This window comes from Streptomyces sp. 5K101 (genome assembly GCF_046506645.1).
GTDB lineage: Bacteria > Actinomycetota > Actinomycetes > Streptomycetales > Streptomycetaceae > Streptomyces.
In genome coordinates, this window is record NZ_JBKFFO010000009.1 from 1 (window position 1) to 57,671 (window position 57,671).

Annotated in this window: 45 protein-coding genes and 2 tRNA genes (1 of these 47 running past the window's edge); 26 read left to right on the forward strand and 21 right to left on the reverse strand. The window is 70.8% G+C overall.

From position 1 onward, the window contains the following. Positions 1-75: 75 nt before the first annotated feature. From pepN (ACLB9X_RS18450) to ACLB9X_RS18460, 3 genes are all read right to left on the reverse strand, one after another. Positions 76-2,655, reverse strand: coding sequence for an aminopeptidase N (pepN, locus tag ACLB9X_RS18450; RefSeq protein ID WP_410361475.1), 2,580 nt, complete (start codon positions 2,653-2,655; stop codon positions 76-78). Positions 2,656-2,826: 171 nt separating this feature from the next. Next, a complete protein-coding gene (locus ACLB9X_RS18455; protein WP_410361476.1) occupies positions 2,827-3,855 on the reverse strand; it encodes an aspartate-semialdehyde dehydrogenase in 1,029 nt (342 codons plus the stop codon). Positions 3,856-4,024: 169 nt separating this feature from the next. Then, a complete protein-coding gene (locus tag ACLB9X_RS18460) occupies positions 4,025-7,345 on the reverse strand; it encodes a S8 family serine peptidase (protein WP_410361477.1) in 3,321 nt (1,106 codons plus the stop codon). A 257-nt stretch (positions 7,346-7,602) separates the two neighbouring features. Between ACLB9X_RS18460 and ACLB9X_RS18465 the strand changes: the two genes are divergently transcribed. Then, positions 7,603-8,070, forward strand: coding sequence for an NUDIX hydrolase (locus ACLB9X_RS18465; protein ID WP_410361478.1), 468 nt, complete (start codon positions 7,603-7,605; stop codon positions 8,068-8,070). Here ACLB9X_RS18465 and ACLB9X_RS18470 read toward each other — a convergent pair. Further along, complete coding sequence (locus tag ACLB9X_RS18470; protein ID WP_410361479.1) at positions 8,046-9,059, reverse strand: hypothetical protein; 1,014 nt, start codon at positions 9,057-9,059, stop codon at positions 8,046-8,048. The genes ACLB9X_RS18465 and ACLB9X_RS18470 overlap by 25 nt on opposite strands. 283 nt (positions 9,060-9,342) lie before the next feature. Then, a complete protein-coding gene (pepN, locus tag ACLB9X_RS18475) occupies positions 9,343-11,907 on the reverse strand; it encodes an aminopeptidase N (RefSeq protein WP_410361480.1) in 2,565 nt (854 codons plus the stop codon). Between the two features lie 137 nt (positions 11,908-12,044). On the opposite strand from pepN (ACLB9X_RS18475), the gene ACLB9X_RS18480 reads away from it, so the two are divergent. Then, entirely contained in the window at positions 12,045-12,683 is a 639-nt protein-coding gene (locus tag ACLB9X_RS18480) for a DsbA family protein (RefSeq protein ID WP_410361481.1), read from the forward strand. A 115-nt stretch (positions 12,684-12,798) separates the two neighbouring features. Here ACLB9X_RS18480 and ACLB9X_RS18485 read toward each other — a convergent pair whose 3' ends face one another. The 9 genes from ACLB9X_RS18485 to ACLB9X_RS18525 all read right to left on the reverse strand — a co-directional run bounded on the left by ACLB9X_RS18485 (position 12,799) and on the right by ACLB9X_RS18525 (position 22,283). Next, positions 12,799-13,434 carry a superoxide dismutase gene (locus ACLB9X_RS18485; protein WP_410361482.1) on the reverse strand — a complete coding sequence of 212 codons (636 nt, stop codon included), beginning with the start codon at positions 13,432-13,434 and terminating at the stop codon, positions 12,799-12,801. A gap of 198 nt (positions 13,435-13,632) precedes the next feature. Next, positions 13,633-15,039, reverse strand: a complete 1,407-nt coding sequence (locus ACLB9X_RS18490; protein WP_410361719.1) for an FGGY family carbohydrate kinase — start codon at positions 15,037-15,039, stop codon at positions 13,633-13,635. A 31-nt stretch (positions 15,040-15,070) separates the two neighbouring features. Beyond that, positions 15,071-16,084, reverse strand: coding sequence for a 2-hydroxyacid dehydrogenase (locus tag ACLB9X_RS18495; RefSeq protein WP_410361483.1), 1,014 nt, complete (start codon positions 16,082-16,084; stop codon positions 15,071-15,073). Continuing rightward, positions 16,081-17,157, reverse strand: a complete 1,077-nt coding sequence (locus tag ACLB9X_RS18500; RefSeq protein ID WP_410361484.1) for an ABC transporter ATP-binding protein — start codon at positions 17,155-17,157, stop codon at positions 16,081-16,083. Before ACLB9X_RS18500 ends, ACLB9X_RS18495 begins: the two co-directional genes overlap by 4 nt. A gap of 15 nt (positions 17,158-17,172) precedes the next feature. Next, entirely contained in the window at positions 17,173-17,964 is a 792-nt protein-coding gene (locus ACLB9X_RS18505) for a DeoR/GlpR family DNA-binding transcription regulator (protein WP_410361485.1), read from the reverse strand. Continuing rightward, entirely contained in the window at positions 17,961-19,064 is a 1,104-nt protein-coding gene (locus ACLB9X_RS18510) for an ABC transporter ATP-binding protein (protein WP_410361486.1), read from the reverse strand. The genes ACLB9X_RS18505 and ACLB9X_RS18510 overlap by 4 nt, the downstream gene beginning before the upstream one ends. Next, positions 19,061-19,912, reverse strand: a complete 852-nt coding sequence (locus ACLB9X_RS18515) for a carbohydrate ABC transporter permease (protein ID WP_410361487.1) — start codon at positions 19,910-19,912, stop codon at positions 19,061-19,063. The genes ACLB9X_RS18510 and ACLB9X_RS18515 overlap by 4 nt, the downstream gene beginning before the upstream one ends. After that, positions 19,909-20,865: a carbohydrate ABC transporter permease gene (locus ACLB9X_RS18520; protein ID WP_410361488.1), complete on the reverse strand. Its 957-nt coding sequence runs from the start codon at positions 20,863-20,865 to the stop codon at positions 19,909-19,911. The genes ACLB9X_RS18515 and ACLB9X_RS18520 overlap by 4 nt, the downstream gene beginning before the upstream one ends. A 2-nt stretch (positions 20,866-20,867) precedes the next feature. Beyond that, positions 20,868-22,283 carry an ABC transporter substrate-binding protein gene (locus tag ACLB9X_RS18525; RefSeq protein ID WP_410361489.1) on the reverse strand — a complete coding sequence of 472 codons (1,416 nt, stop codon included), beginning with the start codon at positions 22,281-22,283 and terminating at the stop codon, positions 20,868-20,870. Positions 22,284-22,457: 174 nt separating this feature from the next. On the opposite strand from ACLB9X_RS18525, the gene ACLB9X_RS18530 reads away from it, so the two are divergent. Then, on the forward strand, positions 22,458-23,831 hold the full coding sequence (locus tag ACLB9X_RS18530; RefSeq protein ID WP_410361490.1) for an FGGY-family carbohydrate kinase: 1,374 nt from the start codon (positions 22,458-22,460) through the stop codon (positions 23,829-23,831). Then, positions 23,828-24,439 (forward strand): histidine phosphatase family protein, encoded by a 612-nt coding sequence (locus ACLB9X_RS18535; RefSeq protein ID WP_410361491.1) that lies wholly within the window; start codon positions 23,828-23,830, stop codon positions 24,437-24,439. The genes ACLB9X_RS18530 and ACLB9X_RS18535 overlap by 4 nt, the downstream gene beginning before the upstream one ends. Here ACLB9X_RS18535 and ACLB9X_RS18540 read toward each other — a convergent pair. Both ACLB9X_RS18540 and ACLB9X_RS18545 read right to left on the reverse strand, forming a co-directional pair. After that, positions 24,423-25,985: an amino acid permease gene (locus ACLB9X_RS18540; RefSeq protein WP_410361492.1), complete on the reverse strand. Its 1,563-nt coding sequence runs from the start codon at positions 25,983-25,985 to the stop codon at positions 24,423-24,425. The two genes, ACLB9X_RS18535 and ACLB9X_RS18540, sit on opposite strands and share 17 nt — an antisense overlap. A 136-nt stretch (positions 25,986-26,121) precedes the next feature. After that, on the reverse strand, positions 26,122-27,507 hold the full coding sequence (locus ACLB9X_RS18545) for an amino acid permease (protein WP_410361493.1): 1,386 nt from the start codon (positions 27,505-27,507) through the stop codon (positions 26,122-26,124). 263 nt (positions 27,508-27,770) lie between these two features. Between ACLB9X_RS18545 and ACLB9X_RS18550 the strand changes: the two genes are divergently transcribed. After that, positions 27,771-28,355: a biotin transporter BioY gene (locus ACLB9X_RS18550; RefSeq protein WP_410361494.1), complete on the forward strand. Its 585-nt coding sequence runs from the start codon at positions 27,771-27,773 to the stop codon at positions 28,353-28,355. 68 nt (positions 28,356-28,423) lie between these two features. Here the strand turns inward: ACLB9X_RS18550 and ACLB9X_RS18555 are convergent, their stop codons facing one another. Continuing rightward, a complete protein-coding gene (locus tag ACLB9X_RS18555; RefSeq protein WP_410361495.1) occupies positions 28,424-29,869 on the reverse strand; it encodes an amino acid permease in 1,446 nt (481 codons plus the stop codon). A 196-nt stretch (positions 29,870-30,065) separates the two neighbouring features. Here ACLB9X_RS18555 and ACLB9X_RS18560 point away from each other — a divergent pair, with 196 nt between their 5' ends. Together ACLB9X_RS18560 and ACLB9X_RS18565 are read left to right on the forward strand one after the other, a co-directional pair. Beyond that, on the forward strand, positions 30,066-30,560 hold the full coding sequence (locus ACLB9X_RS18560) for a ribose-5-phosphate isomerase (protein ID WP_410361496.1): 495 nt from the start codon (positions 30,066-30,068) through the stop codon (positions 30,558-30,560). After that, the gene (locus ACLB9X_RS18565; RefSeq protein WP_410361497.1) at positions 30,560-31,387 is read left to right on the forward strand and encodes an Fpg/Nei family DNA glycosylase; all 828 of its coding nucleotides are present in this window, start codon (positions 30,560-30,562) and stop codon (positions 31,385-31,387) included. The genes ACLB9X_RS18560 and ACLB9X_RS18565 overlap by 1 nt, the downstream gene beginning before the upstream one ends. Positions 31,388-31,473: 86 nt before the next feature. On the opposite strand, the gene ACLB9X_RS18570 is transcribed toward ACLB9X_RS18565, so the two are convergent. After that, positions 31,474-32,703: a GNAT family N-acetyltransferase gene (locus ACLB9X_RS18570; protein ID WP_410361498.1), complete on the reverse strand. Its 1,230-nt coding sequence runs from the start codon at positions 32,701-32,703 to the stop codon at positions 31,474-31,476. Positions 32,704-32,811: 108 nt separating this feature from the next. Between ACLB9X_RS18570 and ACLB9X_RS18575 the strand changes: the two genes are divergently transcribed. After that, positions 32,812-33,957, forward strand: coding sequence for a PP2C family protein-serine/threonine phosphatase (locus tag ACLB9X_RS18575; protein WP_410361499.1), 1,146 nt, complete (start codon positions 32,812-32,814; stop codon positions 33,955-33,957). Positions 33,958-34,106: 149 nt separating this feature from the next. Further along, the gene (locus ACLB9X_RS18580) at positions 34,107-34,568 is read left to right on the forward strand and encodes an HD domain-containing protein (protein WP_410361500.1); all 462 of its coding nucleotides are present in this window, start codon (positions 34,107-34,109) and stop codon (positions 34,566-34,568) included. Between the two features lie 17 nt (positions 34,569-34,585). On the opposite strand, the gene ACLB9X_RS18585 is transcribed toward ACLB9X_RS18580, so the two are convergent. Next, a complete protein-coding gene (locus ACLB9X_RS18585; RefSeq protein WP_410361501.1) occupies positions 34,586-35,761 on the reverse strand; it encodes an acyltransferase family protein in 1,176 nt (391 codons plus the stop codon). A gap of 433 nt (positions 35,762-36,194) precedes the next feature. On the opposite strand from ACLB9X_RS18585, the gene ACLB9X_RS18590 reads away from it, so the two are divergent. Continuing rightward, positions 36,195-36,389: a hypothetical protein gene (locus tag ACLB9X_RS18590; protein ID WP_177150833.1), complete on the forward strand. Its 195-nt coding sequence runs from the start codon at positions 36,195-36,197 to the stop codon at positions 36,387-36,389. 89 nt (positions 36,390-36,478) lie between these two features. On the opposite strand, the gene ACLB9X_RS18595 is transcribed toward ACLB9X_RS18590, so the two are convergent. Continuing rightward, positions 36,479-36,549: transfer RNA gene (locus ACLB9X_RS18595), tRNA-Gly, on the reverse strand. Positions 36,550-36,704: 155 nt separating this feature from the next. On the opposite strand from ACLB9X_RS18595, the gene ACLB9X_RS18600 reads away from it, so the two are divergent. From ACLB9X_RS18600 to clpX, 5 genes are all read left to right on the forward strand, one after another. After that, positions 36,705-36,781, forward strand: a tRNA-Pro gene (locus ACLB9X_RS18600). 147 nt (positions 36,782-36,928) lie between these two features. Further along, positions 36,929-38,320 carry a trigger factor gene (tig, locus tag ACLB9X_RS18605; RefSeq protein ID WP_410361502.1) on the forward strand — a complete coding sequence of 464 codons (1,392 nt, stop codon included), beginning with the start codon at positions 36,929-36,931 and terminating at the stop codon, positions 38,318-38,320. A gap of 262 nt (positions 38,321-38,582) precedes the next feature. After that, complete coding sequence (locus ACLB9X_RS18610; protein ID WP_410361720.1) at positions 38,583-39,188, forward strand: ATP-dependent Clp protease proteolytic subunit; 606 nt, start codon at positions 38,583-38,585, stop codon at positions 39,186-39,188. Between the two features lie 39 nt (positions 39,189-39,227). Further along, complete coding sequence (locus tag ACLB9X_RS18615) at positions 39,228-39,902, forward strand: ATP-dependent Clp protease proteolytic subunit (protein ID WP_410361503.1); 675 nt, start codon at positions 39,228-39,230, stop codon at positions 39,900-39,902. 148 nt (positions 39,903-40,050) lie between these two features. Beyond that, entirely contained in the window at positions 40,051-41,340 is a 1,290-nt protein-coding gene (gene clpX, locus ACLB9X_RS18620) for an ATP-dependent Clp protease ATP-binding subunit ClpX (protein WP_410361504.1), read from the forward strand. A 148-nt stretch (positions 41,341-41,488) separates the two neighbouring features. Here the strand turns inward: clpX and ACLB9X_RS18625 are convergent, their stop codons facing one another. Continuing rightward, on the reverse strand, positions 41,489-42,436 hold the full coding sequence (locus tag ACLB9X_RS18625) for a hypothetical protein (RefSeq protein ID WP_410361505.1): 948 nt from the start codon (positions 42,434-42,436) through the stop codon (positions 41,489-41,491). Positions 42,437-42,573: 137 nt separating this feature from the next. Between ACLB9X_RS18625 and ACLB9X_RS18630 the strand changes: the two genes are divergently transcribed. From ACLB9X_RS18630 to ACLB9X_RS18680, 11 genes are all read left to right on the forward strand, one after another. After that, positions 42,574-45,195 carry a valine--tRNA ligase gene (locus tag ACLB9X_RS18630; protein ID WP_410361506.1) on the forward strand — a complete coding sequence of 874 codons (2,622 nt, stop codon included), beginning with the start codon at positions 42,574-42,576 and terminating at the stop codon, positions 45,193-45,195. Between the two features lie 86 nt (positions 45,196-45,281). Continuing rightward, positions 45,282-46,772, forward strand: coding sequence for a bifunctional tetrahydrofolate synthase/dihydrofolate synthase (gene folC / locus ACLB9X_RS18635; RefSeq protein WP_410361507.1), 1,491 nt, complete (start codon positions 45,282-45,284; stop codon positions 46,770-46,772). Between the two features lie 6 nt (positions 46,773-46,778). Then, the gene (locus ACLB9X_RS18640) at positions 46,779-47,132 is read left to right on the forward strand and encodes a DUF4233 domain-containing protein (RefSeq protein ID WP_410361508.1); all 354 of its coding nucleotides are present in this window, start codon (positions 46,779-46,781) and stop codon (positions 47,130-47,132) included. 94 nt (positions 47,133-47,226) lie between these two features. Beyond that, entirely contained in the window at positions 47,227-47,640 is a 414-nt protein-coding gene (ndk, locus tag ACLB9X_RS18645) for a nucleoside-diphosphate kinase (RefSeq protein ID WP_410361509.1), read from the forward strand. Positions 47,641-47,895: 255 nt separating this feature from the next. Then, on the forward strand, positions 47,896-48,915 hold the full coding sequence (locus tag ACLB9X_RS18650) for a rod shape-determining protein (protein ID WP_189883677.1): 1,020 nt from the start codon (positions 47,896-47,898) through the stop codon (positions 48,913-48,915). A gap of 152 nt (positions 48,916-49,067) precedes the next feature. Beyond that, on the forward strand, positions 49,068-50,123 hold the full coding sequence (gene mreC / locus ACLB9X_RS18655; protein WP_410361510.1) for a rod shape-determining protein MreC: 1,056 nt from the start codon (positions 49,068-49,070) through the stop codon (positions 50,121-50,123). A 17-nt stretch (positions 50,124-50,140) separates the two neighbouring features. Continuing rightward, positions 50,141-50,812 (forward strand): rod shape-determining protein MreD, encoded by a 672-nt coding sequence (mreD, locus tag ACLB9X_RS18660; protein ID WP_410361511.1) that lies wholly within the window; start codon positions 50,141-50,143, stop codon positions 50,810-50,812. Positions 50,813-50,828: 16 nt separating this feature from the next. Further along, positions 50,829-52,994, forward strand: coding sequence for a penicillin-binding protein 2 (mrdA, locus tag ACLB9X_RS18665; RefSeq protein WP_410361512.1), 2,166 nt, complete (start codon positions 50,829-50,831; stop codon positions 52,992-52,994). Between the two features lie 3 nt (positions 52,995-52,997). Beyond that, positions 52,998-54,191: a rod shape-determining protein RodA gene (gene rodA, locus ACLB9X_RS18670; protein WP_410361513.1), complete on the forward strand. Its 1,194-nt coding sequence runs from the start codon at positions 52,998-53,000 to the stop codon at positions 54,189-54,191. Between the two features lie 447 nt (positions 54,192-54,638). Further along, on the forward strand, positions 54,639-56,156 hold the full coding sequence (locus tag ACLB9X_RS18675) for a CHAD domain-containing protein (protein ID WP_410361514.1): 1,518 nt from the start codon (positions 54,639-54,641) through the stop codon (positions 56,154-56,156). Positions 56,157-56,327: 171 nt separating this feature from the next. Further along, a protein-coding gene (locus ACLB9X_RS18680; RefSeq protein WP_410361515.1) for a TIGR03960 family B12-binding radical SAM protein crosses the window boundary here: on the forward strand, positions 56,328-57,671 show its 5' portion. Its footprint extends 582 nt past the window's final position; the window shows 1,344 of its 1,926 coding nt (coding positions 1-1,344); the start codon lies at positions 56,328-56,330; the stop codon falls past the right edge of the window.

Consider the following 57,671-nt stretch of genomic DNA (forward strand, 5'->3'; position numbering starts at 1 on the left):
CTCGCGAAGCCGCGGTGAACGCGGACGCGGCCCCCCCCCCCGCCCCCACGTGCGGAGGTTTCTATTCCGCCACGGTCACTCGGCCGCCGCGTCCGCCGCCTGCGCCTTCAGCGCACGCTCGACGCCCGCACGCGACTCCAGGACCAGCCTGCGCAGCGCCGCGTTGGGCTCGGCCGACTTCAGCCAGGAGTCGGTGGTCTCCAGCGTGTCCTGCGAGACCTGGAGCGAGGGGTAGAGACCGACGGCGACCTGCTGCGCCATCTCGTGGCTGCGGGACTCCCACACGCCCTTGACCGCCTCGAAGTACTTCGCCGTGTAGGGGGCGAGCAGATCACGCTGGTCGGTCTGGACGAAGCCGGCGATCACGGCCTCCTGCACGGCGTTCGGCAGTTTGTCGGACTCGACGACCGACGCCCACGCCTCCGCCTTGGCCTCCGGCGTCGGACGCGCGGCGCGCGCGGTGGCCGCGTGCCGCTCACCGGCCGCGGTCCTGTCCCGCGCGTACTCGCCGGCGATCTCGTCCTCGTCGAAGACGCCCGTCGCCGCGAGGCGCTCCACGAACGCCCAGCGCAGCTCCGTGTCGACGGCCAGGCCGTCGATCGTCTCGGTGCCGTCGAGCAGTGCCTGGAGCAGGTCCAGCTGCTGCGGCGTGCGCGCGGTCGCGGCGAACGCCCGCGCCCAGGCCAGCTGGTGGTCGCTGCCCGGCGCCGCCGACCGCAGGTGCGCCAGCGTCGCGTCCGTCCACCGGGCCAGGCCGGCCTCCCGCCACTGCGGCGCCGCGTACAGGTCGATGGCCAGCTTGACCTGGCGGTGCAGCGACTGGACCACACCGATGTCGGACTCCTTGCCGATCCCGGACAGGACCAGCGCCAGGTAGTCGCGGGCGGCGAGCTCGCCGTCGCGGGTCATGTCCCAGGCCGAGGCCCAGCACAGTGCGCGCGGCAGGGACTCGGTGAAGTCGCCCAGGTGCTGGGTGACGTTCCGCAGGGACTCCTCGTCGAGGCGGACCTTGGCGTACGACAGGTCGTCGTCGTTGAGCAGGACGACGGCGGGACGGGGCCTGCCCACCAGCGCCGGCACCTCGGTCAGCTCACCGTCGATGTCCAGCTCGACGCGGTCGGTGCGCACCAGCTTGCCGGACTCGTCCAGGTCGTAGAGGCCGATCGCGATCCGGTGCGGGCGCAGGACCGGCTCCCCCTTGGCGCCCGCGGGCAGCGCCGGGGCCTCCTGCCGCACGGCGAACGCGGTGACCACACCGTCGTCGTCGGTGGTGATCCGCGGGCGGAGGATGTTGATGCCGGCCGTCTCCAGCCACGCCTTCGACCAGATCTTCAGGTCGCGGCCGCTGGTCTCCTCCAGCGCGCCCAGCAGGTCCGACAGCCGTGTGTTGCCGAAGGCGTGCGTCTTGAAGTACGCCTGCACGCCCCGGAAGAACTCGTCCATGCCCACGTAGGCCACGAGCTGCTTGAGAACCGCCGCACCCTTGGCGTACGTGATGCCGTCGAAGTTCACGAGAACGTCATCGAGGTCGCGAATCTCGGCCATGATCGGATGCGTGGACGGGAGCTGGTCCTGCCGGTACGCCCAGGTCTTCATCGAGTTCGCGAACGTGGTCCACGAGTGCGGCCACCGCGAGCCCGGCGCGTACGCCTGGCATGCGATCGAGGTGTAGGTGGCGAACGACTCGTTCAGCCACAGGTCGTTCCACCACTCCATGGTGACGAGGTCGCCGAACCACATGTGGGCGAGCTCGTGCAGGATCGTCTCCGCCCGTACCTCGTACGCGGCGTCCGTCACCTTCGAACGGAAGACGTACTGGTCGCGGATGGTCACCGCGCCCGCGTTCTCCATCGCGCCCGCGTTGAACTCCGGCACGAAGAGCTGGTCGTACTTCGCGAACGGATAGGCGTAGTCGAACTTGTCCTGGAACCAGTCGAAGCCCTGCCGCGTGACCTCGAAGATCGCGTCCGCGTCCAGGAACTCGGCCAGTGAGGGGCGGCAGTAGATGCCGAGCGGGACGGACTGCCCGTCCTTCTCGTACGAACTGTGCACGCTGTGGTACGGGCCGGCGATCAGGGCCGTGATGTACGTCGAGATGCGCGGCGTCGGCTCGAAGCGCCACACGGTGCCGTCGGGGCCCTGCGGCTCAGGCGTCGGCGAATTGGAGACCACGGTCCAGCCCTCGGGCGCCTTCACGGTGAACCGGAAGGTCGCCTTGAGGTCGGGCTGCTCGAAGCTGGCGAAGACGCGGCGCGCGTCCGGCACCTCGAACTGCGTGTAGAGGTAGACCTGCTCGTCGACGGGGTCGACGAAGCGGTGCAGGCCCTCGCCCGTGTTGGTGTACGAGCAGTCGGCGACGACCCTCAGCTCGTTGTCGCCCGCCCGCAGGTGCTTCAGCGTGATCCGCGAGTCCCGGAAGACCGCGGCGACATCCAGCGACTTCCCGTTCAGCACGACCTCGTGCACGGCGGGGGCGACCAGGTCGATGAAGGTCTGCGCACCGTCCTCGGCGGACGCGAAGCGCACGGTGGTCTCGGACCGGTAGGTCCCGCCGTCCTGCGCCCCGGAGAGATCGAGATCGATCTCGTACGAGTCAACGGTGAGCAGGCGCGCCCGCTGCTGCGCCTCTTCACGGGTCAGGTTTGTGCCAGGCACCCGGTCATCTCCTCGGTCTGCGATGTTTGCGGCCATCCTTCCACGCACCGGTCGCGCTCCGCCCGGGAGAATCGGCCCGGCTGGACTCGCCCCCGGAGGCTGTTTGTCATGACACGCGCAAGGGGGCGACCACCGTGCGGTGATCGCCCCCTCGGGCTTCGAGCAGGCCTTTCAGCCGCGCAGCTCGTCCGCGACCAGCTCCGCGATCTGCACCGCGTTCAGCGCCGCGCCCTTGCGCAGGTTGTCGTTGGACACGAACAGCGCCAGGCCGTTGTCCACCGTCTCGTCCACGCGGATGCGGCCCACGTACGAGGCGTCCTTGCCGGCCGCCTGGAGCGGGGTCGGGATCTCGGAGAGCTCCACGCCCGGCGCGTCCTTCAGCAGCTCGTACGCGCGCTCCACGCCGATCGGACGCGCGAAGCGGACGTTGACCTGGAGCGAGTGGCCCGAGAAGACCGGCACGCGCACACAGGTGCCCGAGACCTTGAGCTCCGGGATCTCCAGGATCTTGCGGGACTCGTTGCGGAGCTTCTGCTCCTCGTCGGTCTCGTGGGAGCCGTCGTCGACGAGGTTGCCGGCGAGCGGGAGGACGTTGAAGGCGATGGTGCGCTGGTAGACGCCCGGCTCGGGGAAGGCCACGGCCTCGCCGTCGTGCGTCAGCTCGGTGGCACGGTCGGCGACGGCCCTGACCTGGTCGTCCAGCTCGGCGACGCCTGCGAGACCGGACCCGGAGACGGCCTGGTAGGTCGTGGCGATCATGGAGACGAGGCCGGCCTCCTGGTGCAGCGGCTTGAGGACCGGCATCGCGGCCATCGTGGTGCAGTTCGGGTTGGCGATGATCCCCTTGGGGCGGTCCTTGATCGCGTGCGGGTTCACCTCGGAGACGACGAGCGGCACCTCGGGGTCGCGGCGCCAGGCCGAGGAGTTGTCGATCACGACGGCGCCCTGCGCGGCCACCTTCTCGGCGAGCGCCTTGGAGGTCGCGCCACCGGCCGAGAACAGGACGATGTCCAGACCGGTGTAGTCGGCCGTGGCGGCGTCCTCGACCGTGATCTCCCGATCCTCCCACATGATCGTGGAGCCCGCCGAACGGGCGGAGGCGAAGAGCCTGAGCTCGTCGACCGGGAACTTCCGCTCGGCAAGGATCTTGCGCATGACCGTGCCGACCTGCCCGGTGGCTCCGACGATTCCGACCTTCACGGGGACTCCTCCGTACGTTTGTGCACCATTCTGCGGCATGGGTGCCGCATCCATGATGCGTATGTCCACGGCCGCCTTGTCCAATCGATTGTCCGAGGAACGGGACGCACGCCACACACGGAAGGGCGGGCGCCCGTGGGACGCCCGCCCTCCCCACCGCATCACACCGTTACGGCGTGACCTTCTCGATCACGACGCTGCCGGTGCCCGCGGCCGTGCCGCGCGCGTTCAGCAGCCGCACCTCGCCGAAGAACTGCCGCCCCTCGGGAGCCGCGCTGTTCACCAGGACCTCGGCGGTGACCTGCGCGGTCGCGCCGTTGGCCAGCTTCACGGGGTCCGCGCCGACCTTGACCTGGCCGAGCGAGGGCGCGAAGTAGACATCGCGGTAGTCGTACGTGGTCGTCCCGGCCGGGACCGCGTAGCCGTCGACCTCGATGGTGTACGTACCGGCCGCCGGCTTCACCAGGGTGACCGCCTCCTCCGAGTCGCCGTCCGCGGACGAGCCGACCGTGACGCCGTTCCTCTTGACCGTGAGGTCGAGGTCGGCGGCCTTGTCGGAGACGTTGCCGATGGCGACGTCGAAGCGCTCGACGCCCTCACCGATGACGACCGTGGTCGTCTGCGACTCGTGGTGGGCGATCGTCGGCTTCGCGGCCTTCGACGAGCCGAGCGAGCCGCCGGCCAGCTTGCCGTCGATGGTGGCGAAGCCGTTGGTCACGTTCCACCGCACCGCGGCCGGGGTGCCGATCTTCGCCTCGGCCAGGGTCTGGACGGCCGGGTCGAAGGAGGCGCCGAGCACGGAGACGTCCAGCCGGTACGGGTTGTCGAGCAGCGGCGACGTACGGCGCGACTCGACCTCGACCTCCCAAACGCCCGGCTGCGGGTTCGCGTACGACCGCAGGTCGGGGCGGCAGGTGTTGGCGGGGTTCTGGTAGTTCGGGTAGCAGTTCACCGTCGACGTCGGGTCCGAGGGGACACCGTACGGGTGGATCGAGATGAACCGGGTCTGGCTGCCCGCCGCGAGGCCGCCGAGTGCGATCTCCAGGCTCTTCGCACCCTTCGGAACGGTGACGAAGTAGGACCTGTGGCTGTTGCGCTGGACCGAGCCGGACGCGGACAGCGTGTACGAGGGCTGCGCCAGCTCGTGCGAGGCGACCACCGTGGTGAGGATCTGCTTGTCGACGCCCTCGGTGCGGTGGTCGTCGACCTCCAGGATCGCGCTGTGCACACCGGCGGACCGGGGCGCCGCGGTGACCTTGACGGTGACCGGCTGGTTCAGCGGAAGCCTGACGTCGTCGTCGCCGACGATCCGGAACGTGCCGTCGTTGTTCTCGAAGTCCAGCTCGTGCCACACCGGCCGGTCCGGGCCCGTGGTGCGGGTGACGACGACGTCATACGTCTTCTTTCCGCCGGCCCTGAGGCCGCCCTCGCGGTCGTACAGACCCGTGCCGAAGCCCGGAGTCCTCAGGAACTGGTCTATCGCGGTGTCGACCGGGGCCTTGACGCTGTACTCGTGGGCGGTCGCGCCGTCCTCGATGGCGTCCCAGGCGTCCACGATGTCGATCAGGCCGGCGCCTTCCTCGTGCGCCTGCGTGCCGCGGATGTGGTCGGCCGTGCTGACGAGCGCCGTGCGCAGCTTCGCCGGGGTCAGCTCGATGCCGTTCTGCTTGGCCGCCGAGATCAGCAGCGCGGCCGCGCCCGCGGCCTGCGGAGAGGCCATCGAGGTGCCCTGCAGCATCGAGTAGCCGGCCGGGAGCTGGTAGCCCGCCTCGGCGACGGGGCCGCCGGGCGCCCAGGTCTGCGTGGTGTTGACGGCCGCGCCGGGCGCGCTCAGGGTCGGCGTGAAGCCGCCGTCCTCGCGCGGGCCGCGGGAGGAGAAGGGCAGCATCGCGTAGCGCTTCTCGACGACCGAGCCGTAGTTGGCGGCCCAGGTCTCCGCGGAGATGGTGGCGCCGACGCTGATGACCTTGTCGGCCAGGGACGGGTCACCGATGGTGTTGACGCCGGGGCCGCTGTTGCCGGCCGAGACGACCAGCTGGACGCCGTAGGTGTCGATCAGGCGGGTGTAGAGCTCCGCGCGGGCGTTGTTGCCGTCGTTGAGCGCCGGCAGGCCCCCTATGGACATGTTGACGACGTCCACGCCGCGGTTGATGACCAGGTCGGCCATGCCCTCGGTCAGGGCCACGTTGGTGCAGCCGCCGGACCAGGTGCACGCGCGCGAGGAGACGAGCTTGGCGCCGGGCGCGGCGCCGTTCATCTCGCCGCCGAAGAGGCCGTTGGCGGCGGTGATGCCGGCGACGTGGGTGCCGTGCGAGCCCTCGATCACACCGATGCTGACGTAGTCGGCCTTGGCGCCCGCGGCGTTGTGGACGACGTCCTTGCGGACCTCGATCACGAACGGGATGCGCTCGACGACGTCGGTCGCCGGGTTGTCGGTGCCGAAGTAGCCGACCTGGAAGCCGTTCTTGTACGGCTTCATGACGGTGTCGTTGGTGAAGTCGCGGTCGTTGTTCAGGTCCACCCGGGCGGTTCGGGTGCCCGCGTCGTACAGCACGCCCCAGGTGTCCGTGGTGTCGCCGTCGCGGTTGAGGTCGCCGGCCATGTCGCCGCCGCGGGTGGCGGACTCGGCGAAGGTCTGGAAGCCGTACGACCCGGCCGGGGCGGACCAGGTGCGGCCGCCGGCGGTGAACGTCGGGCCGCTGACGGCGGTGTTCATCCGCAGCCAGGTGCCGTCGCCGTCGGTCACCGGGTCGGTCGCGGTGACCCAGTCGACGATCTTGCGCTCGCCCGTGGTGGTCTTCTGCAGCGCGGGGTGCCCGAGGTCGACGCCCGAGTCCAGGATGCCGATGGTCACTCCGCGGCCGTCGGCCTCGGGGTTGTCCTCGACGAACTCGACCGCGCCCGTCTCGAAGGACGGGTTGTACGGGTTCTTGGCGGGTGTGTCCTTGCCGGGAGCCGGGTAGGTGCCCTCGGCCGCGGTGGCCGCGCCCTCGGCGCGGTCGCCGGCCGGCGTCGGGTCGTCCAGCGCGATCTCGTGCTTGAGGTCGATGCCGTGGACGCTGGAGAGCTTGGCCGCCGCCTCCAGGGCGTCCTCGGCCTTGGCGGTGGGCAGCGTCGCGCGGACGTAGCCGAGCTTGTCGAACGTCCGGCCGACCGTGGCGCCCTCGACCGCGTCGAGCTGGCCGGCGACCTGCTCGGTCGCGCCGGGGGCGGTGGCGACCATGACGGTCACGCTCTTGTGGCCGTCGGCCTCGGCCTCGGCGAGCAGTTCGGCGTCGGCCGTGCCGAGCTTGTCCGCGGGGGACGCCGCGCTCTTGAGTCCCTTGGCGGCTGATGGGTCGTCGACGGGCGCCGAGGCGACGGCCGGGACGACGCCCGCTGCGGCCAGTGCGGCCACGAGCGAAGCGGCCGCCGCCACCCGGGCGGCGCGTCTGTGCCCGGGTACGGCGCGCTCTGTGCTGGAGCTCTGGGGCTGGGGGGTCATCTTCATCCCTGTTCGTGAAAGAGAGGGTCCGGAATTCGGTACCGGATGACCGCTCAGCCTTTCGTAAAGAACAGGGTTTTGTGGAGACTTGATCGAGGCGTGAAGGTGACGTGGCGGAGACCCGCCAGTGCGCCGGATGCGCCAGGCTGGTCAAATCGGGTGAAGCCGCCCGGCCGTTCAGCCCCCACGGGTCCGCTCGCGGTTGCGGGAGCAGTCCGCGTACGTCGGCGCGGCGGGCAGGGCGGGCCCGGTAGCCTCGGCAGATGAACAGGGAGTTGAGGGTCGCGGCGTACGCCGTGTGCATACGGGGTGAACAGATCCTGCTCGCCCGCTGGGTGGCCGGTGACGGCACCAGGAAGTGGACGCTGCCAGGCGGCGGGATGGACCACGGTGAGGCCCCCCTCGACACCGTCGTCCGCGAGGTCGAGGAAGAGACCGGCTACGCGGCGGAGATGACCGCCCTGCTCGGCATCGACTCGATGCGCCGCCGCTATCCGCGCAAACTCGGCATGTTCGCGGACTTCCAGGGCCTGCGGATCGTCTACGAGGGCCGCGTCACGGGTGGTGAACTGCGGTCCGAGACGCAGGGGTCGACCGATCTGGCCGCATGGCACGCCCTGGACGCGGTACCGGGACTCGACCGGGTCACCCTGGTCGACGTCGGACTCGAACTGTGGCGCTCCCGGCCGGCGCTCGGGCACGTCCCTCAGCGCGGCAGCACGACCACGTAGGCCGCGGGCTCCCGGTCCGCCGCCGCCATCAGGGCCGTACGCACCACGACCGCCTGCTGCTCGGGCGCGTCCCGCAGCTTGCGGGGCGTGAGGTGGACGACCGTGACGCCCAGGCGTTCGAGGACGTCCCGCTTGTGGGCGTACTCCGACCACAGGGCGTCCTCGTCGTGCCGGGGCGCCCGCGTGTCCAGCTCGACGGCGACGGCCTGGTCGGGCCAGTACGCGTCCATCCCGCCGAGGTGGGGGCCGCCGGGCATCCGCAGATCCACGTTCCACAGCGGTTCGGGCAGGCCGTGCGCGCGCACCATGTCGTACAGCCGGCCCTCGGCCGTCGCCCGGCCCTCGGCGAGCAGCGAGTCGACGGCGTCGATGACGTGCGGCCGGCCGAGGAGCCCGGCATCGTTCAGCTCCCTGACGACGGCGGCCGGTTCGCAGCCACCGCGGACGGCCTCCGTCAGCAGCAGCCGTACCCGCTGCGGGTCCTCGCTCAGCCCGGCGACCGCGTCGGCGAGGGCACGCGCCACCGGGGCGACCGGCACGCCGCCGGCCTCCTCGGCGAGCGGCAGCACCTGCCCGCGCACCAGCCGGACGCACCCGGTGGACCGCAGGCGCCGCGTACGCGGCACCAGCACGTCGATCACGTCGAGTGTGCTCAGCGGGGGGACGCCGGAGAACCCGTGCAGCGCGAGCGCGGCGAGCCCGGTGACCATCGCCTGGCCGTACGGCGCCGAGTCCTTCCGCTGGGCGGGGACCGCGGGCCGCCCGGCGTACAGGAGCGCGGCGAGCAGCCGCTCCTCGCCGGTCACCGGCCCCGGCCGCAGGAGGTACACCCCGGGCAGCAGCACCTGCCAGGGCCCACCGGCCCTGCACTGCTGCGCGGCCCGCGCCGGCGGGACACCGCGTGCCCGCAACTCGGCGCCGGACACGACGAGTTCGGGGAGGTGGCGGGGGCGGAGGGGGAGGGGGAGGGGAGTGTCGCACTGTTCCATGCGGAGGGAATGCCCCGGGGTGAGCGGGTCCCTAACCCCTGTTACACGCTCGTCGGAATTTCGGGACAAGACCGCACTAAAGTACGCGCGTTCGAGTGCCGATGTGCGCCGCGGCCGGGGGTCCGCGGCGCGGACTTGTCCCCCACCCACGGGCGCCAGGCCGTAGGGGGAGCTCGAGGCGCGGGGTCCGGGGCGGAGCCCGGAAAACGCCCGAAGGGCGTTCGGGGGGTCCGGGGCTTGCCCCGGTTACGGGAAGAGGGCGGGTAGGGGAAAGCGCCCCCGGTTACCGCGACCCGTCCCGCTCCTGCGCACGCCCCGCCCGCGCCACGTCGTCGCGTGCCTCCAGGACCAGGCGGCGCAGCGCCGGCGCCGCCGGCCCGTGCGCGGCGAGCCACTCGTCCGTCGCCGCCAGCGTCCGCGGTGCGTCCTGGAGCGACGGGTACAGGCCCCGTACCACGTCCATTCCGATCTGGATCGACCGCTCCGACCAGATCCGCTCGATCGCCTCGAAGTACTTCGGGGCGTACGGCGCCAGCAGTTCCCGCTGCGACGGCTGCACGAAGCCCGCGATCGTCGCCTCCACCAGCGCGTTGGACAGCTTGTCCGACTCCACCACCGCAGCCCACGCCTGGGCCTTCACCGCCGCGGACGGCCGCGCCGCCAGGCAGCGCACCTCGTGCCGCTTGCCCGACGCCGTGTCGTCACGCGCCAGCTCCGCCGCGATCACGGACTCGTCCGCCCGGCCGTGCGCGGCCAGCGGCTCCAGGAACGCCCAGCGCAGCTCCTGGTCCACGTCCAGGCCGTCGATCTTCTCCGTGCCGTCCAGCAGACCGGACAGCAGCCGGAAGTCCTCGTCCCGCGCCGCGACCGACGCGAAGAACCGTGCCCACGTCAGCTGGTGCTCCGTGCCCGCCTCCGCGCGCCGCAGCTCATCCAGCGCGCCCTCGGCCAGCAGCCGGGAGCCCTCCTCGCGCCACGCCGGCGCCGCGTAGTGCACCAGCGCCGCCCGCGCCCACGCGTGCAGCATCTGCAGGACGCCGATGTCCGACTCGCGCCCGGCGAACCGCAGCACCAGGTCCACGAAGTCCCGGGCCGGCATCAGCGCGTCACGCGTCATGTTCCACAGCGCCGACCAGGCGAGGGCCCGCGCCAGCGGGTCGTCGATGTCGCCCAGGTGCGCCCGCAGCGTCGCGAGCGAGTCCTCGTCGAAGCGGACCTTGCAGTACGTCAGGTCCTCGTCGTTGACCAGGACCAGCCCCGCCCGCTCCGCGCCCGCGAGTTCCGGCACCACCGCGCGCGCCCCGACGACGTCCACCCCGGCGCTCGCGTACCGCACGAGCTTCGCGCCGTCGAGCCGGTACAGGCCGACCATCACCCGGTGCTGACGGAGCGTGTCGCCGTCCTGGACGAGCGCGAGCTCGGCGATCCGGCCGTCCTCGCCGTACACAACCTCCGGCGTCAGGGAGTTGACCCCGGACGTCTCCAGCCATGAGCGCGACCACGCCTTCATGTCCCGCCCCGAGGTCTCCTCCAGCACGGACAGGAGGTCGTCGAGGCGGGTGTTCCCGTAGGCGTGGCGCTTGAAGTAGCGCCGCGCCCCCTCCAGGAACGCCTCCCGGCCCACGTACGCCACCAGCTGCTTGAGCACCGAGGCGCCCTTGGCGTACGTGATGCCGTCGAAGTTGAGCTTGGCGTCCTCCAGGTCACGGATGTCGGCCGTGATCGGGTGCGTGGAGGGCAGCTGGTCCGCGCGGTAGGCCCACGCCTTGCGGTTGTTGGCGAAGGTGATCCAGCCGTTCGTGAAGCGGGTCGCCTCCACCATCGAGAACGAGCCCATGAAGTCCGCGAACGACTCCTTCAGCCACAGGTCGTCCCACCACCGCATGGTGACCAGGTCGCCGAACCACATGTGCGCCATCTCGTGCAGGATCACGTTCGCCCGGCGCTCGTACGACGCCTGCGTCACCTTGCCGCGGAAGACGAACTCCTCACGGAAGGTCACGCAGCCCGGGTTCTCCATCGCGCCGAGGTTGTACTCGGGCACGAACGCCTGGTCGTACTTCCCGAACGGATACGGGTAGTCGAAGTGGTCGTGGAAGAAGTCCAGGCCCTGCTTGGTGACGAGGAAGATGTCGTCGGCGTCGAAGTGCCTGGCCAGACCCTTGCGGCACATCGCGCCCAGCGGGATCCGCAGCACCTTCCCGTCCGGCAGCTCCCGCTCGTACAGATCCGTCTCGCAGTGGTACGGGCCGGCGACGACCGCCGTGATGTACGTCGAGATCGGCCGCGTCTCGGCGAAGCGCCAGACCCCGTCCTCGGCGCGAGCGCCCTCCCCGTTGCTCCACACGGTCCAGCCCTCGGGCGCGGTCACCTCGAAACGGAACGGGGCCTTGAGGTCGGGCTGCTCGAAGTTCGCGAAGACGCGCCGCGCGTCGGCCGGCTCGTACTGCGTGTAGAGGTAGACCTCGCCGTCCTCCGGGTCGACGAAGCGGTGCAGACCCTCGCCGGTGCGGCTGTAGGCGCACTGCGCGTCCACGACGAGCACGTTCTCGGCGGCCACGGAGTCGAGCGTGATCCGCGAGCCGTCGAAGGCGGCGGCGGGGTCGAGCTCGCGGCCGTTGAGTGTGATGCTGCTCACGGACGGGGCGATCAGATCCACGAAGGTCGGGGCACCCGGCTCGGCGGCGCGGAAGCGGATCGTGGTCACCGAGCGGAACGTCCGCGGCCCGGCCCCCTCCTCGGCGTCCCCCACCGCGGACCGTACGTCGAGGGCGACTTCGTACCCGTCGACGGACAGCAGCTCGGCCCGGATGCGGGCCTCGTCGCGGGACAGATTCTCACCGGGCACGGGCACTCCTTCGTGTCTCGTTCGAACAGGAGTGATCCTCCCATGTGCTCCTGGCAGCCGGTACGGGGGAATCCCCTGCCCGCGGGTCGCGTTGCCCCTGCGAGGCAGGCAGGGTGCCGCCCTTCACGAGGAGTGACATGTCCGACAACGGCAAGACGCCCGTCGACTTCTGGTTCGATCCCCTGTGCCCCTGGGCCTGGATGACCTCCCGCTGGATGCTGGAGGTCGAGAAGGTCCGCGACGTCGAGGTCCGCTGGCACGTGATGAGCCTCGCCGTGCTGAACGAGAACAAGCTGGACGAGCTCCCGGAGGAGTACCGGGAGATGCTCGCCACCCAGGCATGGGGCCCGGTACGGGTCGTCGTCGCCGCCGCGCAGGAACACGGCGAGGAGGTGCTCGGCAAGCTGTACACGGCGCTCGGCACCCGCTTCCACAACAAGGGCGAGGGGCCGACCCGCACGGCGATCCGCGAGGCGCTGGAGGACGTCGGCCTGCCCGTCTCACTCGCCGAGTACGCCGACAAGGACACGTACGACGCCGAGCTGCGCGCCTCCCACGAGGAGGGGATCAGCAAGGTCGGCCAGGAGGTCGGCACGCCGGTCATCGCGGTCCCGGGCGCCGACGGCGAGCAGATCGCCTTCTTCGGCCCGGTGGTCACCCCCGCCCCCAAGGGTGAGGAGGCGGCGAAGCTGTGGGACGGCACGCTGCTGGTGGCGTCGATCCCGGGCTTCTACGAGATCAAGCGCACCCGCACGCAGGGGCCGATCTTCGACTGAGACCGGACAGGGAAGACGGCCCCCGCCAGTCCTGTCCTGGTGGGGGCCGTCCTTCTGCCGCCTGCCCGGTGACGGTTTGAGAAGACGATCACGAGCAGGGCGTCTCACCGCCGGGTCAGGGCGCGATCAGCGGCGTGCGCTCCTTGGCCTGCTCGTAGCGCTTCGCCACGTCCTGCCAGTTCACGACCTGCCACATGGCGTCGATGAAGTCGACCTTCTGGTTCTTGTACTGAAGGTAGAACGCGTGCTCCCAGGCGTCGAAGACGAGGATCGGCACGGTCCCCTGGCCCACGTTGCCCTGGTGGTCGTAGACCTGCTCGACGATCAGCCGGCCGCTGACCGGCTCGTAGGCCAGCACGCCCCAGCCGGAGCCCTGCGTGGTCGCGGACGCCTTCGTCATCTGGGCCTTGAAGCCGGCGAAGGAGCCGAAGGACTCGGCGATCGCGTCGGCGAGCTCGCCCACGCCGTCCGTCTCCAGCGGCTCCCCGCCGCCGTCACCCGTCATGTTGTGCCAGTAGATGCTGTGCAGGATGTGACCGGAGAGGTGGAACGCCAGGTTCTTCTCCAGGCCGTTGATCGCTCCCCACGCCTCCTTGTCGCGGGCCTCCGCCAGCTGCTCCAGGGTGTCGTTCGCACCCTTCACGTAGGCCGCGTGGTGCTTGTCGTGGTGCAGCTCGATGATCTCCGGATTGATGACCGGTTCGAGCGCCGCGTAGTCGTACGGAAGTTCAGGAAGCGTGTAGATGGCCATGGTCCGGTCCCTCCGACTGCTTATTGCGTATCTTATGCAACTGCACGCTAGCAGCAGAAGGGCCGGACCGTGATCAGACCCTGGTCCTGGGAATCTCGTTCTCGTGCCGCACGACGACCACACGGTCCTTGGCCGGTACGAGGTCGGACACGCCGCTGGTCACACGAGGTTGCGGCGGGCCCGCCGCCCGACGGCCGGTCAGGTCCGGCGGGCCCGGAACCGGGCCGCCGTCAGCCGGTCCAGGTGCTCCTCGTACGCCTTGGCGTAGTACGCGGCCCATTCCGGGTCGGGCGCGACCACGGACGTCGGGGCCGTCCAGGCCGCCACGTCCAGCTCGACACCGTGCCGTGCCGCCGACGCCAGGACCGCGCCCCTGGCCCCCACCTCGCCCTCCACGATGCGCAGTTCGCGTCCGAGCGCGTCCGCGAACAAGCGCATCCAGGCGGGGGAGCGGGTGCCGCCGCCGCAGATCGCGAGGGTGCCGGTCAGCCCGGCGGCGTCAAGACAGTGCCGGGCGGCGAAGGCGATGCCCTCGCAGGTGGCGCGGATCAGATCGGCCTTCGTCGACTCCAGGCTGACGCCGGACAGTTCGGCGCGCAGCCGGGGCTCGACGAACGGCGCGCGCTCCCCGGAGGGCGCGAAGTAGGGCAGGACGTGGACCCCGTGCGCGCCTGGCGGGGTGGCGGCCAGCAGGGCGTCCACCTCGGTGTGGCGTACGCCCGTGGTGGCGAGCACCCAGTCGAGGGCGGCCGTGCCCACCATCGCCGGCATGGCGCGCAGGAAGTCGCCGGGCCGGTCGGTCGAGATGTACAGGCCGGCGGGCTCCCCGGCGAGATCGACGTTGCGGGTGGCGACCAGCGACGCCAGACAGGTGCCGACGATCAGCAGACCGTCGCCGGGCGCGGTGACGCCCGCCCCCAGGGCGCACGCCGGCAGGTCGTAGGGGCCGTTGGCGATCGGGGTCCCGGAGGGCAGGGTGCCGGTGGCGAGGGGATCGGCGACCGGGGGGAGCAGGCCGCTGCGGTGCGACAGGCCGAGAGTGTCGACGACGTCCGGCGCGTAGTCGCGGGTGTGCGGGTCGAGGAAGGGCATCGACGCGTCCGACACGTCGGTCGCCCGCAGCCCGGTCAGCCGCTGGAAGACCATGTCCTTGCAGTACAGGGCGGTGGCCGCGGCGTCCAGCGACTGCGGCTCGTGCTGCTCCAGCCAGGCCAGCACCGGTCCGGGACAGCCGGGGAACATGGCGCTGCCGGTGCGCCGGAACACCGACTCGAAGACGCCGGACGCCAGCCATTTGCCGACCAGTTCGTGGGCCCGGCCGTCCATCCAGGAGATGGCGGGCCGCACGGGCCGGCCGCCCTCGTCGACCAGCCACACCCCGTCGCCCTGTCCGGTGAGCCCGACCAGAGCGACGTCCTCGCCCCCGGCCGTCAGGGCGCCGAGGACGTCGACGACCGCGTCGTACACCTCGTCCATGTCCTGTTCGACATGGCCGCCGCGGATGTCCAGGGCCACGGGACGGGACTCGACGGCCAGCGCCGTCCCGCTCGCGTCGAAGGCGGCGGCCTTCACCACGGACGTGCCCACATCGATGCCGATGAACATCGCCATTGCCGCAGCCTCCTCGGCTCGGGTGTCAGGTCAGTGCGTGGGCGAGCGGTTCCCCGCGGACGTGGCGCGCCACCTCCGCCGCCGCGATCGCCGCCGCCTTGTGCGCCACGGCCCGGCTCGCTCCGCCCAGGTGCGGGGTGAGCACCAGGTTCGGGGTGGTGAGCAGCCGCGACCCCGGCGCGGGCGGCTCCTGTTCGTAGGTGTCCAGCGCGGCCGCGGCCAGCCGGCCGCTGTCCAGCGCGTCGCACAGCGCCGCGGTGTCGAGGAGGCCGCCGCGGGCCGCGTTCACCAGGACCGAGCCCGGCGGCATCAGCGCCAGCTCCCGGGCGCCGATCAGGTGATGGGTCTCGGGGGTGAGCCGGGCGTGCAGCGTCACCACGCGCGAGCGGGTGAGCAGCGCCTCCAGCGACGACGCGCGCATCCCGTGCACGTCGCCGCGCACGTACGGGTCGTACACCTCCACCTCCGCGCCGAACGCGCACAGCACCCGGGCCACCCGGCTGCCCACCGCGCCGTAGCCGACCAGCCCGACCGGCGTGTCCTCCAGCTCGGGTCCGCACCGCTCGTACGTGTAGTACGAGGCGTCCCAGCGGCCCTCGCGGGCGAGGGAGTCGTGCGCCTCGGGGATGCGGCGCAGCGCGGCGAGCATCAGCCCGATCGTGAACTCGGCCGTGGCAGCCGCGTTGCGGCCCGGCGCGAAGCAGACGCGCACCCCGCGGGCGCGCGCGGCATCGGTGTTCACGTTCACCGGCCCGCCGCGGCAGACGGCGATCAGGCGCAGCTCGGGCGCCGCGGCGAGTACCCGCTCGGTGAAGGGAGCCATCTGCGTCACGCAGACCTCGACGCCGTCGAGCGCCTCGATCAGGGCGTCCTCGGCGTCGCTCGCCTCGTGGACCTCGCCCACCGTGCCGAACGGCTCCAGCGGCCAGGGCAGGGCCAGTTCGGTCAGTTCGAAGGGGTGGCCCTCGAGGTCGTGGCGAAGCGCCTGTGCGATGAGGGCGTTGCGGACGAACAGGTCACCGGCGGCCAGGATCTTCATCGCAGGGCGTCTCCCGTATCGGCGTCGAAGACATGGGTGAGCTCGGCGTCGGCGGCGACGTGGACGGCCGCGCCGCGTTCCGGGCGCACATCAGGCGCGGTCTGCACGACCAGCGGCCGGTCCACGCCCTCCAGGGCGAGCGTGGCGATCCCCGCCTCCAGGAGCGGTTCATGGGCGCTGACGGTGGCCCGTACGCCGACGTCCGTCAGCCGCAGGTCCTCGGGCCGCACGCCGAGCACCACCCGGCGGCCCGCCGGCAGCGGCCGGGGCAGCGGCACACGCACGGTGGGGGACAGCCGCAGCAGGCCGCCGGCCTCGACGGTGCCCGGCAGCAGGTTCATCGCGGGCTCGCCGACGAAGTCGGCCACGAAGAGGTTCGCGGGCGCGTCGTAGATCTCGTGCGGGGTGCCGAGCTGCTGGATCACCCCGTCCTTCATCACCGCGATCCGGTCGGCCAACGACAGCGCCTCCTCCTGGTCGTGTGTGACCAGGATCGTGGTGTGGCCCAGATCCCGCTGGATCCGCTTGAGCTCCCGGCGCGTCGTGTCGCGCTGGGCCGCGTCCAGGTGGGACAGCGGCTCGTCGAGGAGCAGGACGTCGGGCTCGCGGATGAGGGCACGGGCGAGCGCGACCCGCTGCTTCTGGCCGCTGGAGAGTCCGGCGGGACGGGCGTCGAGCAGCCCGGAGATCCCGATCCGCTCGGCCATCTCCGCGACCCGCCGGGCGATCTCGGCCCGGCCGGCGCTGCGCCGGGCCGCCAGCCCGAAGGCCAGGTTCTCGGCGACCGTGAGCGGCGGGTAGAGCGCGTAGTTCTCGAAGGCGACGCCGATGTTGCGGCGCTGGGCGGGCAGGCCGACCACGGAGGTGCCGTCGACGAGGATGTCGCCGCCCGTGACCCGTTCGAGGCCGGCGATCATCCGCAGGGTCGTGGACTTCCCGCAGCCGGAGGGGCCGAGCAGCCCGAGCAGTTCGCCGGAGTCCAGCCGCAGGTCGATCCCGCGCACCGCCTCCACGGCCGGCCGCCCTCGGGCGGCGTACGTCTTGCGCAGCTCGCGCAGGGCCAGTTCGGTCACCCGCGCACCTTCCGTTCAGTCACCGGCGGCCTCGCAGACCTCGTAGGGGACCTTGTGCTCGTCGAGTTCGCGCAGGGCCTCGGCCGGTGCCCCGTCGTCGACGAGCACCAGGTCGAAGCGGGAGAGCGGGGCGAGGCGGTGCAGTGCCACCCGCCCGAGCTTGGAGTGGTCGAGCAGCAGGACGTTGCGGGCCGCCGAGTCGAGCATCGCCCGCTTCACGGACACGATGTGCTGCTCCTGGTGGTAGGCGAAGCCGCCGGAGGCGGCCGACGTGGAGGTGAAGCAGATGTCCACCTGGAGCGACTGGACGGCCTCCACGCACGAGACGCCGAGGAACGAGGAGTGCAGTGGATCGTAGTCGCCGCCGAGCGCCATCAGGTGGATGCCGCGCTCGGCAGAGAGCAGGGTCAGCGCCTCGAGGAAGTTGGTGACGACCGTCAGCGGGGTGATCGGGGAGAGCCGGCGGGCGATCTCCAGGGTGGAGGTGGAGTCGTCCAGCATGACGGCCATGCCCGGCTCGATGAGGGTCAGCGCACGGGCCGCCACGGCCGCCTTCTCGCGGAGCATGGTCTTGAGCCGGTAGGCGACGTTCGACTCGAACACCCCGGAGGGCTGGGCCGTGACTCCGCCGCGGAACTTGCGCACGATGCCCTGCCGCTCCAGCTCGTCGAGGTCACGGTGGATGGTCATCAGGCTGACGTCGAACCGCTCGGCGAGTTCGGCCGCGGTCCCCTCGCCCTGGGCGAGGACGTACTCGGCTATGGCCGCCTGGCGGAGTGCGGGGCCGCGCTGCGCTGGGGTGCTCATGAGGTGTTTCCTTCGATCCTTCGTCCTGGTCCCTGCGGCCCGTCGGCCTCGAACAGCAGCAGGGTCTCAGGCCGGGCGGTCAGCCGGACCGGATCGTCGGGGCGCAGGGCGGCGGCCTGGGCGCGCGGGACGACGAGCGAGACGTGCCGGCTGCCGACGCGGACGGTCACCTCGACGGACCGGCCCAGCGCCTCGGTGACGTAGACGGTCCCGGTCAGCACGCAGCCCGCGCCGCCGCCGAGGGTGAGGTCACGCGGCCGTACGCCCAGCTGCACCGGGGTGCCGGGCGCGGCGGCCACCCGGGGAGCCCCCTCGCAGTCGCCCTCCAGCAGGCGGAACGCTCCGTCCTCGCGCACGGTCCCCGGCAGCAGGTTGATCCGCGGCCGCCCGAACGACCGGGCCACGAACGTGTCGTGGGGCCGGTGCCAGAGCTCCTCCCGGGTGCCGGTCTGCACGATCCGCCCGTCCCTGATCACCCCGATCCGGTCGCCCAGAGCGAGCGCCTCCACCGAGTCGTGCGTGACGTACAGCGTGGTCGTGCGGCGGACCGCGCCGATGGCCTTGAGCTCGGCGCGCATCGCCTGGCGCAGTTTGGCGTCCAGGTGGGACAGCGGCTCGTCGAGCAGGAACGCCCGCGCGGGCCGCACCAGCACCCGTCCGAGCGCCACCCGCTGGCGCTGCCCGTTGGACAGTTCGCCCACGGGCCGCTCCAGCAGCGCGTCGATGCCGAGCAGGCCGGCGATCTCGCCGATCCGCTCGCGCGCCTGGTGTGCGGGGAGGCGGTGGCGCGGCGAGCGGAGCGGGGAGGCGAGATTGTCATATGCCGAGCGGTGTGGATAGAGGGCGTACGACTCGAAACACATGGCCACGCCCCGGTCGTACGGCTCCACGCCCGTCATGTCCTCGCCGCCGAGTGCGACCGTGCCCGCGGTGGGCTCCTCCAGGCCCGCGATCGTCTTGAGGGTGGTCGTCTTGCCCGCTCCGGACGGCCCGAGCAGGCAGAAGAACTCGCCCTCGGCCACGTCCAGGTCGATCCCGTCGAGGGCGGTGGTGGGCCCGTACGTCTTGGTGACGCCCCGCAGCGCGATGGCGGCCGTCATGACTTCACCGCCCCGAAGGACAGACCGCGGACCAGGTACCGCTGGATCGTGAGGGCCAGCAGCAGCGGCGGGACGACCGAGACGAGGGCGGCGGCCGCGGTCAGGTTGTACTTGGGCCGGTCGCCGCCGAGGAACGACAGCGCGCCCACCGTCACGGTCTGCGCGTCGGAGGAGGTGAGGATGAGCGGGAAGACGAAGTTGTTCCAGGCGAAGATGAAAGCGAGCAGCGACACGGCCGCGATGCCCGGCTTGACCAGCGGCAGCGCCACCCTGAAGAACGCCTGCTTGCGGGTGTAGCCGTCCAGCAGCGCGGCCTGCTCCAGCTCGGGGGACAGGTCGGAGAAGTACGAGCGCATGATCCACACGATCAGCGGCAGGGTCACGAGCTGGAGCACCCACACCATGCCGACGTAGGTGTCGAAGAGCCCGAGCTGCTGATAGAGCACGAACAGTGGGATGATCACGGTCAGTTCGGGCGCAAACCGGAACGACAGCAGCGTGAACATCAGGTTCTCGGAGCCCTTGAAGCGCCAGCGGGCGGCGGCGTACGCGGCGGGCAGCCCGATCGCCAGCGACAGCAGCACCGCGCCCAGCGACACGACCAGGCTGTTGAGGAAGAACCGTACGAACGGCACGCCCTGGTCGTCGCCCGCGCCCAGCACCGTGCGGTACGAGTCGAGCGTCGGTGTGAAGGAGAAGTACGTGCTGAACAGCTGCTCGGCCGGCTTCAGCGACAGGATCACCATCCAGGCGACCGGGAACAGGGCGAAGACGAAGTAGAGGACCAGCGCGCCGTCCGCCGCGACGGCGATCGCCCGGCGCTTCACGGTCCCCGGGCCGGTGGTCATCGGGGCACCTCCGCGGCGCGGTTGTTGATACGGCCGAGATAGCGCACGAGCACCATGGCGGCCAGGTAGACCACGGCCCACAGCACGATCGTGTAGCTGATGCCGAACGAGTAGCGCTGGAAGCGGATGGCCTCCAGGTAGGCGCGGATCTGCAGCACCACGGTCGAGTCGCCGGGGCCGCCCTCCGTGAGCGCGTAGATGATGTCGAAGACCTTCAGCGAGTCCATGAACCGGAAGATCACCGCGACCAGGACGTACGGCCACAGCATCGGCAGGGTCAGCTTGCGGAAGGTGAACCACCAGTTCGCCCCGTCCACGGCGGCCGCCTCGAACGGCGAACTCGGCAGCGAGCGCAGTCCCGCCAGCGCCAGGATCGCCACGAACGGCGTGTACACCCAGGTGTCCACGGCGATCGAGCTGAGCAGCGCGCCGGTGGGCGTGTCCGTCCACTGCACGCCGCCGAGTCCGAACGGCTTCAGCAGGTGGTTGACGACGCCCACGGACGGCTGGAGCATCAGCTTCCACATGATCGCCGCGATCACCGGCGCGATCATCAGGGGCAGGATGAGGATCTTCTCCAGCACCCGGCCGACCAGGGTGGAGCGGTGCAGCAGCAGGGCGACGCCGACCCCGAGCACGGTCTCGACGGCCGCGGCCCCCACCGCGTACAGCAGGGTGACCCGCGCCGAGTCCCAGAACGCGGGCTGGGTGAAGATCCGCCGGTAGTTCTCCAGGCCCACGAGGTCGGGCACGGGCTTGCTCGCGGCGAAGTCGAACAGCGTGTAGTAGAGGCCCAGTCCGAAGGGGTAGAGGATGCCGCCGGTGAGCAGCAGCGCGGGCACGATCAGCAGATAGGGACGCAGCGAGCGGCGCCACCGGGGCACCCCGCGCGCCGCGGGGGCCGCCTCCTCGACCGGGGCCGCCTCCCGCTCGGTCTCCGTCTGCGCGGCCACCCTCAGCCCACCTTGGACGCCAGGTCGCCCGCGAGGCCGTTCAGGACGGACGAGGCGTTCTTGCCGCCGTAGATCTCCTGGAGGGCCGCGGCCCAGCTCGTCGTCGCGTCGAAGAACTGCTGCTGCGGCGTGAACTGGATCTTCGTCTGGTCGACGACCGCCTCGAAGGTGTCGATGAAGCCGGGGATCGCCTTCATCTTGTCCTTGTAGGCGGCGTCCTGGCTGACCGACCGCCGCACCGGGTCGATGTGGTTGTACCGCACGGCGCTCTTGAGCAGGTGCTCCTTGCCGGTGGCCCACTGGAGGAACAGCCAGGCGGGCAGCTTCTTCTTCGACTTGGCGTTCATCCCGAGCGACCAGATCCACATGTTGGTCGCCAGCGAGCCGCCGGGGCCCTTGGGGCCGGGGTGGAAGGCGATCTTCCCGGAGGCGGGCGACGCGCCCTCGACCGCCTGGAAGTACGCGGCGGTGTCGGCGTCGAAGAGCATGCCCGCCTTCTTCGCCCCGAGGTCGCTGGAGCACTGGTACCAGGTGTACGAGGTCCAGGACGGCGGGCCGCCCTTCTTGACCATGTCGGCCCAGTCGCGGGTGAAGGCGATCGCCTCGGGGGAGTTCATCGCGGGCTTCACCGTGCCGCCCTCGACGGCGAAGTCCTTCAGGCCGTTGCGGGCGTACATCGTCATGAAGCCCGGGTGGATGGTGGCCCAGCTGCGGGAACCGCGCACCGCGACCCCGTACATCCCGTCGAACCCGGTGGCCGGCGCCTTGCGCCTGATGGTCCCGGCCAGCTCGCGCAGTTCGTCGAAGGTCTCGGCGGGCTTCAGGCCGAGCTTGTCGAACACCTCGGTGTTGTAGGCGACGACGTTCGTCTCCCAGCCCCACGGCAGCGCGTACTGGCCGCCCTGGCCGAGCGGGGCGCCGGCCTTCAGCGACCACTGGTCGGCCTGGAGCAGGTTGGGGAAGAAGTCGGCCTGGTCCCACTCGGCGCCGGTGGCCGCCGCGTTGCGCATCCAGGGGCCGAGGTCCTCCAGCCAGCCCGGCGGGCCGTACTGCCAGACCATGTAGGCGCCGAGCATGAACACGTCGTACGAGGCGCGGCCGCTGGAGAGGTCGACGGTGAGCTTGTCGAAGTAGTTGTCCTCGGGGAAGACGTCGTACTCGACCTTGATGCCCGTCTTCCGGGTGAACGACTTCAGGTCCGCGATCAGCGCGTCCGTGTACGGGTGCTTGTTCAGCAGCGCCTTGACGGTCTTTCCGTCCGCCCGCTTCCAGTCGAAGGGCCCGGTGACGTCGTCGGCCGCCGAGCCCCCGCCCTCCTGCGCGCCGTCGCCGAAGCCCGAGCCGCAGGCGGTGAGCAGCGGGGCCGCGGACGCCGCCGCCGTCAGGGCGAGGAAACGCCGCCGGTCGTGTCCGCGCATGTCCATCCCGACCTCCGCTGTGTCCGTGGGGCACTCCCCCGGCCCGAGGGGGCCACGGTTCTCACACATTCAGTCGACTGGTTAACAGAGCTTGGAACACCGCCAGTTGGCCGTCAATCCCTCGCGCGAGCGAAATTCTCGGTGCAAAGTGAGAACTTCACAGAAGGAGCCGGTATGTGGATGGGAATCGACCTCGGCACCCAGGGCGCCCGCGCGGTGCTCGCCACCGACGACGGCGACGTCATCGGCAGCGGCTCGGCCCCGCTGACCGGCAGACGCGACGGCGTGCGCCACGAGCAGTCGCCCGAGGACTGGTGGACCGCCGTGTGCGCCGCCGTCCGGCAGGCGCTGCGCGGCCGGCCGGGTCCGCGCGCCCTGGCCGTCTGCTCCACCTCCGGGACCGTGCTGCTCGCCGACCCGGCGGGAGTCCCGCTCACCCCGGCGCTGATGTACGACGACGGCCGCGCGCCGGGACGCGGCCCCGGGCGGGCGCTGTGGCTGCTGGAGGAGTACGGCTGGGGCAGCGGCGCGCGCGTGATGCACCAGGCCGATCTGATCGTCGCGCGGCTCGCCGGGCACCCGCTGCCCACGGACTCCAGCCACGCCCTCAAGACCGGCTACGACCCCGAGAGCGGCACCTTCGGCGAACAGCGGCTGCCAAACGGGGTGTTGCCGGACGTGGTGCTGCCGGGCAGCGGCCTAGGCCAGGTGTGCCGCACGGCGCAGGAGGAGACCGGCATCCCCGAAGGCACCCTGATCGTGGCCGGCATGACCGACGGCTGCGCCGCGCAGATCGCCTCCGGCTCGCTGACCACCGGCTCCTGGAACTCGGTGCTCGGCACCACCCTCGTCCTCAAGGGGGTCGCCGCCGAACCGCTCCACGACCCCGCTGGAGTGGTCTACAACCACCTGTCGGCGGACGGCAGTTGGCTGCCGGGCGGCGCCTCGGGAGTCGGCGGCGGGGCCCTGCGCGCCGCGTTCCCGGGCGCGGACCCCAGGGCCCTGGACCACCGGGCGCGGCGCCACGACCCGGCCGGGGCGATCGCCTACCCCCTGGCCTCCCGCGGCGAGCGCTTCCCCTTCGTCGCCCCCGACGCCACCGCCTTCCTCCTCGGCACCCCGGCCTCGGACGCCGACCACTGGGCCGCCCTGCTGCAGGGCGTGGGCCTCGCCGAGCGGCTGTGCCTGGACTACCTCGACCATCTCGGCGCACCGCTGCACGGGCCGCTCACCTTCACCGGCGGCGCGGTGCGCAGCGACCACTGGAACCAGTTGCGCGCCGACATCCTCGGCCGCGAGGTCCGCATCCCGCGCGCCGCGGAGCCGGCCCTCGGCATGGCCGTCCTCGCGGCGTACGGAGCGGGCGGCGCGGTCAGCCTCAGCGGGGCCGCCGAACGCATGGTGCGCCTGCGCGAGACGGTCCGGCCGCGCCGCGGCGAGCGCTTCACCGAGCCGTACCTGACGATGGTGGGCGAACTGGAGCGGCGCGGCTGGCTCCCGGAGCCGGTCGCCGCCCACGCACGCGCCCGTACGGAGGAGACCCGATGACCGCCGCCCTGCTGCTCGCCCGCCACGGGCAGACCGTCTGGCACGAGGAGAACCGCTACGCGGGCGTCAGCGACGTCGCCCTGACCCACGAGGGCCGCCGCCAGGCGGAGGCGCTCGGCTCCTGGGCGAAGGTGCACCCCGTCGACGCGGTCTGGACCTCCACCGTCTCCCGGGCGATCGAGACCGCGGAGCCGGCGTGCCGGGCCCTCGGGCTCGTCCCACGCACCGAACACGACCTGCGTGAATGCGACTTCGGCACCGTCGAGGGCCGCACGATCGCCGAGTTCGCGGCCGCGGACCCGGCCGGCGCGGACGCCTTCCGCGCCGATCCGGTGGCCCATCCGTTCCCGGACGCGGAAAACCCCCGGGCCGCGGCGGCCCGGGGGTCCGAAGCACTGCGCCGGATCGCCGGCGAGCACGAGGGGGAGCGGGTGCTGGTGGTCGCCCACAACACCCTGCTGCGGCTGGTGCTCTGCGAGCTGCTCGGCATCCCGCTCGCCGACTACCGCAGAGTCTTCCCGCAGCTGCGGAACGCGGCGGTCAGTGAACTGCGCCTCGCGCCGGACGCCGAGCGGGCCGCGCTGATCAGCTTCAATCTGCCGTGCTGACCTTGGCGTCCTTGTCGTCCGCGTCCTTGTCGGCGACGTCGCCGGCACTCCGGTCCGCGGCGCCCGCGTCCTCGGCGCCGGCATCCTCAGCGCCGGCGTCCGCGGCGTCCTCGACACCCTCGGGCCCGGCCACCGCGCCCTCGGCCGAGGCGACCGCACGCGACGCGCGCACCTTCTGGAGCGTGAAGCCCACCGCGGCGAGCGCCAGGGTCAGGATGCCGGTCCCGAGCAGCTGGAGCCGGGTCTCCTCCTGGCGCAGCATCAGCACGAAGACCGCCGCCATGCCCAGCAGGGCGACCCAGGTCAGGACCGGGAACAGCCACATCTTCACGACCAGCCTCTCCGGCGCCTCGCGCTCGGTGCGGCGGCGCAGGATCAGCTGGGAGACGGCGATGAAGATCCAGACGACGAGGATGATCGCGCCGATGGTGTTGAGCAGCCACATGAACACGTCGTCCGGCCGCCAGTAGCTCAGCAGCACGCACAGGAACCCGAAGACCGACGAGACGAGCACCGCGATGCGCGGCACGCCGCCGAAGAGCCGGCCGAGCGCCTTCGGGCCCTCGCCGCGGGCCACCAGCGAGCAGGCCATGCGGGAGGCGCCGTAGATGTTCGCGTTCATCGCCGACAGCAGCGCGACCAGCACGACCACGTTCATGATCTGCCCGGCCGCGGGGATGCCGAGGTGGTTCAGGGTCGCGACGTACGGGCCGACCTCGACGACCTTCGGGTCGTTCCACGGCACGAGCGTCACGATGACCGCCATCGACCCGATGTAGAAGACCGCGATGCGCCACATCGCCGTGCGCACGGCCTTGGCCACACCCTGCACGGGGTGCTCGGACTCGGCGGCGGCGATGGTCACCGTCTCCAGGCCGCCGTAGGCGAAGACGGAGGCGAGCAGACCGACGACGAGGCCCTCGGAGCCGTTCGGCAGGAAGCCGCCGTCACCGGTGAGGTTGCCCGTGCCGGGCGCCTCGGTGCCGGGCAGGACACCGACGATGGCCAGCACGCCGATGCCGAGGAAGAGGACGATCGCACCGACCTTGAGCGCGGCGAACCAGAACTCGAACTCGCCGAAGTTCTTCACGGCCGCCAGGTTCGTGCCGCAGAACACCAGCATGAACAGGGCGACCCAGGCCCACTCCGGGGTGCCCGGCAGCCAGCCCGTCATGATCTTGGCTGCGCCGATCGCCTCCAGGCCCACCGCCACGCAGAGCAGGAACCAGAACGCCCAGCCCGCGGTGAAACCGGCCCAGGGGCCGATGGCGCGCTCGGCGTGGACGGAGAAGGAGCCGGAGGCCGGGTTGGCCGCCGACATCTCGCCGAGCATGCGCATCACCAGCATGACGAGCAGGCCGGAGAGCGCGTAGGCGATGACGATGGATGGGCCGGCCGCGGCGATTCCGGCACCCGAGCCGACGAACAGTCCGGCGCCGATGACACCTCCGAGGGCGATCATCGACAGATGGCGTTGTTTGAGCCCGTGCGAGAGGGAGACGTCGGCCTGCTGGTCGACAGGCGCGGGCGCGGAGGTCCGGGACATGTGGCGGCCCTGTTCATGAGCTGACGGGGGAGCAGCCGACAGTCTGGGTGCGTACCCCTCTCGCAGGGAACGCTTGTCCGCTATACGGTCACGATCTTCACGGAAAGTCCACATCCGTATACGGTGTGTCCGATGGTCACCCGCGCCGCGACCGCACCTCGCGGACGGCCGCCACCAGCAGCACGGCGGCGGTCGCCCCGCCCGACCACAGCACCTGGGGACGGGCCGCGTCGTCGTTCAGCATCAGGACGAGGACCGCGGCCATGGCCGCCAGCGCGGCCCAGGTGAGCCAGGGGAACGCCCACATCCGCAGGGCCGGCCGCTGAGCCGCCTCCGCCTCGATGCGGCGGCGCAGCCGCAGCTGGGAGACGGCGATCAGGCCCCAGACGAACAGCAGCACCGCGCCGACCGCGTTGAGCATGTAGAGGAAAACGGAATCGGGCCACCGGAGATTGAGCAGCACGGAGGCGAAGCCGAACGCGACGGATGCCAGCACGGCCCGGCGCGGCACCCCGGAGTCCGTCACCCTCAGCAGTCCCTCGGGCGCCTCGCCGCGTTCGGCGAGCGAGAAGACCATGCGGGAGGCGCCGTACAGGTTGGCGTTGAGCGCGGACAGCAGCGCGACGAAGACGACGATCTCCATGATCCGCCCGGCGCTCGGCACGCCGAGCGAGTCCAGCACCGTGACGTACGGGCTGAGCCCCGCCTGCTGCGCGGTCCACGGCAGCACGGTCACGATGACGAGCATCGAGCCGACGTAGAAGAAGAGGATGCGCACGACGGCGCTGCGCACGGCGCGCCCCACCGCGCGGGCCGGGTCGTCCGTCTCCGCCGCCGCGATGGTGACGACCTCCAGACCGCCGAAGGCGAACACGACGGCCAGCACGCCCGAGACGACGCCGGACCAGCCGTTCGGCAGGAAGCCGCCGTCGCCGGTGAGACGGGTCAGGCCGACTGGCTCGGTGTCCGGCAGCAGGCCGAAGATCGCCAAGGTGCCGAGCAGCAGGAACAGCACGAGCGCGCCGACCTTGAGCGCGGCGAACCAGAACTCGAACTCGCCGAAGTTCTTCACCGCGACCAGGTTGGCGGCGGTGAACACCAGCATGAAGACGAGCACCCAGCCCCACTGCGGCACGGCCGGCAGCCAGCCGTGGGCGATGGCGGCGGCGGCCGTCGCCTCGGCGGCCAGCACCACCACGAGCAGGAACCAGTAGAGCCAGCCCACGCTGAACCCGGCCCAGCGGCCGAGTGCCCGCTCCGCGTGCACCGAGAAGGAGCCGGAGGCCGGCATCGCGGAGGACATCTCGCCGAGCATCCGCATCACCAGCGTCGCCAGCGCGCCCGCGATCAGATACGACAGGACGATGCCGGGTCCGGCGACGGCGACACCCGCGCCCGAGCCCACGAAGAGCCCCGCGCCGATCACCCCGCCCAGCCCCAGCATCGTCAGATGACGCTGCTTGAGCCCGTGTTCGAGAGGTTCGGCCTCGGCGGCCAGGGGCGTGGGCGGCGCGTCGTGCATGGCGGGCAGTGCTCTCGTCTCACTCTGTACGAGTTATGGGGAACCTACAGTCTCCCCGAGCACCGGCTCGAGACGCAAAACGGGCCGCGCGCCCCGGACCTCAGTGACGAGCATCACGCCGTGGCGTGCATGGCGCCGGCTCTTTGTCCACACTCCACCAACCGGTCAACCGCTGCTTTGTGGACGGCTGCTGGTGATGCGGCGATTGCCCTGGGCTACCGTCACCGTGTCCCCCGCTTGCCCTCAACCCCGTGGAGCCCCCGATGAGCACTGCCGTCGCCCCTGTCCGATCCGGAGCCGTACTGGCCGACCTGCTGCCGGCGTCCCGTGTCGGCGACATCGCCCTCGTCGTCGGCGGCGCCGCTCTCACCGGCATCGCGGCCCAGATCTCCGTGCCGGTCCCCGGCTCCCCGGTCCCGGTCTCCGGCCAGACCTTCGCCGCCCTGCTCGTCGGCACGGCGCTCGGCGCCCGTCGCGGCTTCCTCGCCCTCGGCCTGTACGCGGTGGCCGGCGTGGCCGGCATGCCGTGGTTCGCGCAGGGCGCCTCCGGCTACGCGATGCCGTCCTTCGGCTACATCCTCGGCATGCTGCTGGCCGCGACCGTCGTGGGCGCCCTCGCGCGCCGCGGCGCCGACCGGACCGTGCTGCGCACCGCGGGAGTGATGGCCGCCGGCTCCGCGATCGTCTACGCGGTCGGCGTCCCGTACCTGGCGCTGGCCACCGGCATGTCCCTCGGCGAGGCGGTCGCCGCGGGCCTGGTCCCGTTCCTGATCGGCGACGCTCTGAAGGCGGCCCTGGCGATGGGCGCGCTGCCCACCGCCTGGAAGCTGATCGGCCGCCGGGGCTGATCCCGCCCGTACGAACGCCGCAGCCCCGGCCCTCTCGAGGAGGACCGGGGCTGCGGCGTTGCGGCGTGTCAGCCGGCGACGGCGGCGGCCGCCCTGCGCTTGCGCACGACGTCGAGCACCACGCCGATGGCCACCACGACCGCGGCGACGAGCACCGACAGGAGCGCGACCTGGCGGTTGGCGTCGTCGTAGACCATGTAGCCCAGGACGAACACGATCATGGCGGCGGTCGCCCAGGTCAGGTACGGGAAGAGCCACATCCGCACCGTCACCTTTTCGGGCGCCTCGCGCAGCAGGATGCCGCGCATGCGCAGCTGCGTGAAGCAGATGACCAGCCAGACGAACAGGGCCACGGCACCCGAGGAGTTCAGCAGGAAGAGGAAGACCGTGTCCTTCCACACGTAGTTGAAGAAGACGGCGATGAAGCCGAAGACGACGGAGCCGAGGATCGCGACGGTCGGCACCCCCTTCGCGTTGACCTTGGCGAAGGACTTCGGCGCGTCACCGCGCTCGCCCAGCGAGAAGGCCATGCGGGAGGCGGTGTACAGGCCCGAGTTGAGGCAGGACAGCACGGCCGTCAGGACGATGACGTTCATGATCTGGCCGGCGGCCGGGATGCCGATCGAGTCCAGCGCGGCGACGTACGAGCCCTTCTCCGTGATCGACTTGTCGTTCCACGGCAGCAGCGTCAGGACGACGAAGATCGAGCCCAGGTAGAAGACCGCGATCCGCCAGATCACGCTGTTGGTGGCCTTGGTGACCGCGCGCCGGGGGTCCTCCGACTCGCCGGCGGCCAGCGTGACGATCTCGCTGCCCATGAAGGAGAAGACCACCATCAGCACACCGGTGAGGATGGCGCCCGCGCCGTTGGGCAGGAGGCCGCCGGTGTCGGTCAGGTGCGCGAAGCCCGCGCCCGGGTTGTCGGAGCCCGGCAGCATGCCGAAGACGGCCAGCAGGCCGATGACGACGAAGGCGCCGATGGCGACGACCTTGATGCCGGCGAACCAGAACTCGAACTCGCCGTAGGAGGCCACCGAGGCCAGGTTGGTGGCGGTCAGCACGACCATGACGATCAGCGCCCAGGCCCACTGCGGGACGGCCGGTATCCAGCCTTCCAGGATCACGGCGCCCGCCGTGGCCTCCACGGCGAGGACCACGACCCAGAAGAACCAGTACAGCCAGCCGATCGAGAACCCGGCCCAGCGGCCGAGCGCGCGGTCCGCGTACGCCGAGAAGGACCCGGAGTTCGGGCTGGCGGCGGCCATCTCGCCCAGCATCCGCATCACGAGGACGACGAGCACGCCGACGAGCGCGTACGACACGAGGATGGCGGGCCCGGCGGCCGCGATACCGGAGGCGGAGCCGACGAACAGGCCGGCTCCGATGACGCCACCGATGGCGATCATGGACAGGTGGCGGTTCTTGAGACCGGCCTTGAGACCGTCGGAGGAAGGCGGCTGCCCCGGGGTGAGGGACTGGCCACCTTCCTTTGTGAGGGTCGTCTGCGACGTCATGGACGAATCCTTATGTCTTGGTGCCGCTCGGGTTACGAACCTCGGAATTGAATCCCAGTATCCCGCGGTACGGAAGGGCCGATTCCGATTCGTTGCTTTCGTCACGTGTACGAGACCCGGGTCGGCCCCGAGCCGGGCGCGCGCAGAGTCGGGCCCCGGCCCGGTGTGCGCCCGCCCCGCATGCCACACTCGGACCATGCGCGTGTACCTCGGCTCCGACCATGCCGGCTTCGAACTCAAGAACCACCTCGTCGAGTGGCTCAAGGCCCACGGCCACGAGCCCGTGGACTGCGGGCCTCATATCTACGACGCCCAGGACGACTACCCGCCGTTCTGCCTGCGTGCCGCCGAGCGGACGGCAGCGGACGAGGGCAGCCTCGGCATCGTGATCGGCGGCTCCGGCAACGGCGAGCAGATCGCCGCCAACAAGGTCAAGGGCGTCCGTGCGGCCCTCGCCTGGAGCGAGCAGACCGCCGCGCTCGGCCGCGAGCACAACAACGCCAACGTCGTCGCCATCGGCGGCCGCATGCACTCCCTGGAGGAGTCGACGAAGTTCGTCGAGATCTTCCTGAGCACCCCGTACTCGGGTGAGGAGCGTCACACGCGCCGCATCGACATGCTCTCCGCGTACGAGACCACCGGCGAGCTCCCCCCGATCCCGGCGCACCACCCGCAGGAGCCCACCGCCTGATGCCCGAAGGGCACACCATCCACCGACTGGCCGCCGACCACTTCGAGAGGTTCGGCGGCCGGTCCGTGCGCGCCACCAGCCCCCAGGGCAAGTTCTCCGACTCGGCCGCCCTCGTGGACGGCCAGGTCCTCGAGACCACCGAGGCCCACGGCAAGCACCTCTTCCTCGGGTTCGGTCCGCTCGGCTGGGTCCACATCCACCTCGGCCTGTTCGGCAAGGTGAACTTCGGTGACGCCCCCGCGCCGCCGCCCACCGACACGGTGCGGCTGCGCCTCGCGAACCCGGACGCGTACGTCGATCTGCGCGGCCCGACGGCCTGCGCGCTGCTGACCGACGGGGAGAAGCAGGCGATCCACGACCGCCTCGGCCCCGATCCGCTGCGCCCGGACGACGGGCCGGAGCGGGCCTGGGCCCGGATCTCCCGCTCCCGGACGACGATCGCCGCGCTGCTCATGGACCAGAAGATCGTCGCGGGCGTCGGCAACGTCTACCGTGCCGAGGTCCTGTTCCGCCACGGCATCGACCCGTACCGCGCGGGCAGGGACCTCACCCGGCGCGAATGGGACGCGATCTGGGACGACCTGGTCGCCCTGATGCGCGAGGGCGTGCGCCACAACCGCATCGACACGGTCCGTCCCGAGCACACCCCCGAGGCGATGGGCCGCCCGCCGCGCGTCGACGACCACGGCGGTGAGGTCTACGTGTACCGCCGGGCGAACCTGCCGTGCCACATCTGCGGCGTCGAGATCCACACCGCTGCCCTCGCCGCCCGCAACCTCTTCTGGTGCCCGTCCTGCCAGGGGGCTTCCAGCCCCGCCGGGGCCTGAGGCGCGGGGGTCCGGGGGCGCGGAGCCCCCGGTTTCGGGAAGGGGCGGGTAGGGGAACGGCCCCGCGCAGCGGCCGACCCCCCCCGCTAGAACCCGTGCGGCAGCCACGGCACCGCATCGGCGCCGAAGGCGACCGACGCCTCCGCCAGCGCCCCCTCCCGCCGCTCCCGCACCCGCCCCGCTCCCGCGAGCGACGACAGCGACACGCCGCCCAGATACACCGCGCCCAACTCCCGTACCGACAGCGCCAGATCAGCAGCGTCCCGTGTCCGCTCGCAGGACGCCCCCTTCAGGTCCCCCGACAGCCGCCAACGGCCGCTGTTCCAGGGGCAGAAGGCGTCCTCGACGTCGAGCACCACGTCCACCGGCGCCGCGTACGTACGCGCCTCCAGCGCGGCGCCCACGTCCACCAGCCGCACGTGCAGCGAGTCCCGCAGCCGCACGTTGCACCGCCGGATGTCCGAGACCAGGTGCAGCACCGGGTCGTCCACCGGCCGGTTGCGGGCCCGCACGACCGAGGTCAGGTCGATCTCGCACAGGAACCGCCACAGCGCCGCGTACGCCGCCGGGTCCAGCGCGTCGACCTGGCGCACCGAGACCGCGCCCTCCGGACCCGCCGGCGACCACTGCGGCTTGTTGTGGAAGCGGACGTACCCCACGACCTCGCCGTCCCGCTCGGCGAGGACGCACTGCATCGGCGACGCGCCCTCGCGCTCGCCGGGAGGGTCGAGCAGCGGCAGGCCCTCCCAGCCCGGGGTGCGGGCGAGCATGCCCGGCCGTGCACCGATGGTGCGCACGTAGACGCGCTCGCAGGCCGCCGCGCCCTCCTCGACCGTCACGAAACGCAGCCGTACGTCCTCGGCGCCCGGCGGCACGGCGATCCGCACCCGGGAGGAGTCGATCTCCACGGACATCTGGTGGGTGGCCGTGCCGTACCCGAAGCGCCCGTAGATGGCGGGCTCGGAGGCGGTGAGGATGGCGAGCGGCTCGCCCAGGGCGCGGGTGTCGTCGAGTTGACGGCGCATCATCGAGGTGAGGATGCCGCGTCGCCGGTGCGTCGCCGCGACGCTCACCATCGTCACGCCCGCCGCGGGCACCATCGCGCCGCCCGGGACCGAGACCTGGAACGTGAACGCCCCCGCCGTGCCGACGCATTCGTCGCCGTCCCAGGCGGCGAGCGATCGCTCGGTCTCGGTCAGCGACTCGAACAGTTTGCGCTCCTGCCGGGAGTCGGGGACACCCCCGAAGGCGCGCTCCAGCTTCCCGTACCACTGGTCCCACTCGGACCGCTGCAACACCCGCAGTTGAGTCGTCATATGCCCCTGCCTACCAGCCGGGAGCGACTCGTCGCGACCCGATTTCGAACGCAATGTCGCGGGGGTCCCTCTGCACGCCGGGCGGGCCGGTGGATAGGGTCCTTCGCAATGGCCCGCGGCGCAGCAGCAGACTCGTTCACGGCCCGGCAGCGGAAAGCCGTGTACCGGGTCCGTACCGCCATGCGCCGGTCCGCGGTCGACTACTTCCGCGGCGGCGGCTCCGACCGGCTCGCGCTCGCCGGGCTGCTGCTGACGATCCCGGCCATCACCTGGGGCACGATCGCCTCCTCCGTGTGGTTCTCGCCGACCGCCCTGGTGCTGCCGATCGTCGCCGGCGGCCTCCTGCTGCGGCCCGCGAGCCTCCTCGCCCTCTACGCGGTGGCGGCGGGCGCGCTGATCGTGGAGTCCATAGCGCTCGGGCCGTACACCGAGGGCCCGGCCAGGGTCACCCCCGGCACGGTCCTGGTCGTCGCCGCATGCGGGTTCTTCGGGCTGCTGATCGCGCAGTTCCGGGCCCGGGTCGGCGTGCCGTGGCGGCGCGGCGGCACCATGCTCTTCGACCTGCGCGAACGCATCCGGGTCCAGAGCGCCCTGCCGCGACTGCCGAAGGGCTGGCACCGCGAGATGGCCCTGCGCCCGGCCGGCGGGCAGTCCTTCTCCGGCGACTTCGTGGTCGCGGCGCGTACGAACGGCGGCCGCACCCTGGAGGTCGTCCTCACCGACGTCTCCGGCAAGGGCATGGACGCCGCGTCCAGGGCGCTGCTGCTGTCCGGCGCGTTCGGCGGGCTGCTCGGCTCGCTGCCGCCGCACGGCTTCCTGCCCGCGGCCAACGGCTACCTGCTGCGCCAGGACTGGGACGAGGGCTTCGCCACCTCGATCCATCTGGTCCTCGACCTGGACTCCGGCGACTACGAGTTGCTGTCCGCGGGCCACCTGCCCGCGCTCCAGCTGAACGCGGGCGCCGGCCGCTGGGAGGAGAAGGCCGCCGACGGCCCGCTCCTCGGGGTCTACGACGGGGCGCAGTTCGACCCGGTCAAGGGCACCCTGCGCCCCGGCGACGTCCTGATGCTGTTCACCGACGGCCTGGTGGAGGCGTCGGGCCGGGACATCAGTGAGGGCATCGACCGCCTGACCGGCGAGGCCGAACGGTATGTCGCCCCCGGTTTCGAGGGCGCGGCCTGGCACCTGATCGAGGCGGTCGCCAAGGACGTCAACGACGACCGGGCGCTGCTCCTGCTGTGCCGCCGGCCGTGAGCGCCGGGCCCGCCGCCGGGCCGCCGGCGTCCCGGCCGCCGCTACGGCCCGGCAGGATGCGGGCCGGCCAGTGGGAGCGTCCCGCCGCGAGCGGGGCGCGATGAACGATTGCTGAGGTGCGCCGGGCCCCGCCGCCGTAGAGTCGAGCCATGCCCCAGCAGAACCTGAGCCTGGCCGAGATCGAGGCCATCGCCCGCGACGCCCACGCCGGCCAGACGGACAAGGCCGGGATCCCGTACACCGAGCACATCGCCGCCGTGGCGCACGGCGTACGCGCCCGGGGCGGGAGCGACGAACAGGTCGCCGCGGGCTGGCTGCACGACACGGTCGAGGACGACGTCCTGAGCCGCGAGTGGCTGGAGGGCGCGGCACTGCCGCGGCCCGTGAAGGACATGGTCCTCGCCCTCACCAAGGGTGAGGACGAGGACCTGGTGTCCTACACGCGGCGCATCCTCGCCACGCCCGGCGCGCTCCTGGTCAAGGAGGCCGACCTGGCGCACAACTCCGATCCCGCGCGTCTCGCGCTGCTGGACGAGGAGACCCGCGAGCGACTGACCGAGAAGTACGCGCGGACGCGGCGTCTGCTGGGCATCGAGGACGCCCACGCCTAGGTCACGTCACCGCTGCGTCAACGGCGTGCGGCGAGCTCGGCGGCGTCCCGGCGGAACGCCCACGTCATCTCGGGCTCGGTGACCGGCCGCAGGGCCCGCCGGACCGGCGGCGTGCACAGCAGCGTGACGGCGCCCGCGGCGAAGAGCGAGACGAAGACCAGGCCGAGCGGACTGGCGAGCCAGGAGTTCTCCTCGAAGACGCCGAAGTAGTCGCCGGCCTTGACCAGGAAGCCGTGCAGCAGATAGCCGCAGATGGTGCCGGCGCCCAGCGCCGTCATCCAGTTCCTGCGGCCGGGCACCCAGGCGAGGAAGGCGGCCGACAGCACCAGCGCGCACACCAGCAGGCCGAGGAAGACCACGACTCCCGACCACCACGGCGCGCCGAGTTCCTGCACACTGCTGGACCGGTAGAACCAGTTGAGCCGCATCCGCGGCGCGACCCAGTACGCGAACAGCGCCGTGCCCGCGAGCAGCGGCAGCGTCAGCAGGCGCACCTCGCGCCGCCGCACCAGCTGGAAGTGCTCCGGCCGCAGGCACAGGCCGAGCACGAAGAACGGCAGGAACTGCAGCACCCGCTGGAGGTTGAGGTCCGCCCCGATGTTCGGCGTGAGCGCCGCGAGCGTGGCGATCGCCAGCGCGATCGGCAGCGGCCGGCGCACGATCCGCCACAGCGGCGTGGTCAGCCGCCAGACGAACAGCGCGGCGAGGAACCAGGTCAGGTAGAAGGGGTCGAGCAGGCTGACCGGCTGCCCGGGGTCGTCGTTCGCGTACCGGGCGAACAGGGAGTACGCCACCTCGAAGACGACGTACGGCAGCGCGATCCCCGTCAGCAGCCTGCGCAGCTGGTGGGGCCTGCCCTGGTAGCTGCGCGAGAAGTAGCCGGAGATGATGATGAACGCCGGCATGTGGAACGTGTAGATGATCAGGTACAGCGCCCGGGCGGCCCGGCTGCCGTCCATCACCGGCTCCCAGGCGTGCGCCACGGCCACCAGCACGATCGCCAGGTACTTTGCGTTGTCGAAGTAGGCGTCGCGGCCGGCGGACTTCTTGGGCTCGGGGGCCGGTCCTGGGGTGGACTTCCGGCCGGGTGCCTCGGGGCCGGCAGCGGTCGCCGTCCGCGTGGCAGGGCTGGGTCCCGACTCCGGAGCCTCGGGGAGCGGAGCCCTCTGATATCCGTGCGCAGCGTGGAACATTCAAGGCACCTTAGCCGCGCGCATTCGATTTCGTAAAACACCCCTCAGGTGCGGTCCATTCGAATCTGAAACCACCACCAAACGCACCCTATGCCCCAATTAATCCCGCTTAAACAGGGCATATCGCCGCACCCGGAAGGTGACGTGAATTACTTCCGCGACGGCCTTCGAATTTCATGTGACCAACATGTGGGGACATGGAAACGATCACGTCGTATTCCTTCTGTCATTTCACTCCACCGGCCTACCGGCCCCGCCGCGCCGCCCCGCCGTGCCGCGCCGGGACGGTCCGGCATGGCGCGATCTTGGCGGCGACGATTCGTCACCCGGCAGCAGGGGCAAGCAGGTTGGTGGCACGATGGTGCAGGCGGGGGTGTGCTGGGCCGCACGTCCCCGGGCCGGCAAGGCGGACCGACCGAGGGTGTGATCAGTTGTGGCCATTTCACTGTCTGTGGTGCTGCTGTTGGCGATCGTCCTCGTGGTGCTGATCCGCAGCGGCTCGATCAAACCGGGGCCGGCCATCGTGGCGGCGCTGTTCGGGTTCTTCCTCGCGTCGACGGGCATGGCGCCGTCGATCAACAGATTCATGAACTCGATAGCGGAGACGATCAATCAGATCAGCTTCTGACCGGCTTTCGCGCACCCGGCGACCGGGTGCGGAGACGACGTCGGGCCCTGCCCGGTGGAAATCCACCCGGCAGGGCCCGACGTGCACAGAGCGGGCGACGGGAATCGAACCCGCGTAGCTAGTTTGGAAGACTAGGGCTCTACCATTGAGCTACGCCCGCACGGACCGCGCCGCAGGTCACGACCGTGCGGCACGAAGAGCATCGTAGCGGGTCCCGGCCGCCGGACGCACACCCCATTCCGCGGACCCGGAAGACGCCCCGGAAACCGACCGGCCCAACGGCCCCCGGTCCATGTACCCTACGGTTCGCACCGACGGGGTGTGGCGCAGCTTGGTAGCGCGTCCGCTTTGGGAGCGGAAGGTCGTCGGTTCGAATCCGGCCACCCCGACCAGCAAGATCACGTTGTGAGGCTCCTCCTGCTTGCCGTTACTATGCAAGCTGCGTGCCCGTGTGTCTGATGTACCGGGCCCGATGCGCTGAACCGCTGAATCGCAGCGTCAGCGAACCCCAAGAAGTCAGCCACCAAGGAGACCGAACCGTGAAGAGCGCCGTGGAGACCCTGAACCCGACCCGGGTTCGGCTCACTGTCGAGGTGCCCTTCGAGGAGCTCAAGGCCAGCCTCGACGCGGCGTACAAGAAGATCAACCAGCAGGTCACGGTCAAGGGCTTCCGCAAGGGCAAGATCCCGGCCCGGGTCATCGACCAGCGGTTCGGCCGTGGTGCGGTGCTGGAGGAGGCCGTCAACGACGCCCTTCCCAAGTTCTACACCGAGGCGGTCAACGAGGCCGAGATCAACCCGCTCGGCCAGCCGGAGGTCGACATCACGGAGCTGAAGGACGGCGAGACGCTGAACTTCACCGCCGAGGTGGACGTCCGCCCGGTCATCGAGATCCCGGACTACTCCGGCATCGAGGTCACCGTCGACGCCGTCGAGGTCACCGACGAGGACGTCGAGAAGTCCGTCGAGCAGCTGCGTGAGCGCTTCGCCTCCACCAACCCGGTCGAGCGCGCCGCCGCCGAGGGCGACGTCGTGACGATCGACCTCGAGGCCAAGGTCGACGGCGAGGTCCTGCCCGACGGCGTCGCGAACGGCGTTTCGTACACCATCGGTTCCGGCGAGCTCCTCGACGGCATCGACGAGGCCGTCACCGGCCTGGAGGCCGGCGGCGAGGCCACCTTCACCTCCCAGCTGAAGGGCGGCTCCGCCGAGGGCAAGGACGCCGAGGTCACCGTCAAGGTCACCGCCGTCGCCGCCCGTGAGCTCCCCGAGCTCGACGACGAGTTCGCGCAGATGGCGAGCGAGTTCGACACCCTCGAGGAGCTGAAGGCGGACAGCCGCAAGCGCCTGACGAACATGAAGCAGTACGACCAGGCCACGCAGGCCCAGGAGCGCGTCCTGGAGAAGCTGCTCGAGCTGGTCGAGGTCCCGGTCCCCGAGAAGCTGCTCGAGGACGAGATCAACACCCGTAAGCACAACCTCGAGCACCACCAGCTCGGTCAGATGGGTCTGACCCTCGACAAGTACCTGGAGATCCAGGGCAAGTCCGCCGAGGAGTTCGACGCCGAGACCAAGGAGCAGGCGGTCAAGGGCATCAAGACCCAGTTCGTCCTCGACGAGCTGGTCAACAAGGAGAAGCTGAACGTCAACCAGGAGGAGCTCACCGAGCACCTCATGCGGCGTGCCGCCTCCTCCGGCATGAGCCCCGACCAGTTCGCCCAGGCCGTCGTCGAGGGCGGCCAGGTGCCGATGCTCGTCGGCGAGGTCGCGCGCGGCAAGGCACTGGCCGTCGTCGTCGAGGCCGCCAAGGTCACCGACACCAACGGTGAGGTCGTCGACCTGGAGGACGAGGACGAGACCGAGGCCGCCACCGAGACGGTCGAGGCCGTCGTCGAGGGTGACGCCGAGGGCGACGAGAAGTCCGAGGCCTGAGCCTCGCGCCCCTTCATGGACGGGCTCCGGACGCCGCAGGGCGCTTCGGGGCCCGTCGGCGTAGACGGCCCGGGGCCGCGGACAGGGCCGGGGCCCCACCACCTTGCGCTCCGAGCGAACAGTTCGGGAACCGGGATGGCTATGTCCGACCTGCGCGTTAGGGTCCATGAATACGAGGGCAGGGGAGTCCCCGCCCCCAGTACCAAGACGCTGAGACGGCCGAAGCCGTCAGAGACGAGCAGGTGGACACGTGACGAATCTGATGCCTTACGCCGCCGGTGAGCCGTCCATCGGTGGTGGCCTCGGCGACCAGGTCTACAGCCGGCTGCTCGGCGAGCGCATCATCTTCCTCGGCCAGCAGGTCGACGACGACATCGCCAACAAGATCACGGCGCAGATGCTGCTCCTGGCCGCCGACCCCGACAAGGACATCTACCTCTACATCAACAGCCCCGGTGGCTCGGTGACGGCCGGCATGGCGGTCTACGACACCATGCAGTACATCCCGAACGACGTCGTGACCATCGGCATGGGCATGGCAGCGTCCATGGGCCAGTTCCTGCTGACGGGCGGCGCCCCCGGCAAGCGCTTCGCCCTGCCGAACACCGACATCCTCATGCACCAGGGTTCGGCCGGTCTCGGCGGTACCGCCTCGGACATCAAGATCCAGGCCGAGTACCTGCTCCGTACCAAGAGGCGCATGGCGGAGATCACCGCCCAGCACTCCGGTCAGACCGTCGAGACGATCATCCGCGACGGTGACCGGGACCGCTGGTTCACCGCGGAGGAGGCCAAGGACTACGGCCTCATCGACGAGATCATCTCCGCCGCATCGGGCGTCCCGGGCGGCGGCGGCACCGGCGCCTGAGCCGCAGAGCCCCACCCGAGCCCGCAGAACGCCACCAGGATGGTGAACACCCACATGAGCAACTTTTCCGTGAGCGGTCTCTACACCGGCCCCCAGCCGGACAACCGCTATGTCGTCCCGCGCTTCATCGAGCGCACCTCGCAGGGCGTGCGCGAGTACGACCCGTACGCGAAGCTCTTCGAGGAGCGCGTGATCTTCCTCGGTGTGCAGATCGACGACGCCTCCGCCAACGACGTGATGGCGCAGCTGCTGTGCCTGGAGTCGATGGACCCGGACCGCGACATCTCGATCTACATCAACAGCCCCGGTGGCTCCTTCACCGCGCTGACCGCCATCTACGACACGATGCAGTTCGTGAAGCCGGACATCCAGACGGTCTGCATGGGCCAGGCGGCGTCCGCCGCGGCCGTGCTGCTGGCCGCCGGCACCCCCGGCAAGCGGATGGCCCTGCCGCACGCGCGCGTGCTGATCCACCAGCCGTCCTCGCAGACGGGCCGCGAGCAGCTGTCCGACCTGGAGATCGCGGCCAACGAGATCCTGCGCATGCGCGAGCAGCTGGAGGAGATGCTGGCCAAGCACTCCACCACGCCGATCGAGAAGGTCCGCGACGACATCGAGCGCGACAAGATTCTGACCGCCGAGGACGCGCTCGCGTACGGCCTCGTCGACCAGATCGTCTCGACCCGCAAGAGCACGGCCGCAGCGGCCGCCTGACGGATCCGGCAGCACCCTTGGTGCGGTACACGACAAAGTGAACCGCGCCAAGGGGGGCCCGAACGGGGGCCCGGGCAAGGTACCGTCGGATATGAGGCACCAGGAGCCGGCTGAACCAAGCCGCTCCCAGGCGAAGGGGAAGCACCTCGTGGCACGCATCGGTGATGGCGGCGACCTGCTCAAGTGCTCGTTCTGCGGAAAGAGCCAGAAGCAGGTGAAGAAGCTCATCGCAGGCCCCGGTGTGTACATCTGCGACGAGTGCATCGACCTCTGCAACGAGATCATCGAAGAGGAGCTCGCCGAGACGAGCGAGGTGCGCTGGGAGGAGCTTCCCAAGCCGCGCGAGATCTACGAGTTCCTGGAGAGCTACGTGGTCGGCCAGGAGCCGGCCAAGAAGGCGCTCTCGGTCGCGGTGTACAACCACTACAAGCGCGTCCAGGCCGGCGAGAACGGCGGCGCGCAGGGGCGGGACGACGCGATCGAGCTCGCCAAGTCCAACATCCTGCTGCTGGGCCCCACGGGCTCCGGCAAGACGCTTCTGGCCCAGACCCTGGCCCGCATGCTCAACGTCCCCTTCGCCATCGCCGACGCGACGGCACTCACGGAGGCGGGCTATGTGGGTGAGGACGTCGAGAACATCCTGCTCAAGCTGATCCAGGCGGCCGACTACGACGTCAAGAAGGCCGAGACCGGGATCATTTACATCGACGAGATCGACAAGGTCGCCCGGAAGAGCGAGAACCCGTCGATCACCCGGGACGTCTCGGGCGAGGGCGTCCAGCAGGCCCTCCTCAAGATCCTGGAAGGCACCACGGCCTCGGTCCCGCCGCAGGGCGGCCGCAAGCATCCCCACCAGGAGTTCATCCAGATCGACACGACGAACGTGCTCTTCATCGTGGGCGGCGCGTTCGCCGGCCTGGAGAAGATCATCGAGTCGCGTGCGGGGGCGAAGGGCATCGGCTTCGGCGCCACGATCCGCTCGAAGCGGGAGATCGAGGCGAGCGACCAGTTCCAGGAGGTCATGCCGGAGGACCTGGTCAAGTTCGGCATGATCCCGGAGTTCATCGGCCGCCTCCCCGTCATCACCTCGGTGCACAACCTCGACCGCGAGGCGCTGCTGAAGATCCTGGTCGAGCCGCGGAACGCGCTGGTCAAGCAGTACCAGCGCCTGTTCGAACTCGACGGCGTGGAGCTGGACTTCGACCGCCCGGCCCTGGAGGCCATCGCCGACCAGGCGATCCTGCGCGGCACGGGCGCGCGTGGCCTGCGGGCCATCATGGAGGAGGTCCTGATGTCGGTGATGTACGAGGTCCCGTCCCGCAAGGACGTGGCCCGCGTGGTGATCACGGAGGACGTGGTCCACAACAACGTGAACCCGACGCTGGTCCCGCGGATCGTGAAGGACGAGGGCAACGGGCGCCACGAGAAGTCGGCGTAGCCGCGCACGAACGACGCAGGGGCGCCCGGCCAGTTGAGGAACTGACCGGGCGCCCCTACGTCGTTCGGCGTGACGTGCACCAGTGCCCAGCGCAGTGGCGCCCGGCAGCACCATGTGCTAGGGCGCCCTGAGGCCCAACGCGACCGGGCTACAGCTTGACGCGCACTTCCTTGCGCAGCTTTGCGGTGATGGCCGCGGCGTCCTCGGGCGACGTGCCCTTGCCCGTCATCAGGCTCGCCAGGTCCATCGGAATCGCCAAGCCGAGTGTGCTGTGGTCGCCCCACACGCACACCGACATCAGGATCTCCTTCGGGCCGGCAGCCGCTGTGTCCTCGTCGGGCTTGGACTTGATCTGCTGGCACTTCAGTACGGCGCCCTCGGCCTCGGCAGGCGTGTACGCCTGCGGTTCGCCGACGAGCTCGGCATCGCCGTCCTTGTCCTTCTTGGACTCCGCTTCCATGTTCGCGAACACGCCGTCGACGACCTTCTCGGGGTCCTCGATCTCGCCGTAGACACCGCCGAACTGGAGCATCTTCCCGGCCAGCGGGTTGCTCTCGTCCTTCACCTGGTAGCTGGCCTCGACCTGCTTCGCGTTCTTGACGCCGTTCTTCTCCGCGTCCTTGAGGAAGTCGTCGCCGTCGCCGCCGCTGCCGGGCGACTTCTTGTACTCGGCGAGCACGGTCTCCGGCGTCGTCAGCTTGTGCGGGCCGTCGTCGGCGACGTCCGCGCCGCTGCCGCCGAAGAGGAAGTACGCGCCCACACCCAGCGCCGCCACAACCGCCACCGCGCCGATGATCAGGCCCGTCTTCTTGCCGCCGCCCGGGGACGGCGGGGGCGGCGGGTAGGCGCCCGGGCCCGCGCCGTACGGGGGCTGCTGGCCGTACTGGGGCGGCTGGCCGTACGGGCCCGGCTGCTGCGGCTGGCCCCACTGGCCCGGCTGGCCCGGCTGCTGCGGGTAACCGTAGCCCTGCTGCGGCACGCCCTGGGGGGCCTGCTGCGGATACCCGTAACCGGGCTGCGGGGCCTGCGGCTGCTGGCCGTACGGGCCCGGCTGCTGCGGCTGGCCGCCGTACGGACCCGGCTGGTTGTAGCTCATTACGGGTGTTCCCCTCGTGATGTTTACGTGTTCCCGACATCCTGGCGCAAGCGGCCTCCCCCCGGGGCGGCGGGGGCCACACCGTTACGGAACAATCGCGTTTCAGGACCGCCCCGTGACACCCCTAAACTGACCCCGTGACCGAGAACACTCAGCATCAGCCAGCCAGCAACCCCGAACTGCCGACCCAGTACGCGCCGGCCGACGTAGAGGGGGCGCTGTACAAGCGCTGGGTAGAGCGCGGGTACTTCGAGGCCGACGCGAAGAGCGAGAAGCCGCCCTTCACCGTCGTCATCCCGCCGCCGAACGTCACGGGCAGTCTCCACCTCGGCCATGCCTTCGAGCACACGCTCATCGACGCCCTGACCCGCCGCAAGCGGATGCAGGGTTACGAGACGCTGTGGCAGCCCGGCATGGACCACGCCGGCATCGCCACGCAGAACGTCGTCGAGCGCGAGCTCGCCAAGGAGGGCAAGTCCCGTCACGACCTCGGTCGTGAGGCCTTCATCGAGCGAGTCTGGCAGTGGAAGAGCGAGTCCGGCGGCCAGATCTCCGGGCAGATGCGCCGCCTGGGCGACGGCGTCGCCTGGTCCCGCGAGCGGTTCACGATGGACGAAGGGCTGTCGCAGGCCGTTCAGACCATCTTCAAGAAGCTGTACGACGACGAGCTCATCTACCGCGCCGAGCGCATCATCAACTGGTGTCCGCGCTGTCTGACGGCCATCTCGGACATCGAGGTCGAGTACCAGGACGACGACGGCGAACTCGTCTCCATGAAGTACGGAGACGGTGACGACACCATCGTCGTCGCCACGACGCGCGCCGAGACGATGCTCGGTGACACCGCCGTCGCCGTCCACCCCGACGACGAGCGCTACAAGCACCTGGTCGGCCGGCAGATCAAGCTGCCGCTGACGGACCGTATGATCCCGGTCGTCGCGGACGAGCACGTCGACCCGGAGTTCGGCACCGGTGCCGTCAAGGTGACGCCGGCGCATGACCCGAACGACTTCGAGATCGGCCAGCGGCACGACCTGCCGTCGCTCACCGTCATGGACGAGCGGGCCGTCATCACCGCGCACGGCCCCTTCCAGGGCCTGGACCGCCTGGAGGCCCGCTCCGCCATCGTCGCCGCACTGCGCGCCGATGGCCGGATCGTCGGCGAGAAGCGCCCGTACGTCCACTCCGTCGGCCACTGTTCGCGCTGCAAGACCACCATCGAGCCGCGCCTGTCCCTGCAGTGGTGGGTCAAGGTCGGCCCGCTGGCGAAGGCGGCCGGCGACGCCGTGCGCGACGGCAAGGTCAAGATCCACCCCCAGGAGATGGAGAAGCGGTACTTCGACTGGGTCGACAATCTCCACGACTGGTGCATCTCGCGCCAGCTGTGGTGGGGCCACCGCATCCCCGTCTGGTACGGCCCGGACGGCGAGATCGTCTGCGTCGGACCGGACGAGCAGCCTCCGACCGGTGACGGCTGGCACCAGGAGACCGACGTCCTGGACACCTGGTTCTCCTCGGGCCTGTGGCCGTTCTCCACGCTCGGCTGGCCCGAGCAGACCGACAGCCTCGCGAAGTTCTACCCGAACTCCGTCCTGGTCACCGGCTACGACATCCTCTTCTTCTGGGTCGCCCGGATGATGATGTTCGGCCTCTACGCGATGGACGGCACCCCGCCGTTCCACACCATCGCCCTGCACGGCATGGTCCGCGACCAGTTCGGCAAGAAGATGTCCAAGTCCTTCGGGAACGCGGTCAACCCGCTGGACTGGATGGACAAGTACGGCTCCGACGCGCTGCGTTTCACACTCGTCCGCGGTGCCAACCCCGGCGTCGACGTCCCGATCGGCGAGGACTGGGTCCAGGGCTCGCGCAACTTCGCCAACAAGATCTGGAACGCCACGCGCTTCGCGCTGATGAACGGCGCGACGGTCGAGGGACCGCTGCCCGCGCCCGAGAAGATGTCCTCCACCGACCGGTGGATCCTGTCGCGGCTGAACAAGACGGTCGCCGAGGTCGACGCGCACTACGAGGACTACCAGTTCGCGAAGCTCTCCGAGTCCCTGTTCCACTTCGCCTGGGACGAGGTCTTCGACTGGTACGTCGAGCTGTCGAAGACGACGTTCTTCGAGGGCGGCGAGCAGGCCAGGGTGTCCGGCCGGGTCCTCGGCGAGGTCCTGGACGTGATGCTGCGCCTGCTGCACCCGGTCGTCCCCTACGTCACGGACACCCTGTGGACGACGCTGACCGGCGGGGAGTCGCTCGTCGTCGCCGACTGGCCGAGTGACAGCGGCTTCCGCGACAAGGCGGCCGAGCGGGAGATCGAGCTCGTCCAGCGGGTCGTCACCGAGGTCCGCCGCTTCCGCAGCGACCAGGGGCTGCAGCCCGGCCAGAAGGTTCCGGCCCGGCTCACCCTGGACGGCACCGCGCTCGCCCCGCACGAGGCCGCGATCCGTCAGCTGCTCCGGCTCCAGCCGGAGGGCGAGGGCTTCCAGGCCACCGCATCCCTTCCGGTCGCGGGCGCCACGGTCGCGCTGGACCTGTCGGGCACGATCGACGTCGAGGCCGAGCGCAAGCGCCTGACGAAGGACCTGGCGGCGGCCGAGAAGGAGAAGGCGCAGGCCACGGCCAAGCTCGGCAACGAGGCGTTCCTCGCCAAGGCGCCGGACAACGTGGTCGACAAGATCCGTAAGCGGCTGGCCACGGCGGACGAGGACATCGTCCGCATCACGGCCCAGCTGGTGAACCTGCCGCAGGGCTGACGGCGCACACGCGGTACGGGTGAGGCCCCGGGGATCCCCCCAGGGCCTCACCCGTTCCTGTCGGTGCCGCTCCGTAGACTGGACCCGTGAGTGAGCACCCCGACCCGTTCGACGAGATCGTCGATGCCCAGACCGACCGTGACCCCGACCTGGCGGTGATCGAGGCCGGCAGCCGCACCCTGCGCGCGCAGGCCGGGGTGCCGCAGGGCGACGCCGTGCCCGCCCGGCCCGCGGACCCGGAGGTGGACAGGGCGCTGCGCGAGGTCGAGGCCGACCTGGCGACGCGCTGGGGCGAGACCAAGCTGGAGCCCTCGGTCTCCCGGATCTCCGCCCTGATGGACGTGCTGGGCGAGCCCCAGCGCGCGTATCCCTCGATCCACATCACGGGGACCAACGGCAAGACGTCCACGGCCCGCATGATCGAGGCGCTGCTCGGCGCCTTCGAGCTGCGCACCGGGCGGTACACCTCGCCCCACGTTCAGTCGATCACGGAGCGGATCAGCCTGGACGGCGCGCCCATCGAGGCCGAGCGCTTCATCGAGACGTACCGCGACATCAAGCCGTACGTGGAGATGGTCGACGCGAGCCAGGAGTACCGGCTCTCCTTCTTCGAGGTGCTCACCGGCATGGCGTACGCGGCCTTCGCCGACGCGCCGGTGGACGCCGCCGTCGTCGAGGTCGGCATGGGCGGCAGCTGGGACGCGACGAACGTGATCGACGGCTCGGTGGCCGTGGTCACGCCGATCGCCCTGGACCACACCGACCGGCTCGGCGCCACGCCCGCCGAGATCGCCGGCGAGAAGGCCGGGATCATCAAGCAGGGCGCGACGGTCGTCCTGGCGCAGCAGCCGGTGGACGCCGCCCAGGTCATGCTGAAGAAGGCCGTGGAGGCCGACGCGACGGTCGCCCGCGAGGGCATGGAGTTCGGCGTGGTCTCCCGGGAGATCGCGGTCGGCGGTCAGCTCCTGACGCTGCGCGGACTCGGCGGCGAGTACGAGCAGATCTTCCTCCCGCTCTACGGAGCCCACCAGGCGCACAACGCGGCGGTCGCGCTCGCCGCGGTCGAGGCCTTCTTCGGGGTCGGCGCCGAGCAGGCCCGTGCGCTGGACGTGGACACCATCCGCAAGGCGTTCGCCTCGGTCTCCTCCCCGGGCCGTCTGGAGGTCGTGCGCCGCAGCCCGACCGTCGTGCTGGACGCCGCGCACAATCCGGCGGGCGCGCGGGCGACCGCCGACGGCATCACGGAGTCGTTCGGCTTCTCCCGCCTCATCGGCGTGGTCGGCGCGAGCGACGACAAGGACGTGCGGGGCCTGCTGGAGGCGTTCGAGCCGATCTTCACCGAGATCGTCGTCACGAGGAACTCCAGCCACCGCGCCATGGACGCGGACGCGCTCGCGGCGATCGCCGTGGAGGTCTTCGGTGACGAGCGGGTGGTCGTGGAGCCGCGGCTGGACGACGCGCTGGAGGCGGCGATCACCCTGGCGGAGGAGGAGTCGGAGTTCGCCGGCGCGGGCGTGCTGGTGACCGGCTCCGTGATCACGGTCGGCGAGGCCCGGCTGCTCCTGGGGAGGGGCTGACACCCGATGCGTACGCTGTGTGCATCCACCCTGATCGGTGAGTTCTTCGTGATCGGCTTCGCCGGCCTCGTCGCGATGAAGTCGGACGGCGCCTCGATGGCCACGGTGTGGACGGTCTGCGGGATCGCGATGCTGCTCTCGGTGCTGCTGTGCGGCATGATCACCCGGCCCGGCGGGATCCAGCTGGGCTGGGCGCTCCAGATCGCGCTGATCGCGAGCGGTTTCGTCGTGCCGGCCATGTTCTTCCTCGGCGCGCTGTTCGCCGGCCTGTGGTGGGCGTCGGTGTTCTACGGCCGCAGGATCGACGAGGCGAAGGCCCGCTGGGAGGCGCAGGCTCCCGCAGGGCCTGACGCTGCGTAATCGCGGGCGGCTTTCGCCCTGTAGCCTCATCAGTGCCTGCCGCCCGGCTGGGGCGCGCCAGGCCCTGACATCCGCACCTGAAGGAGCCCGTACCGTGAGTGAGCGCACGCTCGTCCTGCTCAAGCCCGACGCCGTACGACGCGGCCTGATCGGCGAGATCATCGGCCGCATCGAGGCCAAGGCGGGCTGGACCATCAGCGCGCTGGAGCTGCGCACGCTGGACCCGGACACCCTGGAGCAGCACTACGGAGAGCACAAGGGCAAGCCGTTCTACGAGCCGCTGGTCGCCTTCATGGCCTCCGGCCCGGTCGTCGCCCTCGTCGTCGAGGGCGAGCGCGTGATCGAGGGTGTACGCCAGCTGGCGGGACCGACCGACCCGATCGCGGCGGCTCCGGGCTCCATTCGTGGCGACTTCGGCACCATCGTCCGGGAGAATCTCATCCACGCCTCGGACTCGGAGGAGTCCGCCATTCGGGAACTGAAGATTTTCTTCCCCGGCCTTTCCTGACGCATCATCAGCCGAACAGCGCTCATGACCTGGGGCGACCGAAGGAATTTCGGTCGCCCCTTGGCATAGGTGGGTGCATTGCGGGAACGTGTCGCTGCGACACGTCGTCACGATAAACAGAGGTGGACCAGCGCGCGTTGTCGGGGTCGGCGGCACTACGATGTAGCCCTCACGCCACAGGCACCCACCTCGCCGTCCTGAAAAGCCATCAATGCTCGATTTGGGAAGGCCAGACGAATCCTCATGGGGAACAACATGTCGTTCATCGGCCGTGACATGGCTGTCGACCTCGGGACCGCCAACACGCTGGTGTACGTCAGAGGCCGGGGGATCGTTCTCAACGAGCCGTCCGTCGTCGCGATCAACACCAACACGGGCGGCATTCTCGCCGTCGGCGCCGAGGCGAAGAAGATGATCGGCCGGACGCCGGGCAACATCGTGGCCGTCCGGCCTCTGAAGGACGGCGTCATCGCCGACTTCGAGATCACCGAGCGGATGCTCCGCTACTTCATCCTGAAGATCCACAAGCGCCGGTACCTCGCCCGTCCGCGCGTCGTCGTCTGCGTGCCCTCCGGCATCACGGGTGTCGAGCGCCGTGCGGTCATCGAGGCGTCGACGCAGGCCGGCGCCCGCCAGGTGCACATCATCGAGGAGCCGATGGCCGCGGCCATCGGCTCCGGACTCCCCGTCCACGAGGCCACCGGCAACATGGTGGTCGACATCGGCGGCGGCACCACCGAGGTCGCCGTGATCTCGCTCGGCGGCATCGTCACGGCACAGTCCATCCGCGTCGCCGGCGACGAGCTGGACAACGCGATCATCCAGCACATCAAGAAGGAGTACTCGCTCCTGCTCGGCGAGCGCACCGCCGAGAGCATCAAGATCACCATCGGCTCCGCGTACGAGATGGACAAGGACGAGCACACCGAGATCCGCGGCCGTGACCTCGTCTCCGGTCTGCCGAAGACCGTCGTCATCTCCGCCGCGGAGGTCCGCAAGGCCATCGAGGAACCGGTCAACGCGATCGTCGACGCCGTCAAGACGACGCTCGACAAGTGCCCGCCGGAGCTGTCCGGCGACGTCATGGACCGCGGCATCGTCCTCACCGGCGGTGGCGCACTGCTGCGCGGCCTCGACGAGCGGCTCCGCCGCGAGACGGGCATGCCGATCCACATCGCCGAGGACCCGCTGGACTCGGTGGCGCTCGGATCCGGCAAGTGTGTCGAGGAGTTCGAGGCGCTCCAGCAGGTCCTCGACGCCCAGCCGCGTCGCTAGCCGGGAGGCGGCGCCCGGCAGCCGCCGGGCCCGCCTCCGCCGTTCGGGGCCCGCGAGGTCCCCACAAGGGGGTCCTTCCGCCTCGGCCTCGGGGGAAGGACCGTAGCTCCACCGACACCACCATTCCAACGAGGAAGGCACGGCCGCCGCACGTGAGGGACACACGAGAGAGCCGGCTGCTCCTGGTGCTGCTGATCGCCATCGCGTTCGCCTTGATCACGGTGGACATCCGCGCGGGCGAGGAGTCACCGGTCGACGGAGCACGGCAGGCCGCGGCCACGGTCTTCGGCCCGGTCGAGAACGGTGTCGCGGCGGCCGTCGACCCGATCGGCAACGCCATCGGCGCCGTTCGGGACTCCGGCGAGCGGCACGACCGCATCAGCGTCCTGGAGCGGGAGAACGCCGAGCTCAAGCAGCGGCTCGGCAGCGACGACCGCAACCGCAGCCGGCTGCGCGAGCTCGACGGCCTGATCAGGACCGCGGCGGCCGGACAGTACGGGATCAAGGGCGCCGAGGTCATCGCCATAGGAGCGGCCCAGGGCTTCTCCTGGACGGTCACGATCGACATCGGCGCCGAGGACGGCGTCAGGCGCGACATGACCGTCCTCAACGGCGACGGCCTCGTCGGCCGCGTCACCACCGTCGGCCCCCGCACCTCCACGGTCCTGCTCGCCAACGACCCGGACTTCACCGTCGGCACGCGCATGGAGAAGACCAGCGAGCTGGGCTTCGCGACCGGTCAGGGCGACCGGCCGCTCCTCGTCCAGCTGCTCAACGGCAAGTCGAAGGTCAAGAAGGGCGACCGGCTGGTCACCTTCGGCTCGCAGGGCAACAAGCCGTTCGTGCCGGGCGTCCCGGTCGGCGAGGTCATCCGCGTCGACCCGTCGGGCGGCGACCTCACCCGGAACATCTACGTCCGCCCGTACGCCGCCTTCAGCAGGCTCGACATCGTCGGCGTCGTCGTCCAGGCGCCGAGCAGCGACCCGCGCGACATGGTGCTGCCGCCCAGGCCCGCGAAGCCCAAGCCGACACCCACCGTCACGGTGACCGTCACGCCCGATGCGTCTGCCGGCGCCGACGGCGAGGGGGAGGACGTCCCGCAGGACGGCCAGGCACCGGACGAGCAGACGCAGGACACCGGGCAGGCGCAGGACACCGGACAGGATCCACCGGACGAGAACGCCGCCGACTTCCCGGACGACGAGTAACAGGAGCTGATCCGTCCATGCGCTTCAACCGGATGCTGCTCTCCGCGACCCTGGTCGTGGTCGCCCTCGTCATCCAGGTCACCATCCTCGCCCGCCTCCAGCTGCCCGGCGCCGTCCCGGACCTGATGCTGCTGACCGTCCTCGGACTCGCCATGGTCTACGGCCATGTCGCGGGCGCCTTCGTCGGCTTCGGCGCCGGCCTCCTCGCCGACATCGCGCCGCCCGCCGACCACGCGGCCGGCCGCTATGCGCTCGTCCTGTGCGTCATCGGCTACCTCGCCGGCCTCATCCGGCCCGACAACGGGCAGCAGCTGCGCTCCGCCACTGGCCCGATGCTCGTGGTCGTCGCCGCCGCGATCGGATCCACCCTGCTGTACGCGGGAGTGGGCGCCCTCGTCGGCGACTCGGAGGCCCGCCATGTCGGCCTCAGCAGCCTGCTGTTCACCGCCGCCGTCTACGACCTGATCCTCGCGCCCTTCACCGTGCCGCTGATCATGTGGCTCGCCAGACGCAGCGACAACGACCCGCTCGGCGAGAGCCAGGGCAGCAGCGGCACCGACGTCGGCTCCGGCTGGCTGTCCACCGGCACCGGCCTGAGGACGGGTGCCCAGCGCAGCGGACTGCGGATCAGGGCCGCCAGGACACGGGCGGCACGGGCCGGACGCATCAAGGGCGTGAAGCGACTGTGACCGAGGGGGCAGCGGCGTGAGCAACATCCCGGAGACCGGGCGGACTCCCCGGGTCCAGATCCGGCTCGTCATCATCCAGGTACTGGTCTTCTCCCTCCTGCTCACCCTCGGTGGCCGGCTGTGGTACCTCCAGATCCGCAACGGCGACGAGTACGCCGACGAGGCCAGCGGCAACCACGTGCAGCGGGTCGTCTCACCCGCCGTACGCGGCTCGATCCTCGACGCGCGCGGCGTCCCGCTCGCCGACAACGAGACCCGGCTCGTGGTCTCCGCCTCCCGCACCGACCTGATGAAGATGAAGGACGACGGGAAAGCCGTCCTGACCCGGCTCGCCGGTGTCCTCGGCATGAAGCCGAAGGAGGTCATGGACAAGGTCAGGCTCTGCGACTCCGAGACGCCGCAGCCCTGTTGGAACGGCTCCCCGTACCAGCCGATCCCGGTCACCGACGAGGCCACCACCCAGCAGGCGCTGCGGATCCGGGAGAGTTCCGAGGACTTCCCGGGCATCACCGCCGAGCCCACCGCCGTACGCCGGTACCCCGCACCCGGCAAGGCCCGCACGTCGCAGGTGCTCGGCTACCTCTCGCCCGTCACCGACGAGGAGATCCAGAAGGCGAAGGACACCGACTCGCCGCACCTGCGCTCCGACCAGGTCGGCCGCTCGGGCCTGGAGCGCACCTACGACAAGCAGTTGCGCGGCAAGGCGGGCGTCACCTCGTACGAGGTCGACAAGCTCGGCCGGGTCATGGGCCAGACCGAGTCCGACCCGGGCGTCCCCGGCTCGAATGTGATCACCAGCATCGACGCCCGGGTCCAGAGCGTCGCCGAGTACGAGCTCCACCAGGCGATGAAGACCGTCCGGGGGGAGACCGACAAGGTCACCGGCCGCAAGTACGAGGCCGACGCGGGCGCCGTCGTCGTCATGGAGTCCAGGACCGGCCGCGTCATCGCGATGGCCTCCCAGCCCGACTACGACCCCAACGCCTGGGTCGGCGGCATCTCTGCCAAGGACTACGCCCGGCTCACCGGCAAGGGCTCCAACTACCCGCTGCTCAACCGGGCCATCCAGGGCCAGTCACCCGCCGGCTCCGTCTTCAAGGTGGTGTCGGCGAGCGCGGCCGTCCGTGCGGGCTACGACTTCAACAGCCGCTACAACTGCACCAGCTCCTACAGCATGGGCAACCGGAGCTTCGCCAACTTCGAGTCCAAGGGACACGGCCCCATCACCCTCGGCGACGCCCTCAAGTTCTCCTGCAACACCGTCTTCTACCGCCTCGGCCACCAGGAGTGGCAGCGCGACGGCGGCCTCAAGCCCAAGAAGAACGCCCACGACTGGTTCTACCGCACCGCCCACGACTTCGGCTTCGGCGACGAGACGGGCATCGACCTGCCGAACGAGGTCACCGGCCGCGTCCCCGACCGGCAGTGGAAGAAGAGCTTCTGGGAGGCCAACAAGGACGCCTGGTGCAAGCAGGGCAAGAAGGGCGGCACCTACGTCCAGCAGATCGCGTACGAGAGCTGCCTCGAAGGCAACCAGCTGAAGGCCTTCGACAGCATCAACTTCGCCATCGGCCAGGGCGACGTCCTCATCACGCCCATCCAGCTGGCCACCGCCTACGCCGCCATCAGCAACGGCGGCACCCTCTACAACCCCACCATCGGCAAGGCTGTCGTCAGCCCCGACGGGAAGAGGATCGAGGAGATCAAGCCCGAGGCGCACGGCAAGCTGCCGGTGGACGCCGAGACCATCAGCGACCTCGACAAGGGGCTGCGTTCCGTCGTCGAGCCCGGCGGCACCGCGGCCTGGCGGTTCGGCGGCTGGCCGCAGGACAAGATCCCGATGCGGGCCAAGACCGGCACCGCCCAGGTCTACGGCAAGCAGACCACCTCGTGGTTCGCGACCTACACCGACGACTACACGATCGTCATGACGATCTCCCAGGGTGGTACCGGCTCCGGCGCGTCCGGCCCCGCCGTGCGCAACATCTACGACGCCATGTACGGCCTGGACAAGGAGGGCAACCAGGACCTGAAGAGGGCCCTGCTTCCCGAGCCGCAGAAGGGCCTGCCCAAGATCTTCCCGGACGGCTCGATCGACGCCCCGGAGATCAGGCCCTACGTGCCTCCGAAGCCGAAGGACCCCGTACCAGCGCTCGCGGGCCCGCCCGCACGGAGGGACTGAGAGATGACAGGCGGTTTCTCCGTCTCCGGATACGGCCCCGAGCGCGGTGGTCTGTGGACCCGGCTGAGCGCCCGCGACTCGATCGCGCGCAGGCTCGACTGGCCGCTGATGTTCTCGTCGATCGCGCTGTCGGTCATCGGCACCCTGCTGGTGTGGTCGGCGACCCGCGGACGCACCGAGCTCAACGACGGCGACCCGTACCACTTCCTGGTCCGGCACAGCCTCAACATCGGCATCGGCTTCGCGCTGATGGCCGGCACGATCTGGCTGGGCCACCGCCTGCTGCGCGGCGCGGTGCCCGTGCTCTACGGACTCTCCGTGGTGCTCGTGCTGCTGGTGCTCACCCCGCTCGGCGCCACGATCAACGGCGCCCACGCCTGGCTCGTCATCGGCGGGCTTTCGCTCCAGCCGTCCGAGTTCGTGAAGATCACGATCATCCTGGTGATGGCGATGATGCTCGCCGCTCGTGTGGACGCGGGCGACCAGCTCCATCCCGACCACGGCACGGTCGCCAAGTCGCTCGGCCTCGCCGTCGTGCCGATGGCGATCACCATGATGATGCCGGACCTCGGCTCCGTGATGGTCATGGTCGTGATCGTGCTCGGCGTCCTGCTCGCCTCGGGCGCGTCCAACCGCTGGATCATCGGCCTCCTCACCGCGGGCGCCGCGGGCGCGGCCCTGGTGGCCGCGCTCGGGCTGCTCGACGAGTACCAGATCAACCGCTTCGCCGCCTTCGCCAATCCCGAACTCGACCCCGCCGGCGTCGGCTACAACACCAACCAGGCGCGGATCGCGATCGGTTCCGGCGGGCTGTACGGAGCCGGGCTGTTCAACGGGCACCAGACCACGGGCCAGTTCGTGCCCGAGCAGCAGACCGACTTCATCTTCACGGTCGCCGGCGAGGAACTGGGCTTCCTCGGCGCGGGGCTGATCCTGGCGCTGCTCGGCGTCGTGCTGTGGCGCGCCTGCCGCATCGCGCGCGAGACCACCGAGCTGTACGGCACGATCGTCGCGGCCGGCATCATCGCCTGGTTCGCCTTCCAGTCCTTCGAGAACATCGGCATGGCGATGGGCATCATGCCGGTGGCCGGCCTGCCGTTGCCGTTCGTGTCGTACGGCGGCACGTCCATGTTCGCGGTCTGGATCGCGGTGGGCCTGCTCCAGTCGATCCGGGTCCAGAAACCGATAAGCGCGTAGCCCGATGGGGGCACCCCCATGCTCAACGGGCTATGGGGGGAGGGCGGCAGGACGCCGGGCGGGCGAAGTCGGAGCGTGGCCGCCCGCGCGCTCGGCCGGCGACGACGTCGCCGTCGACGAGGTCCGCGCAGGCTGAGCGCGCCCGGGCGGCGGGTGCCCGGCGTCGGGGCCGAGCGCGCCGGGCGCGGCCGGCGCTGCTCGACGGGCGGGCGCGGGCGCCGCCCGCCCGCCCGTCGGCAAGCTGCCGTCACTGTCGAGCGACAGCGACCGTGCCCCGCCGTCGCGGTGGCATCCCGAAGGGCACGCTCCCGGGCGGGGTGGCATCCCGGGTGCGCGGCGCGGCCTGCCCCCCCCGGGCGGGAGCCGGCCGCGTCCGGCACGTCCGTCAGGGGGCGCGCGTCCACCAGCGGTCTGCCGCCGCGGCGCGCGGGCGACTAGATTCAGGGCATGGCGGACACCAAGCGCGAGATCGAGCGGAAGTACGACGCCAGCCCCGACATCCGGCTGCCGGACCTGACACGGGTCTCCGGTGTCGCCGACGTCCGGGACCGGGGTGTCGACGAGCTGGACGCCGTCTACTACGACACCGGTGACCTGCGGCTCGCGGCCGCCTCCGTCACCCTGCGCCGCAGGACCGGCGGCGCCGACGCCGGCTGGCACCTCAAGCTGCCCGTCGCACCCGACATCCGCGACGAGATCAGGGCGCCCCTCTCCGACGACGTCCCCGCCGAACTGGCCGCGCTCGTACGCGTCTACACGCGCGAGGCCGCGCTCGACCCGGTCGTCCGCGTCCGCTCCGTCCGCGCCGTACGCCACCTGATCGACGCCGACGGCGCCCTCCTCGCCGAGCTCAGCAGGGACCAGGTGCACGCCGAACGGCCGCCGGGCGGCGACGGGGCCGCCCGCTGGGACGAGGTCGAGGTCGAACTCGCCGACGGCGGCGACCCGGCCTTCCTCGACGCCGTCGACAAGAAGCTCCGCAAGGCCGGACTGCGCAAATCCACGGCGCCTTCCAAGCTCGCCAGGGCCCTCGCCGACACGGGCGCCGCCCCCGCGCCCCGCCCCGAGGAGCCCGCCCCGCGCACCGCCGGCGACCACATCCTGCGCTACCTGCGCGACCAGAGCGACGCGCTCGTCGCCTACGACCCGGGCGTCCGCCGGGACGTGCCCGACGCCGTGCACCAGATGCGCGTCGCCACCCGGCGGCTGCGCAGCGCCCTGCGCACGTACCGGAAGATCCTCGACCGCGCGGCCACCCAGCCCGTGATCGACGAGCTGACGTGGCTCGCCGGCGAGCTCGGCGTCGCACGCGACCAGGAGGTCCTCGCCGAGCGGCTCCGCTCGCGCGTCACGGCGCTGCCCGACACCCTGCTGCTCGGACCGGTCGCAGCCCGCCTGAGGGCATGGTCGGCCGCTGGGGAGGCAGACGCCCGCGGCACGGCGGTCGCCGCCCTCGACAGCGCGCGCTACCTGGCCCTCCTCTCCTCCCTGGACGCCCTGCTCGCGAGCCCCCCGCTGCTGAAGGCCGCCGACAAGGCGGCCGACGCCGCGCTGCCGGACGCCGTGCTGAAGGAGTACGACCGGCTGTCCCGCCGGGTCGAGCACGCCCTCGCCCTCCCCGCCGGGCAGGAGAGGGACGTGGCCCTGCACGACGCGCGCAAGGCCGCCAAGCGCGCCCGGTACGCCGCCGAGGCGGCGACGCAGGCGCTGGGCCGTCCGGCGCGGCGGTTCGCCAAGCGGATGAAGGCCGTGCAGAAGGTCCTCGGCGACCACCAGGACAGCGTCGTCGCCCGCGAGGCGCTGCGCGAGCTGGCGATCGCGGCGAACGGAGCGGGCGAGTCGTCGTTCACCTGGGGCCTGCTGTACGGCCAGGAGTCGGCCCGCGCCGCGGAGCGCGAGGCCGAGCTGCCGGAGGTGTGGGAGCGGGCTTCCCAGCCGGGACTGCGCTCGGGGCTCGTTTCCTGACCGAACGGGACGCACAGCTTCCCCGCTCACGCGGGTCCGGGCCTGACGGCGACCGGATGTGAAGAGGCGGCTCGCTCCCCGCCGCGGGGGGCTCTCCGTTCGCCGTGCCGGGCCAACTCTCCATCGGGTTACGCTTGAGAGTCGCCCCCGCCAGCTCCACGAAGGTTCCAGATGTCTGCCGAGTCGGTCTTCCCACAGCTCGAAGCTCTGCTCCCGCATGTGCAGAAGCCCATCCAGTACGTCGGTGGCGAGCTCAACTCCACGGTCAAGCCGTGGGAGAGCTGCGACGTCCGCTGGGCGCTCATGTACCCCGACGCGTACGAGGTCGGACTGCCCAACCAAGGCGTCATGATCCTCTACGAGGTACTGAACGAGCGCGAGGGCGTGCTCGCCGAGCGCACCTACAGCGTGTGGCCGGACCTCGAGGAGCTGATGCGCGAGCACCGGGTGCCGCAGTTCACCGTGGACAGCCACCGCCCCGTCCGCGCCTTCGACGTCTTCGGGCTCAGCTTCTCCACCGAGCTCGGCTACACCAACATGCTCACGGCCCTCGACCTCGCGGGCATCCCGCTGGAGGCCAAGGACCGGACGATCGACGACCCGATCGTGCTCGCCGGCGGCCACGCCGCGTTCAACCCCGAGCCGATCGCGGACTTCATCGACGCGGCGATCATCGGCGACGGCGAGCAGGCCGTGCTCGACATGACCGAGATCATCCGCGCCTGGAAGGCGGAGGGCCGGCCCGGCGGCCGCGAGGAGGTCCTGTTCCGCCTCGCGAAGACGGGCAGCGTCTACGTCCCCGGGTTCTACGACGTCGAGTACCTGCCCGACGGCCGCATCGCCCGCGTCGTCCCCAACAGGTCCGGCGTGCCGTGGCGCGTGTCCAAGCACACCGTCATGGACCTCGACGAGTGGCCCTACCCCAAGCAGCCGCTGGTCCCGCTCGCGGAGACCGTCCACGAGCGGATGTCCGTCGAGATCTTCCGCGGCTGCACCCGCGGCTGCCGCTTCTGCCAGGCCGGCATGATCACGCGCCCCGTGCGGGAGCGAAGCATCACCGGCATCGGCGAAATGGTGGACAAGGGTCTCAAGGCGACGGGCTTCGAGGAGGTCGGCCTGCTCTCCCTGTCCTCCGCGGACCACAGCGAGATCGGCGACATCGCCAAGGGCCTCGCCGACCGGTACGAGGACGACAAGATCGGCCTGTCCCTCCCTTCGACCCGTGTCGACGCGTTCAACGTCGACCTGGCCAACGAGCTGACGCGCAACGGCCGCCGGTCCGGCCTCACCTTCGCCCCCGAGGGCGGCTCCGAGCGCATGCGCAAGGTCATCAACAAGATGGTGTCGGAGGAGGACCTGATCCGGACCGTCGCCACGGCGTACGGCAACGGCTGGCGTCAGGTGAAGCTGTACTTCATGTGCGGCCTGCCGACCGAGACCGACGACGACGTGCTCCAGATCGCCGACATGGCGGCCAACGTCATCGCCAAGGGCCGCGAGGTCTCGAAGTCCAAC

Excerpts from the sequence above, each read along its gene's own strand:
- ACLB9X_RS18460 (WP_410361477.1), bottom strand. The coding sequence starts at position 7,345 with ATGAAGATGACCCCCCAGCCCCAGAGCTCCAGCACAGAGCGCGCCGTA.
- ACLB9X_RS18465 (WP_410361478.1), top strand. The coding sequence starts at position 7,603 with ATGAACAGGGAGTTGAGGGTCGCGGCGTACGCCGTGTGCATACGGGGT.
- ACLB9X_RS18470 (WP_410361479.1), bottom strand. The coding sequence starts at position 9,059 with ATGGAACAGTGCGACACTCCCCTCCCCCTCCCCCTCCGCCCCCGCCAC.
- ACLB9X_RS18480 (WP_410361481.1), top strand. The coding sequence starts at position 12,045 with ATGTCCGACAACGGCAAGACGCCCGTCGACTTCTGGTTCGATCCCCTG.
- ACLB9X_RS18485 (WP_410361482.1), bottom strand. The coding sequence starts at position 13,434 with ATGGCCATCTACACGCTTCCTGAACTTCCGTACGACTACGCGGCGCTC.
- ACLB9X_RS18490 (WP_410361719.1), bottom strand. The coding sequence starts at position 15,039 with ATGTTCATCGGCATCGATGTGGGCACGTCCGTGGTGAAGGCCGCCGCC.
- ACLB9X_RS18495 (WP_410361483.1), bottom strand. The coding sequence starts at position 16,084 with ATGAAGATCCTGGCCGCCGGTGACCTGTTCGTCCGCAACGCCCTCATC.
- ACLB9X_RS18505 (WP_410361485.1), bottom strand. The coding sequence starts at position 17,964 with ATGAGCACCCCAGCGCAGCGCGGCCCCGCACTCCGCCAGGCGGCCATA.
- ACLB9X_RS18510 (WP_410361486.1), bottom strand. The coding sequence starts at position 19,064 with ATGACGGCCGCCATCGCGCTGCGGGGCGTCACCAAGACGTACGGGCCC.
- ACLB9X_RS18515 (WP_410361487.1), bottom strand. The coding sequence starts at position 19,912 with ATGACCACCGGCCCGGGGACCGTGAAGCGCCGGGCGATCGCCGTCGCG.
- ACLB9X_RS18525 (WP_410361489.1), bottom strand. The coding sequence starts at position 22,283 with ATGCGCGGACACGACCGGCGGCGTTTCCTCGCCCTGACGGCGGCGGCG.
- ACLB9X_RS18530 (WP_410361490.1), top strand. The coding sequence starts at position 22,458 with ATGTGGATGGGAATCGACCTCGGCACCCAGGGCGCCCGCGCGGTGCTC.
- ACLB9X_RS18535 (WP_410361491.1), top strand. The coding sequence starts at position 23,828 with ATGACCGCCGCCCTGCTGCTCGCCCGCCACGGGCAGACCGTCTGGCAC.
- ACLB9X_RS18540 (WP_410361492.1), bottom strand. The coding sequence starts at position 25,985 with ATGTCCCGGACCTCCGCGCCCGCGCCTGTCGACCAGCAGGCCGACGTC.
- ACLB9X_RS18545 (WP_410361493.1), bottom strand. The coding sequence starts at position 27,507 with ATGCACGACGCGCCGCCCACGCCCCTGGCCGCCGAGGCCGAACCTCTC.
- ACLB9X_RS18550 (WP_410361494.1), top strand. The coding sequence starts at position 27,771 with ATGAGCACTGCCGTCGCCCCTGTCCGATCCGGAGCCGTACTGGCCGAC.
- ACLB9X_RS18555 (WP_410361495.1), bottom strand. The coding sequence starts at position 29,869 with ATGACGTCGCAGACGACCCTCACAAAGGAAGGTGGCCAGTCCCTCACC.
- ACLB9X_RS18560 (WP_410361496.1), top strand. The coding sequence starts at position 30,066 with ATGCGCGTGTACCTCGGCTCCGACCATGCCGGCTTCGAACTCAAGAAC.
- ACLB9X_RS18565 (WP_410361497.1), top strand. The coding sequence starts at position 30,560 with ATGCCCGAAGGGCACACCATCCACCGACTGGCCGCCGACCACTTCGAG.
- ACLB9X_RS18570 (WP_410361498.1), bottom strand. The coding sequence starts at position 32,703 with ATGACGACTCAACTGCGGGTGTTGCAGCGGTCCGAGTGGGACCAGTGG.
- ACLB9X_RS18575 (WP_410361499.1), top strand. The coding sequence starts at position 32,812 with ATGGCCCGCGGCGCAGCAGCAGACTCGTTCACGGCCCGGCAGCGGAAA.
- ACLB9X_RS18580 (WP_410361500.1), top strand. The coding sequence starts at position 34,107 with ATGCCCCAGCAGAACCTGAGCCTGGCCGAGATCGAGGCCATCGCCCGC.
- ACLB9X_RS18585 (WP_410361501.1), bottom strand. The coding sequence starts at position 35,761 with ATGTTCCACGCTGCGCACGGATATCAGAGGGCTCCGCTCCCCGAGGCT.
- ACLB9X_RS18610 (WP_410361720.1), top strand. The coding sequence starts at position 38,583 with ATGCCTTACGCCGCCGGTGAGCCGTCCATCGGTGGTGGCCTCGGCGAC.
- ACLB9X_RS18615 (WP_410361503.1), top strand. The coding sequence starts at position 39,228 with ATGGTGAACACCCACATGAGCAACTTTTCCGTGAGCGGTCTCTACACC.
- ACLB9X_RS18625 (WP_410361505.1), bottom strand. The coding sequence starts at position 42,436 with ATGAGCTACAACCAGCCGGGTCCGTACGGCGGCCAGCCGCAGCAGCCG.
- ACLB9X_RS18640 (WP_410361508.1), top strand. The coding sequence starts at position 46,779 with ATGCGTACGCTGTGTGCATCCACCCTGATCGGTGAGTTCTTCGTGATC.
- ACLB9X_RS18650 (WP_189883677.1), top strand. The coding sequence starts at position 47,896 with ATGTCGTTCATCGGCCGTGACATGGCTGTCGACCTCGGGACCGCCAAC.
- mreD (WP_410361511.1), top strand. The coding sequence starts at position 50,141 with ATGCGCTTCAACCGGATGCTGCTCTCCGCGACCCTGGTCGTGGTCGCC.
- rodA (WP_410361513.1), top strand. The coding sequence starts at position 52,998 with ATGACAGGCGGTTTCTCCGTCTCCGGATACGGCCCCGAGCGCGGTGGT.
- ACLB9X_RS18675 (WP_410361514.1), top strand. The coding sequence starts at position 54,639 with ATGGCGGACACCAAGCGCGAGATCGAGCGGAAGTACGACGCCAGCCCC.